We start from the raw sequence: 57,671 nt of genomic DNA, 5'->3' as shown, positions 1-57,671 counted from the left end.
TGAAATCTGCTGTGGCACAAGGCAAGGAACAGGAATTTCTCACCTTATTACTCACCGCCGATGAACGCGACGCGGTGGGCTTACGCTTGCAAATCGTGGCTCAATTACTGGATAAAAATATCCCGCAACGAGAAATCCAACAAAATCTCAACACCAGTGCAGCCACGATCACACGTGGTTCAAATATGTTAAAATTAATGGATCAAGATTTTTTAGACTGGGTGAAAGCACAAATTGATGAAAAAAATCCTGCGTAAATTATTTCCCTTAAAAAACAACCGCACTAACCATCGTACTGCGGTAACATCATTGCCTTTATGTTTAAAAAAGTGCGGTGTTTTTTTATGGCGTTTTTTACTCGGTTTTCTGTTACTCACGCTGGTATTGCGATTCGTCCCGATTCCAATGTCTGCCTATATGATTCAACAAAAACTTGGACATTTTTTGCACCTTGATTTTGATTATGATATTCAGCACCACTGGGTCAGCCTTGATGAGATTTCGTCCAATATGCAATTAGCTGTGATCGCTGCCGAAGATCAACATTTTCCTAATCACTATGGTTTCGATCTAGATGCTATTGAAAAAGCCTTTGATCATAACCAAACATCACAAAAAATTCGTGGTGCGTCCACTATTTCCCAACAAACCGCCAAAAACCTGTATTTATGGCATGGACAAAGTTGGCTGCGTAAAGGCTTAGAAGTGCCAATCACCTTAACATTAGAAACCCTTTGGTCAAAAAAACGTATTTTAGAAGTGTATTTAAATATCGCTGAATTTGGTGATGGTATTTTTGGGGTGGAAGCTGCTAGTCAATATTATTTTAACAAGCCGGCGAAAAAATTAACCAAACAAGAAGCCGCGTTGTTAGCAGCGGTTTTGCCGAATCCAATCAGCTTTAACGTGCTAAAACCAGGACGAATAACTAAACGCAAACAAGCATGGATTTTACGCCAGATGGATTTGTTGGGTAAAGATTATTTGAAAAAATTGGGATAATATGTAGCAAATCAGACTTAATCTGACAAACCACTATGAACTGTTAATTTCTGTTTTAGTGCTTGAAATAATCTTTCTATCCTCAGCGTTGTTTTTTCTATTTTTAACTCAAGATATGTTGTCTATTAAGCCAAAACATCCTAAAACCTATTCAGTTAACATTAAAAGGACTGATTCAGATACAATATCATTATCAGTCCGAAATAGGTGTCTAACTTTTTGGGTTCAAATCATGATGAATGTCACAATCAACTTATTTTATTTACCCATTTAACCGTTAAAATGTAAGTTCAGCTGTTAATTTAAAATTACGTCCCGGGGAATAAAAACGATTAATCCCTTTACCTGTTTCTTGATCAATCAAATTACTTGTGCCAAATGGCTTAATAGAACGAGCGAATTCCCAAGTAAGATATTTACGGTCTGTTAAATTGTACACACCTGCTTGCAAGGTAAGATTCTTAATTGGTTTAACATAACCGATTAAATCAACTAAGGTGTAATCATCGCTACGCCATTTTACGCTAGAATCTGATTTGCCTTCTTCTTTCCAGTACATATTGTAGGTGTCTTTCGATTTTTTAGCACTGGCGTGTGTCACATACAAATCAACTCCACACAGTTCTTCTGGATGTTGATAACCGACACCAATCACTGAAGTACGCGGTTGAATCGCATTCATTGGCATATCGCCATCTACTCTACCTTTTTGGTAGGTGTATTTATAACTCAAGCTTAAACCTTGTAATCTTGGTAAAAAATACCCTACATTTAACTTAGAATGCATTTCAATCCCTGTGATTTTTGCATTATCTCGATTAATATTTTGATAATATTGATAAGCCACGGCTCTTGCCTGTCCTCCCACACTATTGGTTTCATGCTTCGCACCTAGATATTTTAAATCAATGAAATTTTTATAGTCTGTACGGAATAGGCTAGTAGTAATAAAGCCGACATCACCAAAGAACGTTAAGGCAATTTCTTTATTTTTTGATTCTTCTGGTTTGAGATTCACATTCGGTAAAATAGAAAAATCAGGGTGTTTAAAGGTAAAATAAAGCTCATCATTAGTTGGCGCTCGAAAACCTTTGGCATATTTTAATTGTAATCTTATATAATCCGTTGGATTAATCCCTGTTTCTAACGCATAAGAATGTTTAGTATATTTTTTCGGTTTACTAAAATAATCAATGTTAGCTTGAATATTGTCTTTTTCTGCTGCCTCGTTAGCGGCTTTTTTCTTATTATATTCATCTACTGCGGCTGAATATTGTTGCCAATCATAATCATAGTCAGAATAACTTGGCATATTGCCTAAATTGGGATACGGATAATTAACGGGTACAAAACCTTTCACCATATCATCCGGTAATTTGGGATCCCGCTTAGGATTATAATCAGGCTTATAACGAATAGTGTCAAAACGATACCCTAGATTAAAATCAAGATATTGATTCACCACCAAATTATCTACAAAATAAAAAGATTTATTGTTCATTTTGACGGGAATTAAGAAAGAATACAGCTCTTCTTTCGGGCAATTCAAAATGGCGTCGGCATAAGTGGTTGAACTTAAACCACATTCAGATGTTGGGATACGAGAAGCCCACCATTGTGCGTGATCACCACGATAGCCTGTTCTATTTGTCATGCTTTTTCTTACTCTACTGTAAGCACCACCATATTCAAAATTATTTTCTACGCCCCATAAATTAACTTGTTTAGTTAAGTCTAGATTTAGCTGTTTGGTATTGGTATCCAAATCACGTTGAGTATAAGTATCTTCTAAATAACCCGGGGCACTAGGCATCACAGCATAATAACCATATTGATCATATTTCGCAAATTTACCATCATCGGAATAAGAATTTAAGGTGATCGTTTCCTGCGTATAAGGTTGATACCAACCATTCCATTTATAAACGGTCATTGGCTGACGACAATCAAAAATACTACAATCAAACCAAGTTTGATCCGTTCTTTTTAAATTAAAATACTGATTGTCATATTGTTGATTATTTGGACCAACAATATAATTACGATCATTAACATCATCGTATTTCAAATCAATTGGCTTTCCTGCATAATCAACAATACTGCCATTTTTCACTTGCAAACCTGCTGGATTTTGCAAATCCTTACAATGACTTCCATCACAATAATCATCGGTTCTGGCGCTATTTTTAATTTTCTGTTCCGAGTAGGAAATTTTTAACGTGTCCCAGAAGGGGGTTGAACTGTAATTTTCATAGCTAAAACCATAATTTTTACGTTTACTAGAATCATTGGTATGGCGTAGGGCATCTTCGATAGCATTAAGCGTGCTACCTTTTAAATTATAAGAAAAGTCATGTCCACGTGATCGATTTTCGTAATTATCATAAACAATCGTAAAACGGTTATTTTCACTAGGAGAGAATGAGAATTTAACTAAAGTACTCTCTTTCGTAATGGTATATGGATCGGCTTTTTCACGAATTTTAGTTTGAATCTCTTGCGCATATTTATAATCATAATTTTCTAATTCGTGTCCATGGCGTTTAGTATGAACCACAAGCAAATCAAACCATTTATAACGCCCAGCAGCTGTAACGGAGTTTAACCCCTGATTATCCGCTGTACTATAACTGGTTTTATAACCTAAATGCCAGTCTTTTTCGGTAAGATAATCACGAGCATCTTTGGTTTCAAACACAACTGAACCTCCCAATGCACCGCTTCCTACTCGAATTGAATCCGCCCCTTTTTGAATGGTCGCTTTTTTCAAGGTTTCAATTTCTACACTATTTCTGGTGTTATTAAAATTTCCATAACCTTCAAAAATCTCTTTAAATCCTTGAGAAGAAAGGGTTTCTGCTTGATGCAATCCGTCAACAACAATGGCGACACGATTTTCATCTACTCCACGAATAGCATAACCACTACTACCAAAACGTCCATTTTCTACCACACTTACGCCGGTCTCATAACGGACTAAATCACGGCTGTCCTGCACTTGTTGTTTGCTCAGTTGGTTAGATGTTTTAACCGTCTGTCCAACTTTATTATCTTTGCTCTGACGTTGTTCGCCGTCCGTAGAAACAACTATTTTATCTAAATTCTCTACCGTCTCCGCTTGTCCATAAACAGGAAAACAATAGGCTAATACACAACTTGCAATCAAGGATTTTTTAAAAGACATCATTGTCAAACTCTCCATGTAAATAAACGTAAAATCCGACGCAGATGATATTAATTATTATTTCTAATGTAAAGTACCTTTAAATAAATTTTTACGACCTACAAAATCTGTGCTAAAAACTGCTGTCCCCTTTCCGTTTTCGGTTGACGGAAAAATTCATCTGGGGCAGTTTGTTCAATAATCATACCTTGATCCATAAACACCACGGAATCAGCCACACGTTGAGCAAATCCCATTTCATGGGTAACACAAAGCATCGTAATACGTTCTTGCTCGGCAAGCTCTACCATCACATCTAACACTTCTTTCACCATTTCAGGATCGAGGGCGGAAGTGGGTTCATCAAATAACATCACTTTTGGCGACATACAAAGGGATCTGGCAATCGCCACACGCTGCTGTTGTCCGCCGGATAATTGTCCCGGATATTTATAAGCCTGATCGGCAATTTTTACCCGTTCTAAGTATTTTAACGCTAAATCTATAGCGTCTTGCTTACGTTTTTTTAATACCCAAATTTGACCTAGGGTAAGATTCTCTAGCACAGTTAAATGGGGAAACAAATTAAAATGTTGAAACACCATACCAACATTATGGCGAATTTGTTCTAAATGTTTGAGATTGTTATTTAACAATACGCCATTTACGGTTAATTCGCCGGTTTGATGATGTTCTAACCCATTAATACAACGAATTAAAGTTGACTTACCCGATCCCGAAGGACCCGCGATCACAATTTTTTCGCCCTCAGTGACGGTTAAATTTACATTTTTGAGTACATGAAAATCACCATACCACTTATTCACATCTTTTAATTGCACCATGACTTTAGACACAAATTCGCTCCTTATGCTTTAATTAACGCTGTCTTGCCAAATCTAAACGTTGCTCAATATAACGTGAGTAACGAGACATCGCATAACAAAAAATAAAATAAATAAACGCGAGAAATACATAGGCTTCTACGCTAAACCCTTGCCATAATGGATCGGCAAGTGCTACTTTAGCCGATAGCGTTAAATCATAAATACCGATAATTACTACTAAAGAGGTATCTTTAAAAATGGAAATAAAAATACTGACCAGCGGCGGAATGACTACTTTTAAGGCTTGCGGTAAAATGACTAATCGCATACTTTGCCAATAACTCAAGCCTAAAGATGCTGCCCCCTCAAATTGTCCTTTTGGGATCGACTGCAAACCACCCCGTACCACTTCAGCAATATAGGCCGACACATATACAATCACTGCAATTTGGGCTCGTAATAATTTATCTAGTGAAAAACCATCTGCGAAGAATAAGGGGACCATTACCGATGCCATAAATAATAAGCTGACAAATGGCACACCACGCACAATTTCAATATACATAATGGATAGCGAGCGGATAATTGGCATGTCTGAGCGACGACCTAAAGCCAGCAAAATACCTAATGGCGTAGCAATTAAAATCCCGAAAATGGCAAGAATTAAAGTAATCGGCAAACCGCCCCAGCGTGCTGTTTCAATTTCGCTCAAGCCAAATACGCCACCGTGCATTAAAACACCACAAAGGCTTAATACCGTTACCCAAATCAACACTAAATATTTTTGCCAAAAACGAGGGATAGCACTAAAAATAATTAAGGCTATTAGCAAAATACAAACTAAAAACGGTCGCCATTGTTCATCAAAAGGATAAATACCAAACAAAATCATACGGTATTTATGTTGTACAAACGACCAACATGCGCCTGCAGATGCGTGGCATTCTTGACCGCTGGTAGCGGTGAAATTCGCTTGTAATAATCCCCATTCTAGCACCGCAGGAAGGGAGAACAGTAAAAACCATAATACTAAAATAGTGGCGAAACTATGAGCCGATGTAGCAAATAAATTATCTTTTAGCCATAACCATACGCCGGTTTGTTTTGGTGGTTTTTGCATAATATTTTCCATTTATCTCTCCACCAATGCCATACGTTTATTATACCATGCCATAAATACCGCAATGCTGATACTAATAGTAAAATACGCTAACATAATAATCATCACCGCTTCAATGGCTTGCCCTGTTTGGGTTAACATGGTGTTGACAATAGAAACAATATCAGGATAACCAATAGCCACGGCTAATGAGCTATTTTTAGTGAAGTTCATAAAAGTATTACTCATGGCAGGAATCATCACCCTAACCGCTTGTGGCATAATAATTAAACGCAAGGTTTTTAGCCGAGATAAGCCTAAAGATTCACCCGCTTCCCATTGACCGTTATTGACACTTTGAATACCCGAACGCACGATTTCCGCAATAAAAGCGGCAGTATATAACACTAATCCTAACAATAAAGCGGCAAGTTCTGGACTAAAATGCCAACCATTAACAAAATTAAAGCCTTTAAGCTCGGGTTTTACCACATCTAGTTGCCAACCAGATAATAATGCAGCTAACATAGGGAAAATCACCCAAAAAGCAAGGCTAATAGAAAAAACTGCGGTGGTTTTTCCCGTTTTATTTTGTTTATGTTTCGCCCAAAAAGATAAAATAATCGTGGCAATAACAGCGAATAATAAGCCGACAAGCATCCAAGAAACCGAATCTCCGCTTAAAGCAGGGATTTTTACACCGCGGTTTGATAAAAACACCCCATCTATCGGATTTAAGGCTTGACGAGGACCGGGTAAATTTTCTGTGAGTAAGGAATACCAGAAGAATAAATGAATCAATAACGGAATATTACGCATCACTTCCACATAAATAGCCGCCAATTTATTCACTAACCAGTTAGCAGAAAGTCGAGCAATACCGATGATCGTACCAAGAAGCGTGGCTAATACAATCCCGACAAAAGAGACCAACAGGGTATTCAGGATTCCCACTCTAATGGCATGCCAGTAAGTGTCTGTCAAATTGTATTCAATAAGAGATTCACCAATAGCAAAACCCGCTTCTTTATTCAAAAAAGCAAACCCAGTTTGAATATTACGAGTCGCTAAATTATGCAAGGTATTATTGACTAAATACCAAACCACATACACGATCACAGATAAGATAATGACTTGGTATAGCCAAGATCTTGTGTTTGCGTCATTTAAAGAAAAATTGATTTTTTTCATTATTTATACTAATTGGGGCATATCACCTATGCCCCTATTTTTAATTTTAAGTGTTGTTTTTAGACAGATTATCCATGATTAACGTACAGGTAAACCGTAATGTAAACCACCATTCGTCCATAAATTATTTAAACCACGTGGAATTTGCAACGGGCTGTCTTTTCCTACGTTGCGATCAAAACTTTCACCATAGTTGCCCACTTGTTTCACAATGTTATACGCCCATTTGTCGTCTAAACCAAGGTTTTTACCTGTACCTTCTGCCACGCCTAACAAACGTTGAATATTTGGATTTTCGCTTTTTAATTGCTCATCCACATTTTTGCTGGTGACACCCAATTCTTCTGCGTTAAATTGGGCTTGTAATGTCCATTTCACAATATTAAACCATTGTGCATCCCCTTGACGCACAAACGGAGCCAATGGTTCTTTAGAAATTAAATCAGGTAACACGACATAATCATCTGGGTTAGATAACCGTGAAATACGAATTGAGGCTAAACCAGAAGCATCAGTGGAAAATACATCGCAACGGCCAGAAGCGAAAGCATTGACCACTTCATTAAATTGATCAAACACCACTGGCGTGTATTTTACATTACTCGCTCTCGCCCAGTCCGCCAGCGTGTTTTCATTGGAAGTACCGGTTTGCAAACAGATTGTCGCACCATCTAATTCTTTAGCACTTTTCACGCCAAGATCTTTTTTCACTAAGAAACCTTGTCCGTCATAAAAATTTACCCCCGGAGATTGCAAACCCAGTGCAGTATCACGTTGTTGTGTTACTGTGGTGTTACGAGTTAATACATCAATTTCACCAGATTGAAGTGCTGTAAAGCGTTGTTGAGAATTTAATGGCACGGTTTTAAATTTAGTGGCATCACCAAACACCGCTGCTGCGACAGATTTACACAAATCTATATCTAACCCTTTCCATTCTCCTTTATCATCCGGTGCAGAAAAGCCAGCAAAACCTGTGGTAGTACCACAAATAACGTGACCACGTTGTTTTACCGTATCAAGAGTTGAAGCTTGTGCATTGGCACTAAAAGCGGTAAAACCAACAGTAGCAATCACAGTCGCTGTTAATACATTTAATTTTTTCATAAAATTCTCCAAAGATAATAATAAACATTTGACAATATAATCAAAAAGCCACATAGACGCAAATAAGATTGTAATATAGCAAAGATGATTTAGTTATAAGAAAGTCAGCATACCTTGTTGCAATTCAGCAGTTATATCAATACAATCCTAAAACTAAAAGTATGTAGCGTGTAATGGGATAAAAAAGATGAAAAAGAAAACAGCCATTTGTAGCCTATTGGTGATAAGTTTAACTGTTATCATCATTTTAGGCTTAAACCAATTTAAACAGATGAAACATGCCGATACATTGGCAAATCGTCCGCCCTCGACCAATCCGGTGAAAACCCTTGTCTTAACCCAACAAGACTGGCAACCTTTTGTGCAAACCACCGGACTGATTTCAAGCGATTCCACTGGACTTGCTATACAGGCCAGTGGTGTGGTAGCAAACATTGCTGTTACCTCAGGTCAATCCGTGAAAAAGGGCGATCTTATTCTTAGCTTGGATAATACGGTGGAAGAAGCCAATCTTAACGCCTTGCAAGCCCAATATAACTATTATAAAAGAACCTATGATCGCTATGTGCAGTTAGCCAAAACTGCTTCCGTATCGAAAACCGACTTAGACAAAGCCGAATATGAATATAAAAATATCGCTAATGCGTTAGCAAGTGAGAAAGCCAATATTAATCGACGTAAAATTTTTGCGCCTTTTGATGGTAAGCTGGGGATTATTAATGCCGTAGAAGGGCAATTTGTCAGTCTTGGACAACAAATTGTGAATATTGAAGATTTAGGTGATAAAAAAATTAAATTCTTTTTACCACAAGAAAATATCGCCCAGCTTCATTACCAGCAAGCGTTACACATTGAATTAGAAAACCCAACAGAAAATCGCTTAACCCTGCAACAGCTGATTGAGCAACCATCTTCATCACAACATTCACACAATATTGAAAGTTGCCAAGCCTATGTATCAAATATTGACAATGGATTAGATACGCAAACAGGTTTAATTGCAGTGGAAGGCGTGATCAAATGTGACAAACAGCCATCGCCGTTCACCGATGGTATGTTCGCAAAAGTAAAAATCGCTTTACCCACCATTCCTAACCAATTTGTCTTGCCACAAGTGGCTGTAGCTTATGCCTTGTCTGGCGAAACCCTTTATATCCTGCAAGATATTGAGCAAGATGATCGCTATAAAACCCAACTGTCTGATGCGTTCAAAGCCAAACGAGTGGCAGTAACCACCTTGGATAGACAAGGCAATCTGGCGTTAGTCGTGCCTAATCATCAAGATGCCTTAAAAGCAGGCGATAAAGTTATTGTGTCTGGTATGCAACGGTTAAGTGATGGCAGTTATGTGCGTGAAGAAGCCTTAACGGATGTGATTATCGGTGCAGATGAGCCAGCCCATAAAACTCGGCTTTAAGGTGGTGGTGTGAGATGAAAAATACAAAAGCCTTGTTTACCGATATTTTTATTAAGCGTCCCGTGCTGGCAATCAGTATTAGTTTACTAATTGTGATTTTGGGCTTGCAAGCCATATTTAAATTACCGGTGAAAGAATACCCCGATATGACCGTGACCATTGTGACGGTGTCCACCACCTACACTGGGGCAAGTTCCGAAACCATGAAAGCCTTTGTTACATCCACGTTGGAAGAAGCCATTGCCCAAGCGGACAATATTGATTATATGAAATCCGAAAGCAAGGCAGGGCGTTCCACCATTACGGTGAAAATGAAGCTCAACACCGATCCTGATTTGGCGTTAGCTAACGTGTCGTCCAAAGTCAATGGCGTGCGAAGACGGCTGCCTGATGATATTGATGATCCGACTATTTCCGTGTCCACCGGATCTTTTGATAATATCATGTATATTTCCTTTAAATCGGATACGCTGCATGTCAGCCAAGTCACCGATTATCTGGAACGTAATATTAAACCCTTACTTTTCACCGTAGATGGTGTAGCAAAAGTGGATATTTATGGGGGGATTAAATACGGTTTTCGCATTTGGTTAAATCCTGATAAATTAGCCGCTTACAATCTCTCCGCCAGTGAGATTAACCGTGCTTTAAGCAATAATAATGTGCAATCAGCAGCGGGTAATTCCAATGGCTATTATGTGAATTATAAGAACAATATTGAAACCACCACCTTAGATTTAGCGCAATTAAACAATCTGGTGGTGATGCAAGATGATAGTCGTATTGTACGCTTAAAAGACATTGCCTATGTGGAATTAGACAAAGAAAGTGATAATTATCGCGTGTTGGCGAATGGCGATAATGCCACGGTGTTGGCTATTGAAGCAACACCCACAGCCAATCCATTGACCGTGGCAAAAAATATTTATCCCGTATATGAGCAAATTAAAACCGGCATTCCGAGTGAAATCAGTACGCAAATTTTATATGATCGCACACTGGCGATTAATCATTCTATCAATGAAGTGATCAAAACCATTTTTGAAGCTACCTTGATTGTGTTAATTGTGATTGGGGCATTTATCGGCTCGTTTCGTGCCATTTTAATCCCGATTATCACCATTCCTATTTCTTTAATTGGGGTGATTGCCTTATTACAACTGTTCGGCTTTTCCATTAATTTAATGACATTACTGGCAATTATTTTAGCCATAGGACTGGTAGTGGATGATGCCATTGTGGTATTAGAAAATGTGGATCGTCTGATTAAAAGTGGCATGGATAAATTTGAAGCTGCCGTGAAAGGCACAAGGGAAATCGCCTTGCCCGTGATTGCCATGACCATTGCCCTGTGTGCGGTGTATTCTCCCATGGCATTAATGGACGGCATTACGGGTGCCTTATTTAAAGAATTTGCCTTAACTTTAGCAGGGGCGGTGTTTATTTCAGGCATTATCGCCTTAACCCTGTCGCCGATGATGAGTTCAACCTTGCTAAAAGCCCAAGGCAATACAGCAAAAGACCAACCATCAAAATTAGAACAAAAAATTCAGCGCAGTTTGACCACCTTAAATCAGCATTATGAAAGCCTATTAGACAGTTTTTTAGCTAGACCTAAAACCATGCTCGCATTTGCTCTGTTGATTTTTATCAGTATTCCGTTAAGTTTCCGTTTTTTATCTTCCGAACTCACCCCAGTGGAAGACAAAGGCAGTTTAGTGTTGATTGGACAAGCTCCTGACTATGTGAATTTAGATTATACCGTAGCTAGTTCCAGTGCTTTTGAAAAACAATTACGCCAACACATTCCCGAACTGGAATTTACCCAATTTATCGCCGGTTTCCGTGGCTTTAACCAAGCCATTGTGATCACCACCTTAAAATCAGAACGAAAAAGAAGTTTGAGTGAAATTCAAAATGCCATGAACCAAATTGGTAATCAATTTGCACCCGCTTCTTTTACTTCCTTTGCGCGCCCTGAAGTGAACACGGGGGAAAGTGGCTTGCCTGTGAGTTTAGTGATTAAATCATCTCGTTCTTATGAAGATTTAGATGCCATTGCCGAAAATATCTTGCAACAAGCCAGACAATCGGGCAATTTTGTGTTTATTAATGCGGATCTCAAATTCTCTAGCCCCAAAGCCAATGTCACTATTAACAAAGAAAAAGCGGGCACATTTGGCGTGTCGATGAGTGAAATTAGTCAAGTGGTGGGGGCGTATTTATCCGGTTCTACCATCGCTCGAGTGGAAATTGACGGCAAAGCCTATGATGTGATCTCGCAGGTGGCACGCCAAAATCGGCTCAACCCGCAAGATCTAAACAAAATGACCGTAGTTAATCAACAAGGACAATCCATTCCGCTACGCAATTTTATTGATATTGAACTGAAAACCGAACCGCTGGGGTTAAATCGTGTCAGTCAGCTCAATTCTGTGACGATTTCAGGCGTCCCTACCGTTTCTGTAGGTGATGCCACCCTTTATTTGGAGCAACTGGCACAGCAATTATCCGCTGATTATCAATATGAATTTATGGGCGAATCCCGTCAGTTTAAACAAGAAGGTAATAGCTTACTGATCACTTTTTTACTGGCAGTTTGCATTATTTATTTAGTGTTAGCGATTCAATTTGAAAGTTGGCGTGATCCTTTGGTGATTATGCTTTCGGTGCCATTGGCGATTAGCGGGGCGTTATTAAGCTTAAATTTACTTAATTTCTTAGGCTGGGGCGTGTCTACGCTCAATGTGTATTCTCAAGTGGGTTTGCTTACCTTAGTGGGCTTAATTGCTAAGCATGGTATTTTAATTTGCGAAGTGGCAAAAGAACAACAATTACATCATCACAAAAGCCGCTTAGAAGCCGTCAGAATTGCCGCAGGATTACGCCTACGCCCCATTTTAATGACTGCCTTTTCCATGATCGCAGGCTTAGTGCCACTGTTATATGCCAGCGGTGCTGGGGCTTCCGCACGCTTTAGCATTGGCTTTGTGATTGTCACAGGGCTTGCCATTGGCACGCTATTTACCATTTTTGTATTACCTGTGATTTATTGCTTTGTGGCAGACAAACATAAACCGTTGAAGTCCACCCATTTTTAATGGTTAACCATGGTTTAGCCAAAAGACATAAAAAAGCCACCGTACTGTTACAAAGTGCGGTGGCTTTTAGCTGAATTTTATTAATGAATACTTGTACTGACCGTAGTACGATTCGCGCGCTTACGCTCATTTTCAGTGAGTAATTTTTTACGCACCCGAATAGATACTGGGGTCACTTCCACTAACTCATCATCATCAATAAACTCAATGGCTTGTTCTAATGTTAATTTCACTGGTGTGGTTAATACGATAGCATCATCCTTGCCTGACGCACGCATATTAGTGAGTTTTTTACCTTGCAAACAGTTCACGGTTAAATCATTAGAACGGCTATGAATACCGATAATTTGCCCTTCATAAACTTCTACGCCGTGGTCAATCATTAATTTACCACGCTCTTGTAAACCAAATAAAGCATAACCTAAGGCTTTACCTGTGGCGTTAGAAATCAGTACGCCGTTTTTACGTTGTCCAATTTCGCCGGGTTTAATATCGTCATAGTGGCTGAATGTAGAATAAAGCAAGCCTGTACCTGACGTCATGGTCATAAATTCATTACGGAAACCGATCAAACCACGGCTTGGGATCACATATTCTAAACGAGTACGACCTTTGCCGTCTGGCTGCATGTCTTTCACTTCACCCTTGCGAATCCCCAAGGCTTCCATCACTGACCCCTGATGTTGTTCTTCAATATCAATGGTCACTTGCTCAAATGGCTCTTGTTTTTTGCCGTCAATGGTACGATAGATGACTTTCGGACGAGATACCGCTAATTCATAGCCCTCACGACGCATATTTTCAATTAACACCGACAAATGCAGTTCACCACGCCCCGACACACGGAACTCATCAGGGTTTGGTGTTTCTTCCACACGTAACGCGACATTATGCACAAGTTCTTTGTTTAAGCGTTCTAGAATTTGGCGAGAAGTCACATATTTGCCCTCTTTACCACAAAATGGAGAAGTATTTACACAGAAGAACATGGTGACGGTCGGTTCATCTACACTTAAAGCTGGCAAAGCTTCCACCGCATTAATATCGCAGATAGTGTCAGAAATATTCAGCTCACCTAAGCCCGTAATCGCCACGATGTCACCCGCAAAGGCTTCATCTTCTTCATAACGTTGTAAACCTAGATGCCCTAACACTTGACCAATACGGCCTTGACGAGTACGTCCTTCGCTATTAATCACGCTCACCGCTTGATTCGGTTTCACTGAACCACGTTTAATACGACCAATACCAATCACGCCCACATAGCTGTTATAGTCTAATTGGGAAATTTGCATTTGGAACGGTGCATCAAGATGAACAGATGGTGGAGCCACATGTTCTACAATAGCTTCAAATAATGGGGTCATATCAGGAGCCAACTCTTCGTGTTCTAAGCCTGCTACACCCATTAATGCGGATGCGTAAATAATTGGGAAATCTAATTGTTCGTCCGTTGCCCCTAAGTTTACGAAGAGATCAAATACTTGATCCACCACCCAGTCAGGTCTTGCGCCCGGACGATCCACTTTATTAATTACCACAATGGGTTTTAACCCATGAGCAAAGGCTTTTTGTGTGACGAAACGGGTTTGTGGCATCGGACCATCAAAAGCGTCCACCACTAATAATACCGAGTCCACCATAGAAAGCACGCGTTCCACTTCGCCTCCGAAATCGGCGTGTCCTGGGGTATCTACGATGTTAATGCGATAATCATTCCAGTTAATCGCGGTATTTTTAGCTAGAATAGTAATGCCACGCTCTTTTTCCAAATCGTTGCTGTCCATGACACGTTCATCACCATCACCACTGCGGGAGCTTTCTAAGGTGCCTGATTGTTGTAAAAGTTTGTCAACCAAGGTTGTTTTACCATGGTCAACGTGCGCAATAATTGCGATATTACGCAATTTATTAATATCTAAATCTGCCATTGAGTTATCTTCTGTTGTTTAAAAAATCTAAAAAATGTACCGCACTTTTTGTATAACACGGTAAAAGGTCGCAAATTATACAACCTTTTTTAGCAATGAGCTATTAAATAATGAGTGAGTAACCTGATTTAGTAAAATCTTTGTTGAGATGAGATGAAATATAAAAAAGGAGAAAATTTGAATTTAGTATCAATGATAAGGTGCGTTAATCACGCACCTTATCATGTAATATCTATTTCATGGGTTAACGTCTACGCCCGAAAATAAAAGAAAGAATGGATAAAATAATAAATACGCCAAATAAAATTTTAGCAATCTCCACTGCACTTCCTGCGATACCACCAAAACCTAATACCCCCGCAATAATTGCAATCACAAAAAACACAATTGAATAATGTAACATAAATCTTCTCCTTAATTATGTGTTGGTTAAATACTACCTATATTAAACACTTCCTACCCATATAAACACTTCCGAAAAGAAAGTATCTCTACCTTAACATAAATCTAACATAAATAACAATTTTTATAGCTAAAAATACTTAAACTTGAGTTTTTATAAATATTTTATTATAATAATTCAGTTATGGGCATCTACGCTCATCTTTGGCAAGATTTCTCGCCTATTTAATTATCCAAATCCCCTGTCTTGTAGGGTATCGTAACTTAATTTTTATTTCATTTATCACTTTCTTTTTTGTATAAATACTAAAAAGTGCGGTGTTTTTCGTTAAATTTTTAGGAGAACGAGTTTGAACGTTTTACAACGAATGCGTGCTAATAGCACATTAAAGGGACCTATTTTTATTCCAACCACCTTATTAGCCGTGGCTGTGGTGGTGTTCTGTGCATTTTTCCCAGAACAGGCAAATATAAGACTAAGTGCCATTAAACAAATGTTTTTTGATAATTTTAGTTGGTTTTATATTTTAGCCGGCTCAATTTTCTTTCTATTCTTAATCTTTTTATGCGTCAGCCGATTAGGTGATATTCGCTTAGGAGCAGACAGCGATGAACCAGAATATTCTTTTGTATCGTGGATAGCTATGTTATTTGCAGCCGGTATGGGGATCGGATTAATGTACTTTGGGGTAGCTGAACCTATCTTGCATTATCTTAACCCAATACATCAAGATTTAAACCAATCTGATTTGATCAAAGAAGCCATGATAACTACCTTTTATCACTGGGGTATTCATGCTTGGGCGATTTATGCTGTCATCGCATTAGCACTTGCCTACTTTGGTTTCCGTTATAAATTACCATTAACCATTCGATCCGGATTTTACCCTTTATTAAAAAGTCGTATTTCTGGTTTCTGGGGTCATCTGATTGATACTATTGCTTTATGTAGCACTATTTTCGGTTTAATTACCTCCTTAGGCTATGGTGCCTTGCAAGTCAATGCCGGCTTTAACGCCCTTGGCGTAATTGATAGTAATAGCTTTGGTACACTGGCAGTACTCGTCATTATTGCCATGACATTAGCCGTTATTTCGGCTGTCTCCGGTGTAGGAAAAGGCATAAAAATGCTCAGCGAAACAAATCTTATATTAGCTGGCATTTTATTAGTTTTTGTAATTATTGCAGGACCTACTCTACAATTATTCTCAGGTTTAACGGAAAATCTTGGTTATTATTTCAGTTCATTATTAGAAATTAGTTTCCGTACTTTTGCTTATGAACCTGAACAACAAGGTTGGTTAAGCGGTTGGACCGTGCTTTACTGGGCTTGGTGGGCATCTTGGGCACCGTTTGTGGGATTATTTATTGCCAGAATCTCAAAAGGTCGTACCATTCGTGAATTTATTCTCGGTGTGTTGTTTGTGCCGTCCCTATTCAATATTTTATGGATGACTACTTTTGGTGGTTCAGCTATTTGGATCGACCAACAAACCGGTGGTGAATTAGCGGCGATCAGTGGCAATACCGAACAACTATTATTTGGTTTCTTTGAACATTTACCATTTACTACTTTTTCATCGGTAATGGCCTTGATTATTATCTCTATTTTCTTTATTACATCCGCAGATTCAGGGATTTTAGTACTCAATAACATTGCGTCACAAGGGGAACAAAAAGTACCCAAATGGCAAAGTGTTTACTGGGGTGTTTTATTAACAGTACTAGGTTTATCCCTTTCGTATTCTGGTGGATTAGCTTCATTGCAAACCATGACGTTAATTATCGCTTTACCCTTTATGTTGATTATGTTGGTATTATGTATTGGACTTTGGCAAGGTCTAATGATTGATGCACAATATTTCAACAAAGAATTCAGCCAAGGTAGCGCCAACTGGACAGGCAAAAACTGGAAAGAACGTTTAGAAAAAATCGTTAATCCGACTGATCGGAAAGATATTCGACGTTTCTTAAATAAAGTAGCTCGTCCTGCCTTTAGTGAATTGGTGACTGAATTTGAAAATCATGGTTTAATTGCACAAATGAATTTTATTGACGGTAAAAATCCGAAAATCGAATTTGAAGTAATTAACGAAAATCTGCGTAATTTCTTGTATGGCATTGAATGCCAATCACGCAAGTTATCCGATTTAGTAGTCGATGATGCCAACGTGCCAAATATTGATGAAAGCAAAATCTACGAACCGATCACTTACTTCATAGACGGTCGTCAAGGTTATGATGTACAATATATGACAAAAGAAGAACTTATCGCTGACGTATTAAAACAATATGAACGCTTTATGAATCTTGCCATGGATAACACTCACAATTTAATAACTGCGGATGTGGAAAATATTACAGAATAAAATTCTTTTCTTTTGATATAATACGGGGAATTTAACGATTCCCCCTTAATTTTAACCGCAGTTATGAATAACCTATTTTTTCAACTTGATATACCCACTCAACCGCAAGATCACAAACTGCTCGGCAACGTCCTTGCGGGTGCAGACAGTTTTGCTTTAAGCCAAATTGTCCAACAATATCAAGGGTTAACCATTATCGTCACGCAAGACAGCAAAACTGCGGTGCGTTTGGAAAAACTTTTACGCCAAACTTTGCCAGCCGTGCAACTGTTTCCCGATTGGGAAACCTTGCCTTATGATGCGTTTTCACCCCATCAAGAGATTATTTCCGCTCGCCTAAGCAGCCTATTTTATTTGCAACAAGACAACTCTGGCGTGTTAATTTTGCCGATTACCACGCTGATGCAACGCCTTTGTCCACCGTCTTTTTTAAGTCAAAATGTGTTATTGATTAAAAAAGGTGATCGGCTGAATATTGAGAAAATTCGATTGAATCTGGAAAATGCAGGCTATCGGGCAGTGGAACAGGTGTTGGAAGTGGGCGAATTTGCGGTACGGGGTTCGCTGTTGGATTTATTCCCAATGGGGAGCAGCGAGCCATTTCGGTTGGATTTTTTTGATGATGAAATTGATTCCATTCGCACCTTTGATGTGGACAGCCAACGTACGCTGACTGAAATTGACAAAATTAATCTGTTGCCTGCTCACGAATTTCCAACGGATAGCCGAGGCATTGAATTTTTCCGCAGCCAATTTCGCGAAACCTTTGGCGAAATCCGCCGTGATCCAGAGCATATTTATCAGCAAGTGAGTAAAGGCACGCTGGTGTCGGGCATTGAATACTGGCAACCGCTGTTTTTTGAGCAAATGGCGACCTTGTTTGATTATTTGCCGCCAAACACCCTATTTGTGGACTTTGACGGCTTCCAAGCTCAAGGTGAGCGGTTTTATCAAGATGCGGAAAGCCGTTTTGACAGTCGCAAAGTGGATCCAATGCGACCGCTGCTTCCCCCTAACAAACTTTGGCTGAAAATAGACGAAGTTAATCGCCATTTGAAAGCATATCGCCGAATTTCTTTGAAATCCGAAGTATTGAAAAAATCCGTTCGGCAAAGCAATTTAAGCGTAAGTCCGTTGCCTGAGTTACAAATTCAAGCCCAACAAAAAGAACCATTGCACGCCTTACGCCAATTTATCGAACAATTTGACGGCAAGATTTTATTTTCGGTGGAAAGCGAAGGACGGCGGGAAACCTTGTTGGATTTGTTAGCACCGTTGAAAATTAAGCCGAAACAGATTAATGATTTTAATGATGTTTTAGGGCAACAATTTAGTTTACAAATCAGCCCATTAGATCAGGGATTTGTTCTCGAAAGTGCGGTCAAAATTGCGATAATTTCTGAAAACGAACTACTCGGTTCAAGAGTACAACAACGCCACCGTGATAAACGCAAAACGGTCAATCCTGATACGCTCATTCGCAATCTTGCCGAACTAAAAATTGGACAAGCGGTAGTGCATTTGGATCACGGTGTAGGGCGTTATGGCGGATTAGTTACCCTTGAAAATGCTGGCGTGAAAGCGGAATATTTGCTGTTGACTTATGCCAACGATGCCAAATTGTATGTGCCTGTCGCCAGTCTGCATTTAATCAGCCGTTATGTGGGTGGTAGCGATGAAACCGCCCCCTTGCATAAACTCGGCAGTGATGCGTGGGGAAAAGCCCGTTCCAAAGCGGCAGAAAGAATTCGTGATGTGGCAGCAGAACTACTTGATGTGTATGCCGAACGTGAAGTTAAAAAAGGCTTTGCGTTTCAATATGATAAACAAGACTATCAAGCCTTTGCAGCAACCTTTCCGTTTGAAGAAACCCTTGATCAGGAAATGGCAATTCACGCCGTGATTGCCGATATGTGTCAACCGAAAGCGATGGATCGGCTGGTGTGTGGCGATGTGGGTTTTGGCAAAACCGAAGTGGCAATGCGTGCGGCATTTTTGGCGGTGATGAATCATAAACAAGTGGCTGTACTGGTGCCAACGACGCTACTGGCTCAACAACATTTTGACAATTTCAAAGACCGCTTTGCCAATTTGCCGGTCAATGTGGAAATGGTGTCACGCTTTAAAACCGCCAAACAACAAAAGCAGATTTTAGACAATCTCGCCGAGGGCAAGGTGGATATTCTGATCGGTACGCACAAACTGATTCAATCGGATGTAAAATTTAGCGATCTCGGTTTGCTGATTATTGATGAAGAACACCGTTTCGGCGTGCGACAAAAAGAGAAAATCAAACAGCTGCGTGCCAATATTGACATTCTGACCCTAACTGCGACACCGATTCCCCGCACGCTGAATATGGCAATGAACGGTATTCGGGATCTGTCTATTATTTCCACGCCGCCTGCTCGCCGTTTAACCATTAAAACCTTTGTGCGACAAGCGGACGATCTCACCATTCGGGAAGCGATTTTGCGTGAAATCCTGCGTGGCGGTCAGGTGTATTATTTGCATAATGATGTGGCAAGCATTGAAAAATGTGCGGAAAAAATCACCGCACTTGTCCCCGAAGCAAGGGTAACGATCGGTCACGGACAAATGCGGGAACGGGATCTTGAACGGGTGATGTCGGATTTTTATCATCAACGTTTTAATGTGTTGGTCTGCTCCACCATTATTGAAACGGGCATTGATGTGCCGACCGCTAACACAATCATTATTGAGCGAGCGGATAATTTCGGTTTGGCTCAACTGCACCAACTGCGTGGACGGGTGGGGCGTTCTCATCATCAAGCCTACGCTTATTTGCTGACACCGCCGCCAAAACTCATCAGCAAAGATGCAGTAAAACGCCTTGAAGCCCTTGAAAGTTTGGATAATCTCGGGGCTGGCTTTATTTTGGCGACCCACGATTTAGAAATTCGTGGGGCTGGCGAATTACTTGGGCAAGAACAAAGCGGACAAATTGAAAGCATCGGCTTTAGCCTGTATATGGAATTGCTGGAAGCGGCGGTGAAAGCGATGAAAGAAGGGCGTGAGCCAAGTTTGGACGAACTCACCCAACAGCAAGTGGACATTGATTTGCGTGTGCCTGCCCTGTTACCTGATGATTATTTGGGCGATGTGAATATGCGGTTGTCATTCTATAAACGCATTGCAGGGGCAGAAAACAAAGCCGCTCTTGATGAATTGAAAGTAGAACTTATCGATCGTTTTGGGTTATTGCCAGAACCAACAAAAAATCTGTTGCAAATCGCCGAGTTACGCTTGATTGCCAAAGCCCTAAAAGTCATCAAAATTGATGCAACTGCTCACGGTGGTTTTGTGGAATTTAACCCAACGGCAGATATTGATCCGATGAAGTTTTTAGCCTTAATCAAACAGCAACCTGCGGTGTTTAAATTTGACGGTCCGACTAAATTTCGCTTTACTTGCAATTTAGAACAGGCAAAAGTGCGGTTGGAATTTGTGAAGAATTTGTTGGAGAGTTTGGGGTAAAATCGAACGATGATAAACATCATCAAAGGAGAATAACATCATAAAAGGTCAATGTCTATGCGGCGCCATCACACTTACGGTTGCCGATAATCAAAACGCCAGTGTCTGCCATTGCGGTATGTGTCAACGCTGGAACAGCGGTCCATTATTTGCATTTCATAGTGAAAAAATAGAAACCACAGGAAACGAGTATCTTGCTTGTTATCAATCTTCCCCATGGGCGGAACGTGCATTTTGCCGAAATTGCGGCTCACATCTTTATTATCACATGCTGGGTACGCAACATTATTATGTCTCCACTGGCTTGTTTTACGGACAAACCACGTTTACCTTGGCTGACGAAGTTTTCATCGACAAAAAGCCGTCTTTCTATGAACTAAAAAATGATGTACCGAAATTGACTGAAGCGGAAATGTTGGAAAAAATGGCATAGTTATTAGATGATAGGTGGGGATAAACCCACCATCAATACGATTGTGATTTACTGACCAAACAACGCCAGCAAGCCCTCAGGCAAAATCGTTTGCCACGAATAATAACCGTGTTCAGAATGATATTCCTGATAAATAACTGGGTAATTCTTTGCCATTAACACATCTTTAAAATGCCTTGAGCTGTTTAAAATGCTTTGCTCATAAATGCCTGCACTGATAAAAAAACGAATGTCTTTTGGCGCTTGGCTGGCATATAAATGTGCCATTGCGTTGTTAAATTGTGTACTTGCTGTCGGATCTTTCCACCAAAATGACCCTGACAACACGAGAGCATTACCAAAAATATCAGGATATTGATTGGCGATATATGCCGTCGCTAATCCACCAAAACTGGAGCCAGCAAGTGCGGTGTGTTTTGCGGCAATTTTTATGCCTAGCTGTTGGCTTACCCAAGGATATAATTCCGTTGCCAGCATGTTGGCAAAATTGGGATTAGGCGGTAATTCCGTTCTTCTGGCTTGGGTAGTTGGATTATCAATAAACACCGCAACCGTCGGCGGAATTTTGCCTTGAGCAATCAGATTATCCAATATCGTCGGAGTCGCGACTTTAGCCACATATTCAGCGCCATCAAACAAAAATAGCAAGTGAAGATCAGGATTATTCGGATTAAAATGAGTAGGCAGATAAATCCGAATACGGCGCTCATTACCTAAAATTTGGCTATGAAATGAGTAACTTTGCAAGGTTCCTTGCGCTACACTTTTCGCTTCAAGCCAAGGCGATTGTGGTGTATTTTTCAATTTTAATACCGACTCGTAACTAAATCTATCTTGCGGATATTTCGGCTTGGCTGGATAGGTATGAGGATTAAAGGGATCCGCTTGCAACGTTGCTAACATGGCTCGCCGTTGTTCTCCTTGGCTTACTGGCAAGGTCGGCACATCGGGAGCAAAGCCGTAAGAAACCAGACTGTCATTCGGCAGTTGATAAGATTTAAACCAAATATCCGAATCAAACAAGCGTTCAAGCTGATCATGATGATCTTCACGGCTCGGCGAACCCCACAACCACACATTGTGTTTCGCCCCACGCCATAAAAAGGTCACTACGTTTTCATCCGTATTTTCCACTGGCTCAATTAATGGCGTACCTTGCTTTGTCACCTGTTGCCAAAATTCGTCTAACAATGCCATTTTATTTTGCTCCGTGATTTGCTCGGCAAGCTGTTGAATTTTGGTGCTAAGGTATTTCGTTGGTAATGCGTTTTGCTTTTCCACAGGGATCTGTTGCAAAATCTGAATCTGATCCTGCTGTATTTCGGCTTTTTTACCTTGTGATGAATAAATCACAAAATCCGCCGTGCCTGTTTGCTCGGCTTTAAACACAAACTCTTTCTTACCCACCACATTTTGCACCAACCGTCGTTCGCTTTTATCCGCAAAAACAACGGCTAAATCAGCCCCGTCTTTATCCGTGACAGTAAATTCCCCTTTGACAAAATCGCCATTTTGTAAGGAAATGGATTGGCTGTAAGCGAATGTACTCATACTCATTAATAAAAGTGCGGTAATTTTTTTCATCATGTTCTACAAAAAAGACACATCAAAATTAAACGGTAATAAATCTTTGATCGAATAAGTTTTGAAAATTTCACCTGAAACAGAAGCAAAATAGATTTCTATATTTTGTGATTGTTTGGTTTCATATTCCAAAATACTTTGCCGACAAGCACCACAAGGCGGAACAGGACTATTTTTCATTTCATCTTGTGGTGCACCTACTACAAATATTTTTAAAATCTTTTGCTTAGGATAATTTGCTGACGCCCAATAAATAGCGGTTCTTTCCGCACATAGTCCTGATGGATAAGCAGCATTTTCTTGATTATTACCCGCAATAATTTCGCCATTTTCCAACAACACCGCACTCCCCACTAAAAAATGAGAATAAGGTGCATAAGCTTTTTTTCTAGCCTGTTTTGCCACATTAAACAGTTTTTGTTCAATATCATTTAATTCATTGTAGGATTCGAAACTTTCATAATTTATATTAAGTTGTTTTTTCATGTTTTCTCCTTAATTTCATCCTGATCTCTTTCCCAAATTTAGCACCTTATGGGTGTGCATATTTTCTTATCATACACTCAACAGGTTAACCATTCAATGCAAAACAAAATTTCCATTTTGATAAAAATCGACCGGCTGTAAACCAAAGTGTTAATTAAAGTGCGGTCGTTTTTTCATTATTTTGTCCGGTAAACTTTCAATCCTAATTACCATTGATAATTAAAGGTTGCAACCACTGTACGCTCCGTACCATAAAAACAGGTATCCCCGCTGGCACAAGAAGCGACATATTTTTTATCCGTCAAATTATTCAAGTTCACCTGCACCGTTGCCCCTTTGAGCGAACTGCTTAACTTGGCTAAATCATAGCCTACGGACATATCATACAGCGTATAATGTGGCACCCTAATGGTATTGGTACGATCTTGAGTGGTTCCCATATAACGCACCCCGGCCCCAATATCCAAACCGTCAAGCACGCCATTATGCCAAGCGTATTTCGCCCATAAGGATCCCTGATGATGTGGCACGCCCCACGGTTTTTTACCTACGTTGCTCGGATCTTTATCTTGGGTGACTTTACGCTTGGTATAGGCATAAGACCCGATAACACTGATATTTTCGGTTAAATCCGCCGATAACGCCACTTCCACGCCGTTGGTACGGGTTTCACCCGTTTGGGCTTTTTCCCTTGTATTCGGATCGGTGGTGACTAAATTATGTTGTAAAATACGATAGAGTGCGGTGGTAAATAAAATATGTTCGTTCGGCTGATATTTCAGCCCGATTTCATATTGTTTTGCCGTGGTCGGTTTTAACGCATTATTCTGACTATCCACACCAATTTCAGGCTGGAAAGACGTGCTATAACTGATATAGGGAGCAATGCCATTGGCGAAATTATAAATCGCCCCTGTCCGCCAAGTAAATTTATGATCTCGTTGTTTGTGCTCACTGGGTTCACCGTACACACTATAGCGTTGATCATAACGATTGTGAGAAACATCATAACGACCGCCTAATAAAAAATCCATATTTCCCATAGAAATCTGATCTTGCACATAGATACCCGTTTGTTTAATCACTTTCACAGAGCTGGTCAGCAAATCAGGCGGATTGATGGTCACACCGTAAACAGGATTCGTCCAATCAATACTCGGCGCTGGACCGTGATAAACAACAGAATCATAGCGGAATTGTTTATATTCCACCCCTGATAACAAGGTATGATTCAGCGAACCCGTGGTAAATTTCGTTTCTAATTGATTATCTACACCAAATTCGTGGTAAACATCTCTAAAGGTTCGTGCTACACGCCCATAACGGGTATCCCCTGCATAATACCAGCCCAACAATCCACGATAATCATCGTCAGATTTAGTGTAACGCAGATTTTGTCTAAAAGTGATATTTTCATTAAACCGATGCGAAAACTGACTGCCAAGATGATATTGTTCCAATGCCCATTTATGATAATTCGGATCGCCCACAAAGAAATCATAAGGCAATTTTGACCCATTGACTGACTCAATCGTCCCTTCTCTCATTAAGAAATTACGTTGCCCCATTTTCGGATTTTTCTGATAAAACAAACTGATAGTCCAATCCGTCTGCTGACTTGGCGACCAAGTTAAGGACGGTGCAATGGTGCCGCCCTGTTGACGGGTAAAGCGTTCTTTCCAGTCTAAGCGTTTGAGATTGCCTACTACACGTACGGATAATTGATCGTTGATTTTGCGATCCATATCCAAACCCAGCTGATAATAATCGTCCGTTCCCACCTTGGCTTGTAGCAAAGTGCGGTCTTTTTTGGTCGGTTTTTTAGTCACAATATCCACTACACCACCCGGATTGGCTTGTCCGTAAAGCACCGAAGCAGGTCCTTTAATCACATTGATACTTTCCAAAAAGAACGGATCCATTTCATAAGATCCCTGATAGGCTATGCCGTTTAAATAGGTCGGCACACCGCCACCATCACTTTTATAACCAATTCCCCTCACCATGATTTCCAACATACTGTTTTTACCCCGATAACCGCTCAGTAAGCCCGATGTATAATCCAAACTTTGTGCAATATCCTGAGCATTACGATCTTGGATTTGTTTCTCAGTGACGACCGTAATCCCCATTGGCGTACGCACCAACGGGGTTGCCACCTTAGTGCCAACATAGCTCATACTTGGTGAATAAAGCTGACTTTGCGATGTAATTGTTTCATATACATCAATCTGATCTAGGCTGCTATTTTCCGTTGCATAAGCAACTGAAAAAATGCTGGATAAGGCAAGCGTTAAATAAGAATATTGAAATGATTTTGTCATAATGGTTCCTTGTTCATCGGTCTAATGAGAATAATTCTTAATTATTATGACAAAAAAGATTTGCCTTTACCTTTGCAAAAAAATATATTTTACCGTTCAGAAAAAAATAAATAAGGAAACAAAATGAATAGCAGACCTATTGTTGAAATGAAAGATCCCCTTGATGGGGTAACAGGAACAGTGATTATGTGTACTTTGCGAGAAGGGCTACTATTTAAATATGCTGATATATCAATGAGTGACGCTCCTGACAACGTTCAAGGCTTGTTTCAACCGGGGATTCGCTTAATTATTACCTTGCAAGGCAAAACCCAATTACAATTCGGTAAGCAAAAATTTGTTTTTTCCGCCGACAAACAACCCGTGGCGGTGTTTTTTCCTATCTCAAAAGATATACAGGGAGCAAAGTATTTTGAAGCTAACGCCACGCAAAAAGAACTGGTGATTTTTATTGAGCCGGAATGGTTAAAAATGTCCAACTTCACACAAACACTAGATTATTATTATGTGGAACAGCTGGAAAAAGCCCATTTGCAACCGCATATTTTGCACATCAATAAAAAGATTTTGACCTTAGTAAACGAGATTATCGAGCAAGCCAGTTCATCGCAGGTTTGCCAATTTTTATACAAAGAAAGTTGCTGTTTAAATCTGCTATTTGAGCTGTTATCCCAATTACCGCAATTTAATCAAGGGCAAAATACATCATTAAAAGACAAAAGAATCAAACAGTTAACCGAACTTCTCTTAACTGGAAAGGCAGATGACTGGAATTTAACCCAAATGGCAGCTTTTCTACACACCAACGTCACCACAATGCAACGTGATTTCAAACAAATTCACGGCATCAGCATTATGGCTTATCTCAGACAATTAAAACTGGAACGCAGTTACCGTGCCATTTTAAACGGAACAAGTATTATTGAAGCAGCGACGATTGCAGGTTATAGCAACCCTGACAATTTCACCACCGCTTTCCGCAAATATTTTAATATGGTACCTAGTCAGGTGAGAAAAAAGCATTTAGCTTGTTTAATCAGATAAATTGAATGGATTTTCACCGCACCTTTGGGCGACAACGCAAACAAAATATAAAATTAGAAAAGGGGCAAACGCCCCTTATATTATCTAATTAAAACCCAATTTTTACACTAGCAAAATAAGCACGTCCGTGTTCATTATAAGTGTTGGCTCCGCCTAAGCTGACTTGCCCTTCGGTGCGGTATAATTTTTTATTAAATAGGTTATTTATCCCAATTCTGGCACTAATTTGTTTAGTGAATTGATAACCTGCGTTAATGCCCCAAATGCCGTAGCTAGCGACATCTTCACCCATATTATAAGCCACTGTGCCATTGCCACCACGTCCATCTTCTGTTCTATTGGTTGCCACGGTGCGTTTATGTTGACGACCATAATGGGTAAAGGTGACGTTCACATCCAATTTATCTGTGGCTTGGTAAGCCAACGTGGTGTTAATGGTGTGTTTTGGCGTAATGGACAAGGGATTTCCTAAATGATCTTTGGATTTGTGCATGTAGGTAAAATTATTGCTCCATTGCAAATTCTCCAAAATAGGAATCACTAAATTCCCCTCTATGCCTGCAATAGTCGCTTTATCGACATTATCCCAACGTAGTAAATAGCTGGTAAAACGTGAACCAACATAGCTATCAATCACATCATCGCCAGCAATAATCTTATTGCGATAAGCGTTGTGGAAGTAGTTAACAGACGCTTGCCAGCCGTTGTGAGCAAATTCAAGCCCAATTTCTTTATTCACACTGGTTTCAGGTTTTAAATCGGGATTCCCTAATAAATAACATCTGACACCGTTTGGTAAATGAATTGGACAACCTTGACCACGCGTGTAAAGCAAATAATTGGGGTGAGATTGATAGAGATTTGGCGCTTTGTAAGCTCGGGCAATCCCCCCACGCATAGTGAACATTTCATTGAAACTGTGAGCAAAGTTTAAGGATGGACTCCAATTATTGCCACTGTCGCTGTTATGATCAAAACGAATGGCAGGAATAATAGTGGTTTTTTCTGTCACATAAATATTATTTTCGGCATAAACCGCAAAAGCATTTTGCGTATGTTTACCTGAACGCCCCTGTGATTGGAAATTGGCTAAGGTTGGGAAATAATCCTGTTGATTTTGATCAAATAATTGCATCCGCATGGAAGAGGGGTCATCTAAGCTGTAATGATTATATTCCACACCAAGGGTGAGAACTTGCGCTACACCAGCGGTAAAGGGAATATCCGCTTCACTGCTGAAACGGAAGTTTTTGTAATCGCTGTCTTTGAATGCACCGTCATTTGGGTCGTTTAACGCATTGGTTTCTTCCACATTGGTATAGATACCTTCTGGTCCACCATATAACCCCTCTTGTAAGCGACTATTTTTGGTGCGATCATAACTAATAATGGTTTCTAAACCACCCCAGTCCCAATCTCCTTTATGTGTTAAGGAAAAGGCAGAACGATAAAGACGAGCAGTTTCTGCATTGCTGTTGCGTAAATCAAGACTACGCTCAAAGGTCGTGTTACCTTCTCTGACATTACTATTTTGCGAATCGCCATTGTAAATATTGCCTTGACGGCTAAAACTGGCATCTAAAGAAAGGCTTTGGCGTGGATTAATGGTCCAAGTTAAACGCCCTGCAATATCCCGGTTGCGTACGCCCTCCACGCCGGCAAAACTGGAATTTGGGTTAATATCCACCGCATCTGCTTCGGTTTTATTGGCACTACCATATAAACGGAAAGCCAACACATCTGTAATAATTGGACCACTTAAATTAAAGCCTACCCGTTGTGTACCTCCTTCTTTGCTGTCTTCAGGGTGATTCATATAATAATTAATCTCACCATGATATTCATTACTGGCGGGTTTGGTTTTAATATTCACCACCCCACCCATCGCACCCGAACCATAACGTGCTGCAGCTGGACCACGAAGTACCGTAATACTTTCAATTTCTTCCACGGGTACCCAGTTAGAATCACCTCGAGTATTCCGCTCACCACGCCAGCCCATCCGCTCCGCATTACGTGAAGTGACAGGTTTTCCATCAATTAAAATCAAGGTATTTTCCGGTCCCATGCCCCGAATATCAATTTGGCGTTTATTGCCACGTTGCCCTGTGGCAGAATTTCCTGTCAGATTCACCCCCGGCATAGTACGAACCAACTCAGAAATATCATTAGCAGGTGGACGTTTTTCAATATTCTTTTGCGAAATATGCGACACCCCAAGGGATTGTTGCAATTGCTGCTCTGCAGTAATGTAAATGGTGTCGAGCTGCTCCACATTTTGCGCGGTTTGTGCCATCGCAAAGGTGCTTAATATGGATAAACTAATCAAAGAAAGTGGGTGGTATAAGGTATGTTTTCCTTTCATTTTATGATTCCTGTTATAAATAAAAAGTAGAATATCTTACGACTAGATTTGATCTATGATTGCTTTATTGGCTTCAGTATCATATAAAATAAATTCAATAAATACAAATAATTCTCATTACTTAATTAATAATTTATTATAGTATTTGGGGCAAAAAAAAGGCGGAAATCATATTCCACCTTTAAACAACTTATTTCCGATTAGAATGATAACTTGGCTGTCATATAAATAGATCGTCCATGTTCATTATAGCTTTGAGCACCATTATTTGTACGATAAAGTTTTTTATTAAGTATATTAGTCATCCCAATACGACCGCTAAAGTGCTTGTTAAATTGGTAACCAGCATTGATTCCCAAAACACCATAGCTCCCGATTTCATCATAAGTTAACGCTGTCGCTGATAGTGTTTCATTTTTAATAATCGCTACGGTGCGTGGTTTTTGGCGACCATAATGGGTAAAGGTGAGATTCATATCCAACTTATCCGTCGCTTGGTATGCTAACGTACTGTTGATAGTGTGTTTTGGAATAATCGACAATGGGTTGCCTTGATAATCTTCTGACTTACGCATATAAGAGAAGTTATTACTCCATGTTAAATTATCCGACAAAGGAATCACTAAGTTTCCTTCAAAGCCTTCAATGGTGGCTTTCGGTGTGTTTTCCCATTGGAACACATGACCTTGTCCACCATCACCATTCGACCATATCGCCTGAGCTCCGGTAACAATTTTATTACGATAAGCATTGTGGAAGTAGGTAATAGACGCTTGCCAACCGTTATGTTCAAACTCTAAGCCAATTTCTTTATTGACACTGGTTTCAGGTTTTAAATTCTCATTACCCAAAATATAGCAAGATGTATTATAAACGGTATAACCATTAGCTGCGCTTGGTAGAGGACAGCCAGCACCTGTACTATATAACAGATAATTAGGGTTAACTTGATATAGATTTGGTGCTTTATAAGCACGAGCAATACCGCCTTTAATGGTAAACATATCATTCAATTCATGGGAGATATTTAATGCCGGACTCCAGTTTGAACCACTGTCGGTGTTATAGTCAAAGCGGAGAGATGGAATAACAATGGTACGTTCTGTGACATAAATATTGTCTTCGGCAAAAACCGCAACGTTACTTTGGGATTTTTCACCACTACGATTTGCCCCAATATCAAACCCTGATACAGGTACCAGATACTGTTGCGTCATTGACTGCGGATCGTCTAATTTAGCATGATTATATTCAGCACCCACGGTTAATACTTGCGATACACCTAAGGTAAAGGGAATATTGGCTTCAGATTGAAGACGGAAATTAGTTAACCGGCTATCCGAAAAATCTGAGGTTGAAGTATAAGCCCCTTCACTGTAACCAGTCAATCCCTCGGGTAAACGACTATTCTTTGTACGCTCATAACTAATAGTATTTTCCGTATTCCCCCAATCCCACTCACCTTTATGGGTTAAAGAGTAGGCTGAACGATATAAACGCGCCGTTTCCATGCCATTCTCCCGAATTAAGCCGGAGGACAATGCAGCATTACTCAGTTGCGTATCGCCGTTATAAATATTCCCTTGACGACTAAAACTCGAATCCAAGATTAAGGTTTGACGCGGATCCATTTTCCATTCTAAACGCCCAGCAATATCACGGTTACGTACCCCTTCAACCCCCGCAACATTACTGCTTGATGCTTCTTCATTGATATTGACTGCATCTGGTTTGGTTTTATTGGCGCTACCGTATAAACGGAAAGCCAACACATCTTTAATCACGGGACCGCTTAAATCAAAGCCGACACGAGTGGTTGAACCTTCCGCGTCATCTCTTGGTTGGTTAGTGTAATAAGTAACGGAACCTTTTAATTCATTGCTGACTGGTTTGGTTTTAATATTCACCACCCCCCCCATGGCACCTGAGCCATAACGTGCTGCGGCAGGACCACGTAATACTGTGATACTTTCAATTTGCTCAGGAGGTACCCAGTTGCTATCCCCGCGCGTATTACGCTCACCTCGTCGCCCCATACGCTCCGAATTACGTGAAGTCACAGGTTTACCATCAATTAAAATCAAGGTATTTTCAGGCCCCATGCCACGAATATCAATTTGACGTTTGTTACCACGTTGAGAGGTTGAGCTGTTACCCGTTAGGTTTACCCCCGGCATAGTGCGTAATAATTCAGATACGTCATTAGCAACAGGACGTTTTTCTAAATCTTTTTTAGAAATTTGGGATACCCCAAGAGATTGTTGTAATTGCTGTTCTGCTGTAACGTGAATTGTCTCAAGCTCTTCCACATTTTGTAGGCTTTCCTCTGCCATGGCAAAACTGCTTAAAACAGACAAACTCACTAAAGATAATTTGCATGTGAATTTAAATTTAGTTTGCTTCTTTTTCATTCTTATTCCTTACGTTACAAATAAAAAATAAAATTAAGGGGTTTACCCTTAATTTGTCCTACTATAGGATTGGTGTAAAATGATGAAATCATACACAAACAAGAAATTTTTTGCAAATAGTTATCATTAAAATAATGAAAAGTATCCATAAAAATAAATTTATCATAGATCCTCACCGCACTTTTGCTATACAATCCTTTTTATTCAATAACATAAATAAGGGGAAAACCATGTATTTCGATCAAATTAAAGCTGAACTTGTTGAAGCACAAGATGTATTAAATAAATTTATTGCTGATGAAAATAATATCAAACTCATTCAACAAGCCGCACTGCTCATTTCGGCTAGCTTCAAACAAGGCGGTAAAGTGTTGTCTTGTGGTAACGGTGGGTCGCACTGTGATGCCATGCACTTTGCGGAAGAATTAACAGGACGTTATCGTGAAAATCGCCCAGGTTATCCTGCCATTGCGATTTCCGATGTCAGCCATTTGAGCTGTGTGAGTAATGACTTTGGCTATGAATATGTGTTCTCTCGTTATGTGGAAGCCGTTGGACAAAAAGGCGATGTGTTATTTGGGTTATCTACATCGGGCAATTCTAAAAATGTGTTAAATGCCATTGAAGCCGCTAAAGCCAAAGGTATGAAAGTGATTGCGATGACTGGCAAAGACGGCGGTAAAATGGCAGGTTTAGCCGATGTTGAAATCCGTGTCCCTCATTTCCGTTATGCGGATCGTATTCAAGAAATTCATATTAAAGTGATTCATATTTTAATGATGTTAATTGAATTTGAAATGGCAAAAAATTCGTAAATTTTTGACCGCGGTTTAGGGTGTGGTGTTGTTACAATTACTCTCACACTTCGAAAATTTAGATGAATACCCTTTTTCCCACCTGAAGACCATGTTCGGTTTTCAACGGGCGGACACATCGGTTCGCCCCTATGCTCTAAATGGGTCCCCGTCTGAACCGCCTGAGTGTTTTGGTATTTTTAGCTAAATTTTGCATGTCTGAGCGAAGCGAGTTCAAAATTTAGCGTGAAGAAAATACCAAATAAGCGAAGAAAAGCGGTGAAGTCGGGGCGTGCTTTCTTTTTGCTTACTTTTGCTTTGCACGAGCAAAGAAAAAGTAAGTCGCCCGTTGGGCGAAACCCAACAAATAAATTTTTATTCAAATTTAACATTTCACATTGCATACTTATGCAAATATAAGTAATATATTTTCAATTCACAAGTAAAGAGAACATCCACCAATGACGATTAGTGTTCAACATCTCAATTTCTTTTACGGTTCAAGTCAAGCATTGTTTGATATTAATCTTAGTGCAGAAGACGGTGATACGGTTGTATTACTCGGTCCTAGTGGTGCTGGCAAAAGTACGTTAATTCGAACCTTAAATTTATTAGAAGTCCCAACTTCTGGGCGATTAAATATTGCTAACAATCAATTTGATTTATCCCAAAAAAGCGATCCAAAACAAATTTTACAATTACGCAAAAATGTCGGCATGGTATTTCAACAATATAACTTATGGCCACACTTTACGGTATTAGAAAATTTAATTGAAGCACCAATGAAAATTTTAGGCTTAACGCAAGTCGAAGCTAAACAACAAGCAATGGAATTGCTTTCTCGTTTACGTTTGGAAGAACACGCTGAGCGTTTTCCCTTGCAGCTTTCAGGCGGTCAGCAACAACGTGTGGCGATTGCTCGGGCGTTGATGATGAAACCACAAGTATTGTTATTTGACGAACCAACCGCTGCTTTAGATCCTGAAATTACAGCGCAAATTGTATCAATTATTCAGGAATTACAACAAACTGGCATTACCCAAGTGATTGTCACCCACGAAGTCAATGTCGCTCGCAAAGTGGCAACCAAAGTAGTGTATATGGAACGAGGGCATATTGTAGAAATGGGTGATGCCAGTTGTTTTGAAAATCCACAAACTGAACAGTTTAAACACTATCTCTCTCACTAACTCTTATATTAATAACAAGGACATCATATTATGAAAAAATTACTCTTAACAGCACTTTTAGTCGGTACAGCATTGACTGCTCAAGGGAAAGATATTAGCTTTGCGATGGAAGCAAGTTATCCACCGTTCGAAATGACCAATGAGAAAGGTGAGATTATTGGTCTTGATGTGGACATTGCCAATGCAATTTGTAAAGAAATTCAAGCTAACTGCTCTTTCCAAAATCAAGCTTTTGATTCATTAATTCAAGGCTTAAAACAAAAACGTTTTGATGCGGCTATTTCCAGCATCGACATCACCGAAGCTCGTGCTAAACAGGTGTTGTTTACCGATTCTTATTTCGACAGTGCTGCGACTTTTATCGCTAAAAAAGGTACCGATTTTAACAGCATTAAAACCGTTGGCGTGCAAAATGGCTCAACTTTCCAAAGCTATGTAGTGAAAGAAACTCAATATACACCAAAACCTTATGCATCCTTGCAAGAAGCCGTGCTTGATATTAAAAACGGTCGCATTGATGCCATTTTCGGCGATATGCCCGTATTGTTAGATATGGTTAACAATAATGAAGGTTTGACATTCTCTGGTGAGAAAGTAGAAAATCCTAGTTACTTTGGTAATGGTTTAGGCATTGCTGTTAACTTAAACAATAAAGCATTAGTTGATGAATTAAATAAAGGATTAGCAGCAGTGAAAGCGAGTGGCGAATATCAAAAAATCTATGATAAATGGATGACCGCGAAATAATGTTTTTCGATTATCTCCCTTTGATGTATTCCGCTACCTTAATGACCTTAGGGTTAGCGGTTTGTTCGCTAATCGTAGGCTTATTTTTTTCACTAATTTTCACCGCACTTGAGATGAATAAACTGGCTTGTGTGCGTAATCCAACCTCTATTTTTGTCAGTTTATTACGTGGTTTGCCCGAAATTATTGTCGTGTTGCTGATTTATTTCGGTTCAACCGAATTAGTGGAAAAAATGACTGGCGAATATGTGGAATTTAGTGCCTTTAGTTGTGGCGTGTTAGCCCTCTCTCTTATTTTTGCCGCATACGCATCTCAATCCTTGCGCGGGGCAATTCAAGCGATTCCAGTAGGGCAATGGGAAAGTGGTGCGGCACTTGGTTTAAGCCGTCCTTATACCTTTATTCGGCTCGTGTTACCCCAAGTATGGCGACACGCTTTACCGGGATTAAGCAACCAATGGTTAGTGTTATTAAAAGATACCGCGTTAATTTCCTTAATTGGGGTCAGTGATTTAATGCGACAAGCGGAATTGATTAATACCCGAACGCACCAACCTTTTACTTGGTATGCCTTGGCAGCATTTATTTATCTTTGTATCACCTTGATTAGTCAAGTATTTATTCGTAAACTTGAAATTCGTTTCACTAAATTTGAACGTGGGGTGAGATAATGTGGCAAGATTATTTATCGGTTATTGCACAAGGCATTCCAACCAGTTTGATGTTAACCGCCGTATCTTTAACCATTGCATTTGTATTAGCGGTATTACTCACCTTTTTGCTTTCGTTGGACAATAAACTCGTTAAAAGTGCGGTGAATTTTTACTTAGTTTTATTCACCGGTACGCCATTATTGGTACAATTCTTTCTGATTTATGCAGGTCCAGGGCAATTTCAATGGATCGTAAATAGTCCATGTTGGCTATTATTGTCAGATGCGTGGTTCTGTGCTATGTTAACCTTAGCTTTAAACAGTGCTGCCTACTCTACTCAGTTGTTTCATGGAGCGATGAAAGCAATTCCAAAAGGTCAATGGGAAAGTTGTGCGGCATTAGGTTTAAGCCGTTGGCAAACGCTAAAAATTTTAGTGCCTTATGGACTAAAACGTGCATTACCCTCTTATACCAATGAAATTATTTTAGTGTTTAAAGGAACTTCCCTTGCCTCCACAATTACTTTAATGGATATTATGGGATATGCGAAACAACTTTATGGTACGGAATACGATGCCATTACGATCTATGGTTTGGCTGGCTTGATTTATCTTGTGATTACAGGGGTAGCTACGTTATTATTACGTCGTTTAGAACGGTATGTTTTGCGGTTTGAACGATTGGAAGTGACGAAAGCCTAATTATTTTTTCTTGTTTTTGTCACGCTTTTTGTGTTTATTAAGATCGGATTTCGCCGATGGCGACTTACTTTTTCTTTGCTCGTGCAAAGCAAAAGTAAGCAAAAAGAAACACGCCCCGATTTTGCCTTGTTTCCTGAAAATCCATAAATTTTTTTAACGGAAAATGGCTGAACTCGCTACGCTCAAACAGATGCCATTTTCCTAAAAATTTATGGATTTTCAGGCGGCAAAGACGGGGACATATTGGATAAAAGGAAGAAAAAATGTTCCAAACAAATTGGCTTTGGTTCGCTATCGGTTCTGCTTTTTTCGCAGGATTGACAGCTATTTTTGGTAAACTTGGGGTAGAAGGCATGAATAGCAATCTTGCGACATTCATCCGCACTATCGTCATTTTCTTTGTTGTAGCTGGCATTATTACTATGCGTAACGAATGGCAACTGCCACAACATATCGCTGCTCGTCCTTTCACATTCTTAGTGCTTTCGGGGGTTGCTACGGGTTTGTCGTGGCTCTGTTATTACCGAGCTTTACAACTTGCCCCCGCATCTTGGGTTGCTCCGATTGATAAATTAAGCGTGGTGATTGCGATTATTTTAGGGATTGTGGTACTTGGCGAACCTTTTAGCTTAAAACTATTAATAGGATCAATTTTGATTTTATCTGGTGTATTAGTGTTAGCCCTGTAGTAAAAGTAGCTCAGTTAAGTCAGCCATTTCCACACTAGGCAATAATCTTGCCTCACTAAATTGACCAATGCCTTTGCCTGATAGATTTAACCAAACCGCTTGGCACCCCGCTTGAATTGCCCCTTGCACATCTGCCACTAAGTGATCGCCAACGTGCAAAATTTCGCTAGATTTTATGCCAAAATATCGGGCAGTTTGGTGAAATAAATCAGCTTCCGGCTTGGCTCGACCTTGTACGCCACCAGTTAAAACTAGATCAAATTGTTCCAGTCCAATACGTTCAGGTTCCACATTGCCGTTGGTGATGGCAACCAAACGAAAGTGTTGTTTGAGCTGATTAAGCACATCAATGCTTTGTTGTGGTATGTTGATTTGATGTCGCCAATGCAGAAAATGGTCAATACAATTTTGTGAAATTCGCTCAATTTCCACCGCAGTTTTGCCTTGCTCTTGTAGTAATACTTGGATTGTATTGATTCGCCATTGGGTGACATCCTCGCAACCAATAGGATCTTGCTGAAAAACTTGATTACGGTAAATCCCCCACATTTTGTCATCTAATTCGGCGATCTGGCTTTTTTCTCGCAATAAGGCAATAAATTCTTGCATTGCTAGCTTGATTATTTCCGTATTGTCATAAAGCGTATCATCAAGATCAAAGCTGATAACGCTGAAAGGGGTAAAAGTGCGGTAGAATTTCATTGTGTTTTTCCTATTTTCTTTTCGCTCGCGGATGTGCCTGATCATAAACATCCGTCAAATGTTTAAAATCTAAATGAGTATAAATTTGCGTTGTTGCCAGATTACTATGCCCTAATAACTCTTGCACGGCTCGCAAATCGCTGCTTGCTTCTAACATATGAGTGGCAAAAGAATGGCGGAGTTTGTGCGGATTGAGGTGAGCATTTAAGCCCTGACGAATACCCCAAATTTCCATCCGTTTTTGAATGGAACGGTGCGACATTCGATTGCCAAGGGAACTGACAAATAAAGCATCATCTTTCGGATTAAATAATAACCGCACTTTCAGCCAATCTCGGATCGCCGTTAAAGCGTGGCGACCAAAAGGTAAAATCCGCTCTTTATTACCTTTCCCCAATACTCGTACTTCTCGAGTGCGTAAATTGAGGCTGGTTAAATTTAAGCCTTGTAATTCCGACAAGCGTAAGCCTGAACTATACATTAATTCCAACATGGCGCGATCTCGCACATCAATCGGCTCTTTACTGTTATTATTCAACAGTTTAGCCACTTGTTCATTGTCAATATTTTTTGGCAAATGCTTGCCTTGTTTCGGGGCGGAAATGCCTATCGCTGGATTGACCTTTAATTCCCCTTGCACCACTAAATAACTTAAAAATTGCCGCAAAGCAGACAAACGGAGAGCTAAACTTTTTTCGTGTAAGCCTGCTTTTTTGCTACTGGCTAACACAAATCGCACTACGCTTGGGGTGACTTGTTGCCACGTTTGAATACCTTGTTCATTGAGCAACGTCAACACGGCAGTTAGTTGCCGTTGGTAATTTTCCAAAGTATGCGGGCTCAGTTGACGTTCAATACGTAAGAAATCGTAGTATTTTTGTAGCCATTGTTCCATTATGCTTTCTCGCTATTGTTTTTCGCAGGGCAATAGCCAACGGTGTAAATGCAATTCCACAATATCCACTAAATGGGAAAGAAAGGCGGTGTCTTGTCCATTGTAAAAATGTTGCGTATCACGAGCAGAAAACAGCAAAATACCATTAGCTTGATGCTGATTAGGTTTAATCCCAAGCAAACAGCAAGCCACTGATCCTACTGGCAATTCATCTAACAAAAACAGTAAGGATTTTTCTCGATTACTCAATTCGCCCAAATAAAAACGGCGTAAGCCAAAACGTTCAAGGCGAATCAATTCAAAGCCTTTGCGATCTAACCAATTCTTATCGCCAATTTGTTCACCTTGCCATTTATCGCGAAATAACAACAGTTTAACCTGCTGTAAATCAAATTTCTTCGCCCATTGATTTAACACGTCCACCCCTTGCTCAAGGTTTTCCGCACTGGCTAATTTTTTCTGTAACGGCATTAAGGCGAAGAAAATATCTTGTTCTTGATGAGCCAGTTGTTGAAATAGGGAGAGTTCTGCTTGCAAAATTTTAATCTGTTCACGTTGGCGTTCTAACTGCATTTCCACTAATGAAAGCGAACCTTTTTGTGCGTGGGGAATAACGAGATTGTCTAATAAATCTAAATGTTGAGCAAAAAAGTGCGGTGTCTTTTGCAGAAATTTTACCACTTGTTGTTCAATGTCATTTTCGTTCATTTTTCCCATTTTCCTCGAAAAGTGTGCCTTAAAGTTTAATCACACCATCATAAATATGTGTCGCCGATCCCGTCATATATAGCGGATGCCCCTCACCTTGCCATTCAATTTGCAAACTGCCACCCGGTAAATCTACCTGTACTTGACTATCTAACAATCCTTGCATAATCCCCACTGCCACCGCTGCACAAGCCCCACTACCACAGGCTTGTGTTTCGCCTGCACCCCGTTCATACACCCGCAATTTAATATGATTGCGATTGATCACTTGCATAAAGCTCGCATTAACACGTTCAGGAAAGCGTTCATGACTTTCTAACAATGGACCGAGTTGCTCCACATTGGCAGTGACAATATCATCTACTTGCACGACACAATGGGGATTCCCCATTGATACCGCTCCAGCAAATACAGTTTGAATTTCAGTGCGTAAAATATAGTTTTTCTCAAATTTATTGGCAATAAACGGAATTTTATTGGGTTGCCAAACAGGCTCCCCCATATTAACTCGCACATCATCATTATCTAACACGGATAACATCATATTGCCTTTCGCAGTACTGACGGCAATATCTTTCTTGTTGGTTAAACCTTTCAGTAGCACAAAACGAGCAAAACATCTCGCCCCATTGCCACATTGGGCGACTTCGCTCCCATCTGCATTAAAAATACGATAATGAAAATCTAATTCAGGATCGTAAGGCGGTTCAACGATTAACAACTGATCAAAACCGATACCACGATGGCGATCGGCAAGTTTTTTGATGAGTTCTGCTGGGAAATACACATTTTGCGTTACCGCATCCACTACTACAAAATCATTACCCAAGCCGTGCATTTTAGAAAACTGCATTGTTTTCATCCTTAAAATTCATTTATGTTGTTAAGCATTATAATCGGCAAAGGGTGTTGAGTAAATCTATCTTATTTTTTCTTCGCTAATGCTCTGAAAAACTGATCAGAATCGGGATTTATTTTTTAAGTGTTGTTCTCCATATATTCACTATTCACGCAATATGGATGTTGTCCAAATGGAGCGCATAAAAAATCTGTATCCCAATTAATTGGTTATTCATTCAATTTCTAGGATACAGATCAAAATCAATTATTTTCACCGCAGTTTTGGTGAATGTTTAAGGGTTCAATTAAGCCGTATGTTCTTTTGTTTCTACTGTTTCTACGGGTAAGCGCTCAATCCGAATATTGAATAAGGCAAGCATAGTGGCAATAATTGGGATTGTCCAGTTCATAATCGCATAAGGAGCATATTCAAAGGCGCTTACTTGTAACATGGAAAAGGCATAAACCCCACAGGTATTCCAAGGTACTAAAACGGATGTAACCGTTCCTCCATCTTCTAGGGCACGTGACAAATTTTTTGATGCCAAGCCACGATCCTTAAAGGCTTTCACATACATACGTCCGGGTAATAAAATGGAAATATATTGTTCCGATGTAGTGACGTTAGTCATGATGGCAGAAGTAATGGTACAAATAATGAGGCTGGAGGCAGATTTAGCAAAGCTAAGAATTTTTTCTACAATAGCGCGTAATATCCCTGTTTTTTCCGCAATACCACCAAAACTCATTGCTACTAGCGTTAAGGAAATGGTGTACATCATGGCTTCAATGCCTCCTCGATTAAACAGGGTATCAATGACTTCATGACCACTTTCGATTTTATAGCCATCATGCAAGGTATTCACCGCTACACTCACTTCGCCACCTTGCACAAAAATATGACAAAGCCAGCCCAATAAAATCCCCACCGCTAAGGCTGGGAGTGCGGGTACTTTGCGAGAAACCATCACTACCACGATAATTGGCACTAACAATAACCAAGGAGAAATCACAAAATTACGATCCATCGCGTCAAGAATTTCAGTAATTTTATTAAGATCCACGTTATCATAATTAAATTGCAAACCTAAATAAAAATATACGCAAAGGGCAATCACAAAACTGGGAATGGTGGTCACGCTCATATTGCGAATATGCTCAAATAGTGGCGTGTCAGTTATCCCAGCAGCAAGATTAGTAGTATCAGATAAGGGTGACATTTTATCACCAAAATACGCCCCTGAAATCACTGCACCGGCTACCATTGGCGCAGGAATGCCAATGCTGTAACCGATCCCCATGGCAGCCACTCCAATAGTTCCCATAGTTGACCAAGAACTACCAATAGATAGCGTGACAATGGCACAAATAATACAGATAGTGAATAGGAAAAGGGATGGTGAGATCAGTTTCAATCCATAATAAATCATGGTTGCCACTATGCCTCCCCCTAGCCATGCACCTATAGTTAGGCCAATCATAATAATGATCACAATGGCAGGGAGTGCCATGGTAATACCACGATAAATACCTTGTTCAATGCTTTTCCAGCTATAGCCAAAACGCATTGCCACCAGTGCAGCAGTGGCAGCACCAATAATCAAGGGAACATGCGGGGATGCTTCGAACTGGATAATGGCAATCGCCATAGTACCAATCATCACAAACATAGGGAGCAGCGCGTAAAGAAAAGGAATGGAAATTTCGGGTTCGGTGATTTTGGTTTCGCTTGACATAATTTATCTCCTTAAAGGTAAGGGAGTGGATAGGGAGACTATCCACGTTTTTTATGAATTTAACCGAGGACTTCGCGGATACGGCTCAGAGCCCAATCCAAGTCTTGCTGGCTAATGGTCAATGGTGGTGCAAAACGGATGACAGTATCATGGGTTTCTTTGCAAAGTAAACCTTTTTCTTTCAATTGTTCACAATAAGGTCGTGCCGCTTCATGGAGTTCCACGCCAATAAAGAGTCCCCGACCACGCACTTGTTTAATTCTTGGGTGATTAATTTTTTGCAATCCCGCTAAGAAATACTCGCCTAATTGCTGTGAGCGTTCAATTAAGTTTTCTTGTTGCAATACATCTAATGCAGCAATTGAAACCGCACAAGCTAGAGGATTGCCACCAAAAGTTGATCCATGAGATCCCGGTGTGAAAACACCTAAAATATCACGATTAGCCACCACGCAAGAAATTGGAAATACACCTCCACCCAAGGCTTTACCTAGAATATACATATCAGGCACCACATCTTCCCAATCACAAGCAAATAGTCTCCCTGTGCGTCCAAAACCAGCTTGAATTTCATCCGCAATAAACAGTATGTTGTGTTGTTGGCAGAGTGTAACAGCCTGTTTTAAAAAGCCTTGTGGTGGCACGACAATCCCTGCTTCCCCTTGAATAGGTTCAACTAAAAAGCCCACAGTATTCGGTGTAATCGCCTGTTTTAATGCTTCAAGATCACCATAAGGAATCAGCTTGATACCGCCTAGCAATGGACCGAAGCCTCGCTGATAACTTTTCTCAGAAGAAAGTGATACGGCAGTCATGGTACGTCCATGAAAATTTCCCACACAAGCAATAATTTCTGCTTGATTATCTGTCACACCTTTCACATCATAACCCCAACGACGAGCCGCTTTAACCGCCGTTTCTACGGCTTCTGCCCCCGTATTCATTGGTAATGCCATGGATTTATTGCAGAGCTTGCAGATTTTTTCATACCATACACCCAATTGATCATTATGAAAAGCACGAGAAGTTAAGGTAACTTTCGCCGCTTGTTCAGTCAGTGCTTTAATAATTTTAGGATGGCAATGTCCTTGGTTAACGGCGGAATAGGCACTTAGCATATCAAGGTAACGATTGCCCTCGGGATCATACACCCAAATATCTTTTGCTTTGCTGATCACAATCGGAAGCGGAAGATAATTGGTTGCACCATATTGTTCAGTTTGATCAATAATTTGTGTTGATAGCTTTGTCATAATATCCTCTTGTTTTCAATAAAAAAATTATAATATGCTTTTAAATTATAAAAAACACCTAGAAAATATTGTTTTTGTGATCTAGATCTCATTTTTTTATCATTTTTTTAAAATTTTTTTTACATTTTCTTTTTTCATCTTACCAGTGAAATTTAATTTAACATAATCCTTGAAATCGCTTAAAAAGAGATCATATAGAGTAATGACAGTAACAACTACCTATTTTTAAGGAAAATATTATGAATATTGAAAAATTTACCACTAAATTCCAACAAGCTCTCGCCGAAGCGCAATCTTTGGCGTTAGGCAAAGATAATCAGTTTATTGAACCTGTACATTTATTGACCGCACTGTTAAATCAGCAAGACGGTTCTATTGCCCCAATTTTAACCGCATCTGGGGTGAATTTGAGTTTATTACGCAATGAATTAAATAATGAACTCAATAAGTTACCGCAGGTGTCGGGTAATGGTGGCGATGTGCAGATTTCTCGCCAGCTTGTGAATATTCTGAATCTTTGCGACAAAATTGCACAACGGCAACAAGATAAATTTATTTCATCGGAGATTTTCTTGTTGGCGGCTATTGAAGATAAAGGGGTATTGAGTGAGATTTTACGCAAGTGCGGTGCAAAAAAAGAGAGTTTGCAACAGGCCATTCAAACCGTGCGTGGGGGGCAGAATGTGAATGATCAAAATGCGGAAGAAAGCCGTCAGGCATTGCAAAAATACACCATTGATTTAACCGAACGGGCGGAAGCAGGCAAGCTCGATCCTGTGATTGGGCGTGATGAAGAAATTCGCCGTGCCATTCAGGTGTTGCAACGCCGTACCAAAAACAACCCTGTGTTAATTGGTGAACCTGGGGTGGGTAAAACTGCCATTGTGGAAGGCTTGGCACAACGCATTGTCAACGGTGAAGTGCCTGAAGGGTTGAAAAACAAACGGGTGCTTTCCCTTGATATGGGGGCGTTGATCGCAGGGGCGAAATACCGCGGTGAATTTGAAGAGCGTTTAAAAGCGGTGTTGAAAGAGTTGGCTGCCGAAGAAGGGCGAGTGATTTTATTTATTGATGAAATTCATACCATGGTTGGGGCTGGCAAAACAGACGGGGCGATGGACGCAGGCAATTTGTTGAAACCGTCTTTGGCTCGGGGCGAATTGCATTGCGTAGGGGCGACGACGTTGGACGAATATCGTCAATATATTGAAAAAGATGCTGCCTTGGAACGCCGTTTCCAAAAAGTGTTTGTGGACGAACCAACGGTGGAAGACACCATTGCCATTTTGCGTGGTCTTAAAGAGCGTTATGAGTTGCATCACCACGTACAGATTACTGACCCTGCCATTGTGGCGGCAGCAACGCTTTCGCACCGTTATATTTCGGACCGTCAGTTGCCTGACAAAGCCATTGATTTAATTGATGAAGCAGCCAGTTCCATTCGGATGGAAATTGATTCTAAACCGCAACCATTGGACAGACTCGATCGCCGTATTATCCAATTAAAATTGGAGCAACAGGCATTGAAAAAAGAAGAAGACGAAGCCAGCCGTAAACGCTTAGCGACGTTGGAAGCCGAACTTGCCGAAAAAGAACGGGAATATGCAGAGCTGGAAGAAGTCTGGAAAAGCGAAAAAGCCGCCCTTTCTGGCACGCAACATATTAAAGCCGAACTTGAAAATGCTCGCACCCAAATGGAGCAAGCCAGACGAGCAGGCGATTTAAATAAAATGTCCGAATTGCAATATGGCGTGATCCCAAGCCTTGAAAAGCAATTGAAAGGGGCGGAATTATCCGAAGGCAAAGAAATGACCTTGTTGCGTAATCGGGTCACAGACGAAGAAATTGCTGAAGTGCTTTCTCGTGCCACCGGGATTCCTGTTTCTCGCATGATGGAGGGGGAAAAAGAAAAATTATTACGAATGGAAGATGAATTGCATAAACGGGTGATCGGGCAAGGTGAAGCCGTGGAAGCCGTTGCCAATGCCATTCGCCGTAGTCGGGCTGGGCTTTCTGATCCAAATCGTCCGATTGGCTCATTCTTGTTCCTAGGTCCAACTGGGGTGGGCAAAACTGAGCTTTGCAAAACCTTGGCGAACTTCTTATTTGATGATGAAGATGCCATGGTGCGGATCGATATGTCCGAGTTTATGGAAAAACATAGCGTATCTCGTTTGGTTGGCGCACCTCCAGGCTATGTGGGCTATGAAGAGGGTGGCTATTTAACCGAAGCCGTTCGCCGCCGTCCATATTCCGTCATTTTATTAGACGAAGTGGAAAAAGCCCACCACGATGTGTTTAACATTTTATTGCAAGTGTTGGACGATGGACGGTTAACGGACGGACAAGGTCGCACGGTGGATTTTCGCAATACCGTGGTGATTATGACCTCTAATTTAGGCTCGGATCTGATTCAATCCAATCAGGATTTAAGCTATGACAGCATAAAAGAAATCGTGATGTCCGTGGTGGGAACGCACTTCCGCCCTGAATTTATCAACCGTATTGATGAAACCGTGGTGTTCCACCCTCTTGCCAGAGAAAACATTAAAGCCATTGCGCAAATTCAATTAGCACGCTTAGCGAAACGGATGAGTTTCCACGGCTATCAATTACAATTTAGTGATGCGTTGTTAGATTTCATCGGTGAAGTGGGTTACGACCCAATTTACGGGGCAAGACCATTGAAACGGGCGATTCAACAAGAAATTGAAAATCCATTGGCACAACAAATCTTATCGGGTAAATTGTTGCCTGATCAGGTGATTACGGTGGATTATATGGATAGGAAAGTGGTGGCTGTGCAATAAAAGGACAATCATGGGCTTGAAATTTGCAATGAATGACTTATAATAGAAAAAGGTCGTAGGCAGGTAGCGAGTCTGCCTACTTCCTAGCCGTTAGGCTATATTATTGAAAATTGCAATCAGTAAATCAAACACGGCTAATGTTCTTAAACTGATTGCCCCTACTAGCAGGATCGCTAGTATTATCAGAGCAATAATTTCTGATACTTTCACATAAATCACCTCCTTAGTGCCATAGGACTAAGACGACTAGGCAACGTGCTACGGTGAAGCAACACGTTGCTCAGGTCGCCGATAGCACGAGAGGAATTATACACAAACCCCTGTCTATATGTCTAGGGGTTTGTTATTTTTAGTTCTCGACGTCCGGCTATTTTCTTGGAAATAAAAATATTCTTTATCTCATCATGCGAATTTGCTACAATCCATATCTTAATTGAAATTAGTTATCAATTAGTTCTTAATTATTTAGACAAAGGAAAGTGGCTATGCCGGCATTATTTGATTTTTTAAAAAATTACAGTGATTACATCATTATCGGACTACTCGGTTTAATGAGTTTTATTATGGTTTGGTTTGTTATTGAACGTTATATTTTCCTGAGTAAAATTAAAGTCACAAGTTATAACAATATTCATGCTCTTGACATTGATCTTAACCGCCATTTAACCATTATCTCAACTATTGGAGCAAATGCGCCTTATATTGGCTTGCTCGGTACTGTTATCGGGATCCTATTAACATTCTATGAATTAGGCAATGCCGGTGGAGATATTGATGCATCTTCCATTATGTTACACCTTTCTTTAGCCTTAAAAGCTACCGCAATCGGTATTTTAGTTGCTATTCCAGCTATGGTTTTTTACAGTGCATTAGGTCGTAAAGTAGAAGTTAATCGTTTGAAATGGAAAGCATTAAATAGCTCAAAACATCTTGAAAAATAATCATGGAGTAATGTTGAAATGAAAAAATTTGATGAAATTAACATTATTCCGTTTATTGATATTATGCTCGTGCTGTTAGCCATAGTATTGATTACGGCATCTTTTATTTCACAAGGCAAAATTCAGGTGAATGTGCCGAAAGCCTCACAAACGGTAGCCTTTAAATCCGATGATTTAGCGAAATTACTGACCGTAACAGAACAGGGTGAGATCTTTTTTAATGACAAACCCATTACACAGGAAGCATTAGAAAAAGAAATTGAAAGTTGGGATAAAACCCAAAAAGTCACGTTGAAAGTAGATTCAAATGCGACATTTCAAAATTTTGTTTCTATTACCGATTTAATGGCTAAAAATCAGATTACAAATGTTGCCATTGTCACCATGAAAGACAAAGGCAAGTAAAATGAAAAAAGATTCATTATTGGGCTTTTTAGGTTCATTGGTGTTTCACGGTGGCTTAGTTGGTGGCTTGTTATCTCTTGCGATTAATCAGGATACAGCAAATGGTCAACTGGGCGTGTTAGATACCAACATCTCTATGCAAATGATGATGGCAACAACTATTGAAGAATCTGAACCTGAACCTGAGCCAGAGATCGAACCAGCAAAAGAACCAGAACCAGAAAAAATAGAAATTGTAGCAGATCCAACGATAAAACCTGAACCAGAAAAACCAAAAGAACCGGAAAAACCAAAAGAACCGGAGAAGAAAAAAGAGAAACCTAAAGAAAAACCTAAAGAGAAGCGACAAGAGCCCGTTAACAAGGTAATTGCAAAACCAAACCCAAATGCAGTAAAAGCAGATAGAGTGATGGAAGGCAATGGGTTAGTTAACTCACAAGCAACGGCTATTTCAAACAATGCGACAACAAATAACCCTAATTTAGCAGGTACTGGCTCAAATACATCCGAAATTAGCGCTTATCAAAGTGCCTTAAGACGTGAAATTGAACGCCATAAAAAATATTCGCAACGAGCGAAAATGATGCGAAAACAAGGGGTGGTAGTAATTGCTTTTAATCTTGGCGCAGATGGTTCAATTAGTGGTGCGAGAGTTGCTAGATCTTCTGGTTCCGAAGACTTAGATAATTCAGCATTACAAGCAGTGCAAAGTGCGAGATCCATTGGTCCACGCCCCGCTGGAATGGGAAGTTCAGTAAGTGTACCGGTACAATTTAAAATTCAATAGTATTGTGATACTAAAAAGCTGAATTCAATACTGCTGAATTCAGCTTTTTTGTTTTTTCAAATATGATAATATACTTACTCAATGCCGTTATCTGATGGTCGCTACTCATGTTAAAGAAAATACAAAATGCTATTAATAAACTTTTCCGCCCGCATATTAACAAAATCAATCAAGCGCGGTTAAAAAAGAGTAATTTTTCAGTTATCGCCAGCAATTGTAATGGTGCCTTAATATTACATGATCTTAATCAGCCATTTCATTCACCGTTCGTCAATCTTTATCTAGAAGCGGAGGATTTTATTCGTTATTTACGTAATATTGAATACTATCAGCAGGCAGAATTAACCTTTATTTATAGCGAAAAAAATTATCCCATAGGCAAATTAGAGGACATCACCATTCATTTTATGCACTATGCGACGGAACAACAAGCCAAACAAAAATGGCAAGCGCGTTCGCAACGAATAAATTGGGATAATCTGTTTATTATCATGACGGATCGTGATGGTTGTACTTATCAGCATTTACAGCAGTTTGATGCTCTGCCGTTTGTCAATAAAGTTGTTTTTACTCATAAACCTTACCCTGAATTCAGTTCTTCCTTTTATATCAAAGGCTTTGAACAACAAGAGCAAGTGGGGGATCTATTTGACTATGAGGGATTATGCGGGAAAAAATATTACGATCAATTTGATTACGTAGCGTGGTTTAATCAACAATAAAGTGGATAACCATGCACTTTTTCTACAATTCTCGCCGTCCCAAAAAAGAGTGGGTTAACGTGGTGCCATCCACCATCTCAAGCTCACCACCAACGGGAATACCATGTGCAATCCGGCTCGCTTTAATCCCTTGTTGTTGACAAATTTCGGCAATATAATTGGCGGTAGCATCCCCCTCAATGGTAGGATTCGTCGCTAAGATCACTTCATTAAATTGTTCTGATTGTAAACGTTGTTGGAGCAAATCTAACCCGATTTCTCGTGGTCCAATGCCGTCCAAGGGAGATAAATGTCCCATTAACACAAAATATCGTCCGGAGAATTGCCCGGTTTGTTCAATAGCTTGAATATCCGCCGGCATTTCCACCACACAAAGCAAACCCGACTGCTGACGACGTGGATTATCACAAATATTACAAATTTCTTCCTCCGTGAATGTACGGCAATAGGAACAATGCCCGATTTTTGACATAGCTTCTGTTAAGGCTCGCGCTAAATTCATGCCTCCGCTCCGATCACGTTGCAATAAATGGTATGCCATTCGCTGGGCAGATTTTGGTCCTACTCCCGGCAAACACCGTAAATGTTCCACCAGATTTTCTAACAGAGGACTACTTTGCATAAAAATTCCTTAAAAATACACCGCACTTCCTTTGATAAATCTCGTTAAAAGTGCGGTGGAAAAATCGTAATTTTTTACTTAGAATGGCATTTTAAAACCTGCTGGTAAGTTCATGCCTGCGGTTAATCCAGCCATTTTCTCTTTTTGCAACTCTTCTGCACGACGAATCGCATCATTGAAAGCGGCAGCAATTAAATCTTCCAACATTTCTTTATCATCTTCCATTAATGTTGGATCAATTTCAATACGGCGACAGTTATGTGCACCATTCACCGTAATTTTAACTAAACCCGCACCAGATTCGCCAGTCACTTCAAGCTGAGCCACTTCTTCCTGCATTTTCTGCATACGTTCTTGCATTTGTTGCGCTTGTTTCATCAAGCCGCCAATTCCGCCTTTGCCAAACATTATTGTCTTCCTTAAATTGGTAAAAAGTGGGCGTATTTTATCTGATCAAACAGCATTCTACAAGAGAATGCGAGCAATTAACCTATTTTGCTTGCGGTGCACTTACCGTCGCCATTGCCAAAAATTCATCAAAAAAGGTAGGAAATGTTTTGGCGGTACACTGCGGATCTAAAATGGTGACTTCCGTATTGGACAGCGCAATCAACGCAAAACACATTGCCATGCGGTGATCGTTGTAGGTTTCAATTTCAGCATGCTTAAATTGATCTAATCCCAATGCTTGAATACGAATAAAATCGTCTCCCTCTTCCACGCTAGCCCCCACTTTACGCAATTCCGTTGCCATTGCCATAAGCCGATCAGTTTCCTTTACTCGCCAATTATAAATATTGCGAATACAGGTTTCACCCTTGGCAAAAAGTGCAGTAGTCGCAATGGTCATAGCAGCATCTGGAATATGATTCATATCCATATCAATACCGACTAAATCACCTTGCTCCGCTTGAATAAAATCATCGCCCCAAGTAATTTTTGCCCCCATTTTTTGCAACACATCTGCAAATAAACGATCGCCTTGAATGCTATTTTTACCCACACCAGTGACTTTTACGTTGCCCTTAATTGCCCCAGCCGCTAAAAAATAAGACGCAGAAGAAGCATCACCCTCCACCAAAAAATGTTGGGGGGATTGATATTGTTGATTGCCTTTCACAATAAAACGTTGATATTGTTGATTTTCCACATTTACACCGAAAATCTGCATCATATTTAAGGTAATATCAATATAAGGTTTAGAGACTAAATCGCCGATAATTTCAATTTCCATATCATCAGATGCTAACGGTGCTGCCATTAACAGTGCAGTTAAAAATTGCGAAGAAACCGAACCGTCAATGTTAACTTTTCCACCTTTTAAACCCGTATTACGAATGGCTAACGGTGGATAACCGTCTTGTTCCAGATATTGTATTTCTGCACCAGCTTGCAATAATGCCTCTACTAAATGCTTAATTGGGCGTTCTTTCATGCGTGGTTCGCCAGTGAGGACAATCTCACTTGGTGTGGCATTTGGATTGGCTAAACAAAGTGCCGCAGTAAGCGGTCGCATTGCCGTTCCAGCATTGCCTAAAAACAACGCTAGCCCACTTTGCCATTGAAATGTGCCCCCTAAGCCTTGCACTTCACAGATAGATTTATCTTCTGATAAGGTATAATTCACGCCAAGTTGTTTGAGTGCCTTTAACATATAACGTACATCGTCACTATCAAGTAAATTTGTGACCTTAGTAGTGCCGTTAGCCAGTGCAGATAATAATAAAGCACGGTTAGATAAGCTTTTGGAACCGGGTAAATTAATCGTGCCTTCAATATGAGAAATTGGGTTTAGGGTAATTTTTTCCATTTTGTTTCCTCCCTGTACTGGCGTACAAGGTTAAGTAAAGTAACGATGCTCCGCATCTTTTTATTTCATTTTAGCCACAGCGTGGCGTAACCATGCTTAACCCCGTACGTTAATACGGGGTAATTTGTAACACTTTCTCAACTGCGGTGAAAAATCGTTGATTTTCTTCAGGCAATCCCACGCTCACGCGTAAATGATTTGGCATACCGTAGCCTGCGATTGGACGAACAATCACCCCCTCATGCAATAAGGCTTGATAAATGGATACCGCAGGCTGTTTGAAATCAATAGTAATAAAATTACCTTTAGACGGAATATAATCCAAACCGTGCTGTTGACAAAAAGTTTCATAACGTTGCATTTCCGTACGGTTATTTTCCGCTACTTTTTGCACAAAAGCATCATCTTTTAACACGGCAATCGCTGCCGCTTGTGCGAGACTATTCACATTAAACGGCTGGCGTACACGGTTAACAAGATCGGCTATTTCAGGGTTAGATACGGCATAGCCAATGCGTAAACCAGCTAAACCATAGGCTTTTGATAACGTGCGAGAAATTACTAAATTGGGATATTTTTTCAGTAATCCAAAAGAATCAACCCGTTCTTTTTCCGCCGTAAACTCAGTATAGGCTTCATCCAGCACTACAATAATGCGTTCAGGCACTTGACGTAAAAAGTCGTCGATTTCACTTTCAGTTAAAAAATTTCCAGTAGGATTATTCGGGTTAGCAATATAAATTAATTTGGTTTTCTCATTTATCGCAGCTAAAAAACCGTCTAAATCATGCCCCCAGTTTTTGGCTGGAATTTCACGGGCGACAGCATTAATGGCTTTGGTAATCAAAGGATACACAATAAAAGCATATTGGGAATAAATAATCTCATCTTGTTCACTGGCAAAAGTATGTGCCACTAATTCAATAAAATCATTTGAGCCATTGGCAAGGGTAATTTGTTCAGGCTGAACCGTAAATTTTTCTGCAATGCTTTGTTTTAAGGCAAAACCATTACTATCTGGATAACGCGTGAGTTCATCAAGTTGATTGATAATCGCTTGCTTAGCACTTTCTGGCAAACCAAAGGGATTTTCATTAGACGCCAGTTTAATAATATTGGAAATTCCCAGTTCTCGTTCCAGTTCTTCTATCGGCTTGCCAGCTTGATAAGGCGACAGGGATTGTACCCCTTGATTGGCTAAAGGTAAAAATTTCATAAAAATTGACCGCGGTTTAGGTTAATTAAATTGTCAGGGCGAATGTTCGCCCCTGTGATTCATAAAAAATTAAGCATCAGGTTAAATGTTAAATTAAGCATTTTCTTGTGCAAATTTTTGCATAAAGGCAATCAAGGCTTGCACCCCTTCAATTGGCATCGCATTGTAAATAGAGGCACGCATGCCACCCAATACTTTATGCCCTTTTAAGGCTTGTAACCCCGCTTTGGTGGCTTCTGCTACAAATTTTGCATTCAACTCATGATTGTCTGTGGTAAAGGTCACATTCATGATAGAACGATTTTCTTCCGCTACATAATTATGATAGAACGTATTGCTATTCAAATAGTTATACAATAATTCTGCCTTGGCACGATTACGCTGTTCCGCTGCCTCCAAACCGCCGTGGGTTAATAAGTGCTTAAACACCAAACCACAAAGATACCACGCAAAGGTTGGCGGTGTGTTAATCATTGAATCAGATTTAGCCTGTACGGCATAATTCCAAATAGATGGCGTTTCTTGACGAGCATTGCCAATTAAATCGTCACGCACAATCACCAAGGTAATGCCTGACGGTCCCATATTTTTTTGTGCTCCCGCATAAATCACGCCAAATTTGCTAATGTCAATGTGACGAGACAAAATATCAGATGACATATCCGCCACTAACACCGCATTCCCCACATTGGGTACATCAAAAATTTCTACCCCACTAATGGTTTCATTGGTGCAATAATGCACATAATCATATTGTTCAGCAATATCACTAAAATCCAAGCGATCTACTCGTAACATACGGTCAGAATTTAAGATATTTATTTCATCCACTTGAGTAAAACTGGCTGCTTCTTTAGCGGCTACCGATGACCAATGTCCATTCACTAAATAAAGGGCTTTTCCCTTATTATTGGCTAAATTCATCGGTACAGCGGCAAATTGCCCCCTTGCTCCGCCTTGTAAAAATAAGACTTTATAATTGTCTGGAATATGAAATAATTGGCGTAGATCTTTTTCGCATTGAGTAATCATGTCCATAAAATATTTACCTCGGTGACTAATTTCCATCACCGATGTGCCTTGTTCTTGCCAGTTTAATAATTCGGCTTGTGCTTGTTCTAATACTGCGGTCGGAATCATTGCCGGACCAGCACTAAAATTGAATATTTGTGTCATGGATACTTCCTGTCTTTAATATTGCTTTTGATGTTGCATAGTTGTTATGTTTTACCACCACAAAGGCAGATAAGCAATGAATTTTTCAACGAATCCTAATAAAAAGTTGATCTGCACCACAATTTTTGCATTAACACTTTGACGAAACTGACAAAAAAGGATAAATTAGATTATCTTTTTTAATAGCGAGTACAAAATTATGGAAAATGTGAATAAACAATCCTTCCAAGACGTTTTAGAATATGTGCGTTTATATCGTCAACGTAATAAATTATTACGTGAAATTGGCGATAACGATCGTAAAATTCGGGATAATAAAAAACGTTTATTATTACTGGATAATTTAAACGACTATATTCGTGATGATATGAGCATTGCAGATGTGCGTGCCATTATTGACAATATGCGTGAAGACTATGAAGGTCGTGTTGATGATTACATGATCAAAAATGCCGAATTGTCTAAACAACGTCGCGAAATCAAAGCGAAGATGAAAGAAAAAAACAAGGCTCATGCGGCATTGTTAAACAAAGATGAGAAGTAATTTTTCGTTAACAAAGTAACATTCAATTCTGTTTCTCAGATTAAAACTTGAGGAGCAGAAATTTCGTTGTTTAGCCTATTTAGGAATTGTGGGCATAATCAATAAAATAGCGAGTTAAAAGCTATAATCGCTCTTACTCGCTATTTATTATCTACAGCGTCCCTTTATTTATCTTTCAATTGTGGTAAAGCCACTTCTTTGGTGACAGACAATAAACCTGTATTTGAATAAATACTTAATTTATCTCTCGTATCCAAAATATCTAAGTTGCGCATGGTTAATTGACCGATACGATCTACAGGATCAAATGGGGCATTTTCAATTTTTTCCATACTTAAACGTTCTGGATGATACGTCATATTCACAGAAACCGTATCTAAAATAGAATAATCATTACCACGGCGTAATTCTAACACAACTTCGCCGGTTACTGCTTTTGCCACCCAACGTTGAGCTGTTTCACGCAACATTAAAGCTTGCGGATCGAACCAACGACCTTGATATAATAAACGCCCTAAACGTAAACCGTTGATACGATATTGTTCAATGGTATCTTCATTGTGAATAGCGGTTACTAGACGTTCATAAGCAATATGGAATAATGCCATGCCCGGTGCTTCATAAATACCACGCGATTTAGCTTCAATAATACGATTTTCAATTTGATCTGACATACCTAAACCATGGCGACCACCGATACGGTTAGCTTCTAAAAAGAGTTCCACAACATCATGGTAAGTTGTACCATTTAATGCTACGGGTACCCCCTCTTCAAAACGGATAGTCACTGTTTCTGCTTTCACTTCCACCTTTTCATCCCAAAATGCTACTCCCATAATGGGTTTTACAATTTTGATGCCTGTATTTAAGAATTCTAAATCTTTCGCTTCATGGGTTGCGCCAAGCATATTAGAATCCGTTGAATAAGCTTTTTCAACGGACATTTTGTAATTAAAACCGTTAGCGATTAAGAATTCTGACATCTCGTGACGACCACCTAATTCTTGAATAAATTGATCGTCTAACCAAGGTTTATAAATTTTTAAATTCGGATTCGTTAACAAACCATAACGGTAAAAACGTTCAATATCATTCCCCTTAAAGGTTGAACCATCCCCCCAAATGTTCACATCATCTTCTTTCATGGCAGAAACCAGCATTGTTCCAGTTACCGCACGACCTAACGGCGTAGTGTTAAAATAAGTAATACCGCCGGTTGAAACATGAAATGCGCCCGCTTGAATAGCCGCAATCCCTTCATGGGCTAATTGACTACGACAATCAATCAAACGTGCGTTCTCTGCCCCATATTCCATAGCCTTTTTGGGAATTGCGTTGTAATCATCTTCATCTGGTTGACCTAAATTTGCCGTATAAGCATAAGGTACGGCACCTTTTTGACGCATCCATAATAAAGCAGCACTAGTATCTAAACCGCCTGAAAAGGCAATACCCACTTTTTGACCAAGGGGAAGATTTTGTAAAATTGTGTTTGACATGGTTGTTCCTATTTTTAAGGTTTTAATTCGACTGATTATTATTGATTAAATCATTAGATTTTTCAACTATAATAATCATGACAAGAAATCTTTCTCACATAAAAAAAGATCCGCATCTGCGGATCTTTCTAAATCATTATTTATTCACTTGGCTACCAATTAAGCCACCTAAGGCTGCCCCCCCGAGAGTTGCACCAGTTGAGTTGCCAATAACATTACCGGCAACGCCACCAATGGCAGCGCCAACCGCCGTATTCTTTTGTGTTTGAGACATATTACTACAAGCGGTCATCGACCCCGCAATAAATAATACAGCAACTAATTTAACGATATTTTTCATAAAAACTCCTTAGTAATTTAAATATCCTAAACTTCAAACTGAGACCACAATAAACGAAAAAGGTTCAATTTTGCCTACATCGTATAAGGATTTGGATACTGATAAACAAAATCTAATTCTCGACAAATCTTATCAGCTACAATGATTCGTTGCAAATCTTCTTCCGAGCACTCAAAATGCGGTGCTTTTTCAGCAAATTTTTCTGCCATTGCTTGATAATAATCCACTCTCGTCGGATGTTGTGGAGCAACTAGATGATACAAGCGATGACCACCTTGCGTTTCTAATAAACTTTGCACCGCTCTTGAACAATCTTCTAAATGCACAAGATTAACTGGACTATTCCCTTGTTGATAAGTTCTTCCACTCATGGAATGAACAGGATGGCGATCATTCCCGATTAATCCACCAAAACGAATAATATCCACATCAATATCTTGCAAGGTAAATAGCATCTGCTCAATTTCATACAACGGAGAGAAAGGCGGTTGGGTCTCTTCATCAAATTGCCCAGTTTGCATGGGTAAAACAGATGTAGAACTAATAAAGATGATATGTTTTACGCCGCATAATAAAGCTTCGTTTACCAGATTTTCAATGCCTTGTGTATAGCTTTCCGCATCAAAAAAATAATCACTGGGTGGAATATTAACGACTAAACTATCCACCGACAATAAAGCAATTAAATCATCTGGATCGGCATTAATTTCAGGATCAAGTTGTAATTGATAGGCTTCTAACCGCCATAAACGCATTTCTTCCACCCCTTCTTGAGTGCGTTTACTGCCTTTGACTTCCCACCCTAAATTGCGTAGATCTCTCGCCAGTGGCAAACCAAACCAGCCTAATCCAACAATTGCTACCGAACGCATAATTCCTTTACTATTTCACTCATTCTTTAGTTAATAAATCTAACGCTTCCTGATATTTCGCTACCGTTTTTTCAATCACATCCGATGGTACTTTCGGCGCTGGTGGTTGCTTATTCCAACCACTTTGTTCCAACCAATCACGCACAAACTGCTTATCAAAAGATGGTGGATTTGTCCCAGCTTGGTAAGTATCAATCGACCAAAAGCGGCTTGAATCAGGGGTTAACACTTCATCCATCAAAGTTAAAGTGCCATTCTCATCTAAACCAAATTCAAATTTGGTATCACAAATAATAATGCCCTTAGTCAACGCATAAGCGGCCGCTTCTTTATATAACGAAATCGCTGCATCACGCACTTTTGCTGCTAATTCCGCTCCGATCTGACGCTCACATTCCACATAGCTAATATTAATATCGTGATCACCGACGTCTTCTTTACTGGACGGCGTAAAAATCGGTTCAGGCAATTTACTAGCTTCCACCAATCCTTCTGGCAACTGCAAACCGCAAATGGTGCCTGTTTGTTTATAATCTTTTAACCCCGATCCTGTTAAATAACCGCGTACAATACTTTCAATCTTAATCGGCGTTAAGCGTTTACATACCACTGCACGATCTTTAACTAAATCGGCTTCAACTTTTGGCAACACATCATATACCGTATCACCTGTAAAATGATTTGGCATAATATGTGCCAATTTTTTAAACCAAAAATTTGAGATTTGGGTTAAGATTTCACCCTTACGCGGAATAGGATCATCAAGAATGACATCAAATGCTGATAAACGGTCGGTCGCAACCATTAGCATACGTTTATCGTCAATTTCATATAGATCTCGTACTTTACCAGAATAGATTTTTTTTAGGCTTAACTCTGCCATTGTATTGCCCTTTTATTGTGAAGAATAACGTGTGAAATAAAAACTATATTGAATTATACCGCACTTTCCCCGCAAAAAAAGCAATCGTTTGCATTTTATTCAGAATTTTTATTCTTCTCTTTCTACACCTAAGGCTTGTGAAAAACTCCGTAATCCTTTCGAATTACCGGTCTTCACCATGGTTGACATCGCTTGGGTGGGAGGATGAATGAGTTTATTCATCAATTTATAACTCAACTCTTGTATTATTTGCTCAGCATTCTCGCCCTGTTGCAAAGCCGTTAAGGCTTTTTCTAATAAATCTTGTCGAGTTTGTTCCGCATTTTCACGATAATGACGAATTAAATTAGAAAACTGATGCACTTTCAGCCATTCAAAAAAG

General features: G+C 39.8%; 48 protein-coding genes (2 of these 48 cut by a window edge). 20 read left to right on the top strand and 28 right to left on the bottom strand.

The annotated features are described in order from the left end of the window. Positions 1–257 carry the 3' portion of a trp operon repressor gene (trpR, locus tag E0709_RS07775; protein ID WP_132302301.1) on the top strand. Its footprint begins 49 nt before the window's first position, so only the last 257 of its 306 coding nucleotides appear in the window; its start codon lies beyond the left edge, outside the window; its stop codon occupies positions 255–257. Beyond that, on the top strand, positions 238–1,002 hold the full coding sequence (gene mtgA, locus E0709_RS07770; protein ID WP_132302300.1) for a monofunctional biosynthetic peptidoglycan transglycosylase: 765 nt from the start codon (positions 238–240) through the stop codon (positions 1,000–1,002). Before trpR ends, mtgA begins: the two co-directional genes overlap by 20 nt. Positions 1,003–1,279: 277 nt before the next feature. On the opposite strand, the gene E0709_RS07765 is transcribed toward mtgA, so the two are convergent. The 5 genes from E0709_RS07765 to E0709_RS07745 all read right to left on the bottom strand — a co-directional run bounded on the left by E0709_RS07765 (position 1,280) and on the right by E0709_RS07745 (position 8,389). Further along, a complete protein-coding gene (locus E0709_RS07765) occupies positions 1,280–4,195 on the bottom strand; it encodes a TonB-dependent hemoglobin/transferrin/lactoferrin family receptor (RefSeq protein WP_391540653.1) in 2,916 nt (971 codons plus the stop codon). A gap of 89 nt (positions 4,196–4,284) precedes the next feature. Beyond that, the gene (locus E0709_RS07760) at positions 4,285–5,010 is read right to left on the bottom strand and encodes an amino acid ABC transporter ATP-binding protein (RefSeq protein WP_132302371.1); all 726 of its coding nucleotides are present in this window, start codon (positions 5,008–5,010) and stop codon (positions 4,285–4,287) included. 34 nt (positions 5,011–5,044) lie between these two features. Beyond that, positions 5,045–6,124: an amino acid ABC transporter permease gene (locus E0709_RS07755; RefSeq protein ID WP_207905244.1), complete on the bottom strand. Its 1,080-nt coding sequence runs from the start codon at positions 6,122–6,124 to the stop codon at positions 5,045–5,047. Beyond that, positions 6,125–7,282 (bottom strand): amino acid ABC transporter permease, encoded by a 1,158-nt coding sequence (locus tag E0709_RS07750; protein ID WP_132302299.1) that lies wholly within the window; start codon positions 7,280–7,282, stop codon positions 6,125–6,127. Positions 7,283–7,360: 78 nt separating this feature from the next. After that, entirely contained in the window at positions 7,361–8,389 is a 1,029-nt protein-coding gene (locus E0709_RS07745) for an amino acid ABC transporter substrate-binding protein (protein WP_132302298.1), read from the bottom strand. A gap of 187 nt (positions 8,390–8,576) precedes the next feature. Between E0709_RS07745 and E0709_RS07740 the strand changes: the two genes are divergently transcribed. Together E0709_RS07740 and E0709_RS07735 are read left to right on the top strand one after the other, a co-directional pair. Further along, complete coding sequence (locus E0709_RS07740) at positions 8,577–9,806, top strand: efflux RND transporter periplasmic adaptor subunit (RefSeq protein WP_132302297.1); 1,230 nt, start codon at positions 8,577–8,579, stop codon at positions 9,804–9,806. Between the two features lie 14 nt (positions 9,807–9,820). Then, a complete protein-coding gene (locus tag E0709_RS07735) occupies positions 9,821–12,907 on the top strand; it encodes an efflux RND transporter permease subunit (RefSeq protein ID WP_132302296.1) in 3,087 nt (1,028 codons plus the stop codon). 80 nt (positions 12,908–12,987) lie between these two features. Here the strand turns inward: E0709_RS07735 and typA are convergent, their stop codons facing one another. Both typA and E0709_RS07725 read right to left on the bottom strand, forming a co-directional pair. Beyond that, the gene (gene typA / locus E0709_RS07730; RefSeq protein ID WP_132302295.1) at positions 12,988–14,838 is read right to left on the bottom strand and encodes a translational GTPase TypA; all 1,851 of its coding nucleotides are present in this window, start codon (positions 14,836–14,838) and stop codon (positions 12,988–12,990) included. 244 nt (positions 14,839–15,082) lie between these two features. Beyond that, positions 15,083–15,241 carry a DUF1328 domain-containing protein gene (locus E0709_RS07725; RefSeq protein WP_132302294.1) on the bottom strand — a complete coding sequence of 53 codons (159 nt, stop codon included), beginning with the start codon at positions 15,239–15,241 and terminating at the stop codon, positions 15,083–15,085. A 349-nt stretch (positions 15,242–15,590) separates the two neighbouring features. Between E0709_RS07725 and E0709_RS07720 the strand changes: the two genes are divergently transcribed. The 3 genes from E0709_RS07720 (at position 15,591) to E0709_RS07710 (ending at position 21,540) form a co-directional block, all read left to right on the top strand. Then, positions 15,591–17,609 carry a BCCT family transporter gene (locus E0709_RS07720; RefSeq protein ID WP_132302293.1) on the top strand — a complete coding sequence of 673 codons (2,019 nt, stop codon included), beginning with the start codon at positions 15,591–15,593 and terminating at the stop codon, positions 17,607–17,609. A 63-nt stretch (positions 17,610–17,672) separates the two neighbouring features. After that, positions 17,673–21,107 (top strand): transcription-repair coupling factor, encoded by a 3,435-nt coding sequence (gene mfd / locus E0709_RS07715; RefSeq protein ID WP_132302292.1) that lies wholly within the window; start codon positions 17,673–17,675, stop codon positions 21,105–21,107. A gap of 37 nt (positions 21,108–21,144) precedes the next feature. Beyond that, entirely contained in the window at positions 21,145–21,540 is a 396-nt protein-coding gene (locus tag E0709_RS07710; protein WP_341539175.1) for a GFA family protein, read from the top strand. A 48-nt stretch (positions 21,541–21,588) separates the two neighbouring features. On the opposite strand, the gene E0709_RS07705 is transcribed toward E0709_RS07710, so the two are convergent. The 3 genes from E0709_RS07705 to E0709_RS07695 all read right to left on the bottom strand — a co-directional run bounded on the left by E0709_RS07705 (position 21,589) and on the right by E0709_RS07695 (position 25,934). Continuing rightward, positions 21,589–23,127 carry an alpha/beta hydrolase gene (locus tag E0709_RS07705; protein ID WP_132302290.1) on the bottom strand — a complete coding sequence of 513 codons (1,539 nt, stop codon included), beginning with the start codon at positions 23,125–23,127 and terminating at the stop codon, positions 21,589–21,591. 3 nt (positions 23,128–23,130) lie between these two features. Further along, positions 23,131–23,610 carry a cytidine deaminase gene (cdd, locus tag E0709_RS07700; protein WP_132302289.1) on the bottom strand — a complete coding sequence of 160 codons (480 nt, stop codon included), beginning with the start codon at positions 23,608–23,610 and terminating at the stop codon, positions 23,131–23,133. A 206-nt stretch (positions 23,611–23,816) separates the two neighbouring features. Continuing rightward, on the bottom strand, positions 23,817–25,934 hold the full coding sequence (locus tag E0709_RS07695) for a TonB-dependent siderophore receptor (protein WP_132302288.1): 2,118 nt from the start codon (positions 25,932–25,934) through the stop codon (positions 23,817–23,819). A 123-nt stretch (positions 25,935–26,057) separates the two neighbouring features. On the opposite strand from E0709_RS07695, the gene E0709_RS07690 reads away from it, so the two are divergent. Then, a complete protein-coding gene (locus E0709_RS07690) occupies positions 26,058–26,978 on the top strand; it encodes a helix-turn-helix transcriptional regulator (RefSeq protein ID WP_132302287.1) in 921 nt (306 codons plus the stop codon). Between the two features lie 88 nt (positions 26,979–27,066). Here E0709_RS07690 and E0709_RS07685 read toward each other — a convergent pair whose 3' ends face one another. Both E0709_RS07685 and E0709_RS07680 read right to left on the bottom strand, forming a co-directional pair. Next, positions 27,067–29,343 (bottom strand): FepA family TonB-dependent siderophore receptor, encoded by a 2,277-nt coding sequence (locus E0709_RS07685; RefSeq protein WP_132302286.1) that lies wholly within the window; start codon positions 29,341–29,343, stop codon positions 27,067–27,069. A 200-nt stretch (positions 29,344–29,543) separates the two neighbouring features. After that, positions 29,544–31,754 (bottom strand): FepA family TonB-dependent siderophore receptor, encoded by a 2,211-nt coding sequence (locus tag E0709_RS07680; protein ID WP_132302285.1) that lies wholly within the window; start codon positions 31,752–31,754, stop codon positions 29,544–29,546. A gap of 230 nt (positions 31,755–31,984) precedes the next feature. Here E0709_RS07680 and lpcA point away from each other — a divergent pair, with 230 nt between their 5' ends. From lpcA to E0709_RS07645, 6 genes are all read left to right on the top strand, one after another. After that, positions 31,985–32,569 carry a D-sedoheptulose 7-phosphate isomerase gene (lpcA, locus tag E0709_RS07675; RefSeq protein ID WP_132302284.1) on the top strand — a complete coding sequence of 195 codons (585 nt, stop codon included), beginning with the start codon at positions 31,985–31,987 and terminating at the stop codon, positions 32,567–32,569. A gap of 440 nt (positions 32,570–33,009) precedes the next feature. Continuing rightward, complete coding sequence (gene artP, locus E0709_RS07665) at positions 33,010–33,738, top strand: arginine ABC transporter ATP-binding protein ArtP (protein WP_132302283.1); 729 nt, start codon at positions 33,010–33,012, stop codon at positions 33,736–33,738. A 30-nt stretch (positions 33,739–33,768) separates the two neighbouring features. After that, complete coding sequence (locus E0709_RS07660) at positions 33,769–34,485, top strand: transporter substrate-binding domain-containing protein (protein WP_132302282.1); 717 nt, start codon at positions 33,769–33,771, stop codon at positions 34,483–34,485. Beyond that, a complete protein-coding gene (artQ, locus tag E0709_RS07655; RefSeq protein ID WP_132302281.1) occupies positions 34,485–35,156 on the top strand; it encodes an arginine ABC transporter permease ArtQ in 672 nt (223 codons plus the stop codon). The genes E0709_RS07660 and artQ overlap by 1 nt, the downstream gene beginning before the upstream one ends. Next, a complete protein-coding gene (gene artM / locus E0709_RS07650) occupies positions 35,156–35,839 on the top strand; it encodes an arginine ABC transporter permease ArtM (protein WP_132302280.1) in 684 nt (227 codons plus the stop codon). The genes artQ and artM overlap by 1 nt, the downstream gene beginning before the upstream one ends. Positions 35,840–36,102: 263 nt before the next feature. After that, complete coding sequence (locus tag E0709_RS07645; RefSeq protein WP_132302279.1) at positions 36,103–36,528, top strand: EamA family transporter; 426 nt, start codon at positions 36,103–36,105, stop codon at positions 36,526–36,528. Here the strand turns inward: E0709_RS07645 and E0709_RS07640 are convergent. From E0709_RS07640 to E0709_RS07615, 6 genes are all read right to left on the bottom strand, one after another. Further along, the gene (locus E0709_RS07640; protein ID WP_132302278.1) at positions 36,517–37,230 is read right to left on the bottom strand and encodes an HAD-IA family hydrolase; all 714 of its coding nucleotides are present in this window, start codon (positions 37,228–37,230) and stop codon (positions 36,517–36,519) included. The genes E0709_RS07645 and E0709_RS07640 overlap by 12 nt on opposite strands. Positions 37,231–37,240: 10 nt before the next feature. After that, positions 37,241–38,125, bottom strand: coding sequence for a tyrosine recombinase XerC (xerC, locus tag E0709_RS07635; RefSeq protein ID WP_132302277.1), 885 nt, complete (start codon positions 38,123–38,125; stop codon positions 37,241–37,243). A gap of 12 nt (positions 38,126–38,137) precedes the next feature. Further along, the gene (locus E0709_RS07630) at positions 38,138–38,833 is read right to left on the bottom strand and encodes a DUF484 family protein (RefSeq protein ID WP_132302276.1); all 696 of its coding nucleotides are present in this window, start codon (positions 38,831–38,833) and stop codon (positions 38,138–38,140) included. Positions 38,834–38,861: 28 nt separating this feature from the next. Further along, positions 38,862–39,686, bottom strand: coding sequence for a diaminopimelate epimerase (gene dapF / locus E0709_RS07625; RefSeq protein ID WP_132302275.1), 825 nt, complete (start codon positions 39,684–39,686; stop codon positions 38,862–38,864). Positions 39,687–39,978: 292 nt separating this feature from the next. After that, entirely contained in the window at positions 39,979–41,409 is a 1,431-nt protein-coding gene (gene nhaC / locus E0709_RS07620) for a Na+/H+ antiporter NhaC (protein WP_132302274.1), read from the bottom strand. Positions 41,410–41,468: 59 nt separating this feature from the next. Beyond that, a complete protein-coding gene (locus E0709_RS07615) occupies positions 41,469–42,662 on the bottom strand; it encodes an ornithine--oxo-acid transaminase (protein ID WP_132302273.1) in 1,194 nt (397 codons plus the stop codon). 239 nt (positions 42,663–42,901) lie between these two features. Here E0709_RS07615 and clpB point away from each other — a divergent pair, with 239 nt between their 5' ends. The 5 genes from clpB (at position 42,902) to E0709_RS07590 (ending at position 48,327) form a co-directional block, all read left to right on the top strand. Then, the gene (clpB, locus tag E0709_RS07610; RefSeq protein WP_132302272.1) at positions 42,902–45,472 is read left to right on the top strand and encodes an ATP-dependent chaperone ClpB; all 2,571 of its coding nucleotides are present in this window, start codon (positions 42,902–42,904) and stop codon (positions 45,470–45,472) included. Between the two features lie 485 nt (positions 45,473–45,957). Continuing rightward, positions 45,958–46,413 carry a TonB-system energizer ExbB gene (exbB, locus tag E0709_RS07605; protein ID WP_132302271.1) on the top strand — a complete coding sequence of 152 codons (456 nt, stop codon included), beginning with the start codon at positions 45,958–45,960 and terminating at the stop codon, positions 46,411–46,413. Between the two features lie 18 nt (positions 46,414–46,431). Next, complete coding sequence (exbD, locus tag E0709_RS07600) at positions 46,432–46,818, top strand: TonB system transport protein ExbD (RefSeq protein WP_132302270.1); 387 nt, start codon at positions 46,432–46,434, stop codon at positions 46,816–46,818. A gap of 1 nt (position 46,819) precedes the next feature. After that, the gene (locus E0709_RS07595) at positions 46,820–47,605 is read left to right on the top strand and encodes an energy transducer TonB family protein (protein ID WP_132302269.1); all 786 of its coding nucleotides are present in this window, start codon (positions 46,820–46,822) and stop codon (positions 47,603–47,605) included. A gap of 107 nt (positions 47,606–47,712) precedes the next feature. Beyond that, positions 47,713–48,327 carry a DUF1919 domain-containing protein gene (locus E0709_RS07590; protein WP_132302268.1) on the top strand — a complete coding sequence of 205 codons (615 nt, stop codon included), beginning with the start codon at positions 47,713–47,715 and terminating at the stop codon, positions 48,325–48,327. 22 nt (positions 48,328–48,349) lie between these two features. On the opposite strand, the gene recR is transcribed toward E0709_RS07590, so the two are convergent. The 5 genes from recR to serC form a co-directional block, all read right to left on the bottom strand. Then, positions 48,350–48,949, bottom strand: coding sequence for a recombination mediator RecR (gene recR, locus E0709_RS07585; protein ID WP_132302267.1), 600 nt, complete (start codon positions 48,947–48,949; stop codon positions 48,350–48,352). Between the two features lie 78 nt (positions 48,950–49,027). Then, entirely contained in the window at positions 49,028–49,357 is a 330-nt protein-coding gene (locus E0709_RS07580; RefSeq protein ID WP_132302266.1) for a YbaB/EbfC family nucleoid-associated protein, read from the bottom strand. A gap of 82 nt (positions 49,358–49,439) precedes the next feature. Further along, a complete protein-coding gene (aroA, locus tag E0709_RS07575; RefSeq protein WP_132302265.1) occupies positions 49,440–50,759 on the bottom strand; it encodes a 3-phosphoshikimate 1-carboxyvinyltransferase in 1,320 nt (439 codons plus the stop codon). A 109-nt stretch (positions 50,760–50,868) separates the two neighbouring features. Next, the gene (gene hisC, locus E0709_RS07570) at positions 50,869–51,975 is read right to left on the bottom strand and encodes a histidinol-phosphate transaminase (protein WP_132302264.1); all 1,107 of its coding nucleotides are present in this window, start codon (positions 51,973–51,975) and stop codon (positions 50,869–50,871) included. A 93-nt stretch (positions 51,976–52,068) separates the two neighbouring features. Beyond that, positions 52,069–53,151 (bottom strand): 3-phosphoserine/phosphohydroxythreonine transaminase, encoded by a 1,083-nt coding sequence (gene serC / locus E0709_RS07565; protein ID WP_132302263.1) that lies wholly within the window; start codon positions 53,149–53,151, stop codon positions 52,069–52,071. Between the two features lie 199 nt (positions 53,152–53,350). Here serC and E0709_RS07560 point away from each other — a divergent pair, with 199 nt between their 5' ends. Further along, complete coding sequence (locus E0709_RS07560) at positions 53,351–53,695, top strand: DUF496 family protein (protein WP_132302262.1); 345 nt, start codon at positions 53,351–53,353, stop codon at positions 53,693–53,695. A 164-nt stretch (positions 53,696–53,859) separates the two neighbouring features. Here E0709_RS07560 and argG read toward each other — a convergent pair whose 3' ends face one another. The 5 genes from argG to hemA all read right to left on the bottom strand — a co-directional run. Continuing rightward, the gene (gene argG / locus E0709_RS07555) at positions 53,860–55,194 is read right to left on the bottom strand and encodes an argininosuccinate synthase (RefSeq protein WP_132302261.1); all 1,335 of its coding nucleotides are present in this window, start codon (positions 55,192–55,194) and stop codon (positions 53,860–53,862) included. A 136-nt stretch (positions 55,195–55,330) separates the two neighbouring features. After that, a complete protein-coding gene (locus tag E0709_RS07550; protein ID WP_425339224.1) occupies positions 55,331–55,486 on the bottom strand; it encodes a glycine zipper 2TM domain-containing protein in 156 nt (51 codons plus the stop codon). A gap of 122 nt (positions 55,487–55,608) precedes the next feature. After that, a complete protein-coding gene (locus tag E0709_RS07545; RefSeq protein ID WP_132302259.1) occupies positions 55,609–56,406 on the bottom strand; it encodes a Rossmann-fold NAD(P)-binding domain-containing protein in 798 nt (265 codons plus the stop codon). Positions 56,407–56,425: 19 nt separating this feature from the next. Next, entirely contained in the window at positions 56,426–57,289 is an 864-nt protein-coding gene (locus tag E0709_RS07540; RefSeq protein ID WP_132302258.1) for a phosphoribosylaminoimidazolesuccinocarboxamide synthase, read from the bottom strand. A gap of 108 nt (positions 57,290–57,397) precedes the next feature. Next, positions 57,398–57,671 carry the 3' portion of a glutamyl-tRNA reductase gene (gene hemA, locus E0709_RS07535; protein WP_132302257.1) on the bottom strand. Its footprint extends 1,046 nt past the window's final position, so only the last 274 of its 1,320 coding nucleotides appear in the window; the start codon falls outside the window, past its right edge; the stop codon is at positions 57,398–57,400.

It is taken from the genome of Lonepinella koalarum (assembly GCF_004565475.1).
Classification (GTDB): Bacteria; Pseudomonadota; Gammaproteobacteria; order Enterobacterales; family Pasteurellaceae; genus Lonepinella; species Lonepinella koalarum.
The sequence above is the reverse complement of the archived record's forward strand: the minus strand, read 5'-3'. Positions and strand labels throughout refer to the sequence as shown.

Coding starts and splice junctions, on each gene's coding strand:
- mtgA (WP_132302300.1), top strand. CDS start 238: ATGAAAAAAATCCTGCGTAAATTATTTCCCTTAAAAAACAACCGCACT.
- E0709_RS07740 (WP_132302297.1), top strand. CDS start 8,577: ATGAAAAAGAAAACAGCCATTTGTAGCCTATTGGTGATAAGTTTAACT.
- E0709_RS07760 (WP_132302371.1), bottom strand. CDS start 5,010: ATGGTGCAATTAAAAGATGTGAATAAGTGGTATGGTGATTTTCATGTA.
- E0709_RS07550 (WP_425339224.1), bottom strand. CDS start 55,486: ATGACCGCTTGTAGTAATATGTCTCAAACACAAAAGAATACGGCGGTT.
- E0709_RS07615 (WP_132302273.1), bottom strand. CDS start 42,662: ATGACAAAGCTATCAACACAAATTATTGATCAAACTGAACAATATGGT.
- E0709_RS07705 (WP_132302290.1), bottom strand. CDS start 23,127: ATGATGAAAAAAATTACCGCACTTTTATTAATGAGTATGAGTACATTC.
- E0709_RS07645 (WP_132302279.1), top strand. CDS start 36,103: ATGTTCCAAACAAATTGGCTTTGGTTCGCTATCGGTTCTGCTTTTTTC.
- aroA (WP_132302265.1), bottom strand. CDS start 50,759: ATGGAAAAAATTACCCTAAACCCAATTTCTCATATTGAAGGCACGATT.
- E0709_RS07545 (WP_132302259.1), bottom strand. CDS start 56,406: ATGCGTTCGGTAGCAATTGTTGGATTAGGCTGGTTTGGTTTGCCACTG.
- nhaC (WP_132302274.1), bottom strand. CDS start 41,409: ATGTCAAGCGAAACCAAAATCACCGAACCCGAAATTTCCATTCCTTTT.
- E0709_RS07540 (WP_132302258.1), bottom strand. CDS start 57,289: ATGGCAGAGTTAAGCCTAAAAAAAATCTATTCTGGTAAAGTACGAGAT.
- E0709_RS07680 (WP_132302285.1), bottom strand. CDS start 31,754: ATGAAAAAGAAGCAAACTAAATTTAAATTCACATGCAAATTATCTTTA.
- recR (WP_132302267.1), bottom strand. CDS start 48,949: ATGCAAAGTAGTCCTCTGTTAGAAAATCTGGTGGAACATTTACGGTGT.
- xerC (WP_132302277.1), bottom strand. CDS start 38,125: ATGGAACAATGGCTACAAAAATACTACGATTTCTTACGTATTGAACGT.
- E0709_RS07595 (WP_132302269.1), top strand. CDS start 46,820: ATGAAAAAAGATTCATTATTGGGCTTTTTAGGTTCATTGGTGTTTCAC.
- E0709_RS07745 (WP_132302298.1), bottom strand. CDS start 8,389: ATGAAAAAATTAAATGTATTAACAGCGACTGTGATTGCTACTGTTGGT.
- artQ (WP_132302281.1), top strand. CDS start 34,485: ATGTTTTTCGATTATCTCCCTTTGATGTATTCCGCTACCTTAATGACC.
- E0709_RS07685 (WP_132302286.1), bottom strand. CDS start 29,343: ATGAAAGGAAAACATACCTTATACCACCCACTTTCTTTGATTAGTTTA.
- E0709_RS07660 (WP_132302282.1), top strand. CDS start 33,769: ATGAAAAAATTACTCTTAACAGCACTTTTAGTCGGTACAGCATTGACT.
- E0709_RS07750 (WP_132302299.1), bottom strand. CDS start 7,282: ATGAAAAAAATCAATTTTTCTTTAAATGACGCAAACACAAGATCTTGG.
- E0709_RS07630 (WP_132302276.1), bottom strand. CDS start 38,833: ATGAACGAAAATGACATTGAACAACAAGTGGTAAAATTTCTGCAAAAG.
- artM (WP_132302280.1), top strand. CDS start 35,156: ATGTGGCAAGATTATTTATCGGTTATTGCACAAGGCATTCCAACCAGT.
- E0709_RS07695 (WP_132302288.1), bottom strand. CDS start 25,934: ATGACAAAATCATTTCAATATTCTTATTTAACGCTTGCCTTATCCAGC.
- clpB (WP_132302272.1), top strand. CDS start 42,902: ATGAATATTGAAAAATTTACCACTAAATTCCAACAAGCTCTCGCCGAA.
- lpcA (WP_132302284.1), top strand. CDS start 31,985: ATGTATTTCGATCAAATTAAAGCTGAACTTGTTGAAGCACAAGATGTA.
- dapF (WP_132302275.1), bottom strand. CDS start 39,686: ATGCAGTTTTCTAAAATGCACGGCTTGGGTAATGATTTTGTAGTAGTG.
- argG (WP_132302261.1), bottom strand. CDS start 55,194: ATGTCAAACACAATTTTACAAAATCTTCCCCTTGGTCAAAAAGTGGGT.
- artP (WP_132302283.1), top strand. CDS start 33,010: ATGACGATTAGTGTTCAACATCTCAATTTCTTTTACGGTTCAAGTCAA.
- exbD (WP_132302270.1), top strand. CDS start 46,432: ATGAAAAAATTTGATGAAATTAACATTATTCCGTTTATTGATATTATG.
- E0709_RS07580 (WP_132302266.1), bottom strand. CDS start 49,357: ATGTTTGGCAAAGGCGGAATTGGCGGCTTGATGAAACAAGCGCAACAA.
- cdd (WP_132302289.1), bottom strand. CDS start 23,610: ATGAAAAAACAACTTAATATAAATTATGAAAGTTTCGAATCCTACAAT.
- hisC (WP_132302264.1), bottom strand. CDS start 51,975: ATGAAATTTTTACCTTTAGCCAATCAAGGGGTACAATCCCTGTCGCCT.
- exbB (WP_132302271.1), top strand. CDS start 45,958: ATGCCGGCATTATTTGATTTTTTAAAAAATTACAGTGATTACATCATT.
- E0709_RS07725 (WP_132302294.1), bottom strand. CDS start 15,241: ATGTTACATTATTCAATTGTGTTTTTTGTGATTGCAATTATTGCGGGG.
- E0709_RS07590 (WP_132302268.1), top strand. CDS start 47,713: ATGTTAAAGAAAATACAAAATGCTATTAATAAACTTTTCCGCCCGCAT.
- E0709_RS07640 (WP_132302278.1), bottom strand. CDS start 37,230: ATGAAATTCTACCGCACTTTTACCCCTTTCAGCGTTATCAGCTTTGAT.
- E0709_RS07690 (WP_132302287.1), top strand. CDS start 26,058: ATGAATAGCAGACCTATTGTTGAAATGAAAGATCCCCTTGATGGGGTA.
- mfd (WP_132302292.1), top strand. CDS start 17,673: ATGAATAACCTATTTTTTCAACTTGATATACCCACTCAACCGCAAGAT.
- E0709_RS07560 (WP_132302262.1), top strand. CDS start 53,351: ATGGAAAATGTGAATAAACAATCCTTCCAAGACGTTTTAGAATATGTG.
- E0709_RS07755 (WP_207905244.1), bottom strand. CDS start 6,124: ATGGAAAATATTATGCAAAAACCACCAAAACAAACCGGCGTATGGTTA.
- typA (WP_132302295.1), bottom strand. CDS start 14,838: ATGGCAGATTTAGATATTAATAAATTGCGTAATATCGCAATTATTGCG.
- E0709_RS07735 (WP_132302296.1), top strand. CDS start 9,821: ATGAAAAATACAAAAGCCTTGTTTACCGATATTTTTATTAAGCGTCCC.
- serC (WP_132302263.1), bottom strand. CDS start 53,151: ATGACACAAATATTCAATTTTAGTGCTGGTCCGGCAATGATTCCGACC.